Annotated in this window: 45 protein-coding genes (1 of these 45 running past the window's edge); 33 read left to right on the forward strand and 12 right to left on the reverse strand. The window is 40.8% G+C overall.

What is annotated here, in order from left to right:
• Positions 1–594: the 3' portion of an acetyltransferase gene (locus tag H5120_RS15890; protein WP_182675480.1), read on the forward strand. It extends 327 nt beyond the left edge of the window; the window shows 594 of its 921 coding nt (coding positions 328–921); the start codon falls outside the window, past its left edge; it ends in the stop codon at positions 592–594.
• Positions 591–1,850: a mechanosensitive ion channel family protein gene (locus tag H5120_RS15895; RefSeq protein ID WP_002959539.1), complete on the forward strand. Its 1,260-nt coding sequence runs from the start codon at positions 591–593 to the stop codon at positions 1,848–1,850. Before H5120_RS15890 ends, H5120_RS15895 begins: the two co-directional genes overlap by 4 nt.
• Here H5120_RS15895 and chrA read toward each other — a convergent pair.
• The gene (gene chrA, locus H5120_RS15900) at positions 1,807–2,961 is read right to left on the reverse strand and encodes a chromate efflux transporter (RefSeq protein ID WP_182675494.1); all 1,155 of its coding nucleotides are present in this window, start codon (positions 2,959–2,961) and stop codon (positions 1,807–1,809) included. The genes H5120_RS15895 and chrA overlap by 44 nt on opposite strands.
• A gap of 190 nt (positions 2,962–3,151) precedes the next feature.
• Between chrA and H5120_RS15905 the strand changes: the two genes are divergently transcribed.
• Complete coding sequence (locus tag H5120_RS15905) at positions 3,152–3,784, forward strand: OmpA family protein (RefSeq protein ID WP_002959537.1); 633 nt, start codon at positions 3,152–3,154, stop codon at positions 3,782–3,784.
• Here the strand turns inward: H5120_RS15905 and H5120_RS15910 are convergent, their stop codons facing one another.
• Entirely contained in the window at positions 3,785–5,563 is a 1,779-nt protein-coding gene (locus H5120_RS15910; RefSeq protein ID WP_182675481.1) for an ABC transporter transmembrane domain-containing protein, read from the reverse strand.
• A gap of 89 nt (positions 5,564–5,652) precedes the next feature.
• Between H5120_RS15910 and H5120_RS15915 the strand changes: the two genes are divergently transcribed.
• The 7 genes from H5120_RS15915 to H5120_RS15945 all read left to right on the forward strand — a co-directional run bounded on the left by H5120_RS15915 (position 5,653) and on the right by H5120_RS15945 (position 15,387).
• Positions 5,653–6,051: a DUF3224 domain-containing protein gene (locus H5120_RS15915; RefSeq protein ID WP_182675482.1), complete on the forward strand. Its 399-nt coding sequence runs from the start codon at positions 5,653–5,655 to the stop codon at positions 6,049–6,051.
• A 17-nt stretch (positions 6,052–6,068) separates the two neighbouring features.
• Positions 6,069–6,251 carry a hypothetical protein gene (locus H5120_RS15920; protein WP_182675483.1) on the forward strand — a complete coding sequence of 61 codons (183 nt, stop codon included), beginning with the start codon at positions 6,069–6,071 and terminating at the stop codon, positions 6,249–6,251.
• Positions 6,252–6,869 carry a LysE family translocator gene (locus tag H5120_RS15925; RefSeq protein WP_182675484.1) on the forward strand — a complete coding sequence of 206 codons (618 nt, stop codon included), beginning with the start codon at positions 6,252–6,254 and terminating at the stop codon, positions 6,867–6,869.
• Positions 6,870–7,035: 166 nt separating this feature from the next.
• A complete protein-coding gene (locus tag H5120_RS15930) occupies positions 7,036–9,909 on the forward strand; it encodes a TonB-dependent receptor (protein ID WP_182675485.1) in 2,874 nt (957 codons plus the stop codon).
• Between the two features lie 22 nt (positions 9,910–9,931).
• Positions 9,932–14,233 carry an alpha-1,6-glucosidase domain-containing protein gene (locus H5120_RS15935; protein WP_182675486.1) on the forward strand — a complete coding sequence of 1,434 codons (4,302 nt, stop codon included), beginning with the start codon at positions 9,932–9,934 and terminating at the stop codon, positions 14,231–14,233.
• A 176-nt stretch (positions 14,234–14,409) separates the two neighbouring features.
• Positions 14,410–14,955 (forward strand): PH domain-containing protein, encoded by a 546-nt coding sequence (locus tag H5120_RS15940; RefSeq protein ID WP_182672585.1) that lies wholly within the window; start codon positions 14,410–14,412, stop codon positions 14,953–14,955.
• Positions 14,956–14,991: 36 nt separating this feature from the next.
• Entirely contained in the window at positions 14,992–15,387 is a 396-nt protein-coding gene (locus tag H5120_RS15945) for a DUF1801 domain-containing protein (protein WP_182675487.1), read from the forward strand.
• Positions 15,388–15,408: 21 nt separating this feature from the next.
• On the opposite strand, the gene H5120_RS15950 is transcribed toward H5120_RS15945, so the two are convergent.
• Positions 15,409–15,753: a rhodanese-like domain-containing protein gene (locus H5120_RS15950; protein WP_024591370.1), complete on the reverse strand. Its 345-nt coding sequence runs from the start codon at positions 15,751–15,753 to the stop codon at positions 15,409–15,411.
• A 287-nt stretch (positions 15,754–16,040) separates the two neighbouring features.
• Here H5120_RS15950 and H5120_RS15955 point away from each other — a divergent pair, with 287 nt between their 5' ends.
• Positions 16,041–16,349, forward strand: coding sequence for a helix-turn-helix transcriptional regulator (locus H5120_RS15955; protein ID WP_024594836.1), 309 nt, complete (start codon positions 16,041–16,043; stop codon positions 16,347–16,349).
• Here the strand turns inward: H5120_RS15955 and H5120_RS15960 are convergent.
• On the reverse strand, positions 16,342–17,019 hold the full coding sequence (locus H5120_RS15960) for a nitroreductase family protein (protein ID WP_024594835.1): 678 nt from the start codon (positions 17,017–17,019) through the stop codon (positions 16,342–16,344). The genes H5120_RS15955 and H5120_RS15960 overlap by 8 nt on opposite strands.
• A 187-nt stretch (positions 17,020–17,206) precedes the next feature.
• Between H5120_RS15960 and H5120_RS15965 the strand changes: the two genes are divergently transcribed.
• The 4 genes from H5120_RS15965 to H5120_RS15980 all read left to right on the forward strand — a co-directional run bounded on the left by H5120_RS15965 (position 17,207) and on the right by H5120_RS15980 (position 22,497).
• A complete protein-coding gene (locus H5120_RS15965) occupies positions 17,207–18,088 on the forward strand; it encodes an ABC transporter ATP-binding protein (protein ID WP_002959519.1) in 882 nt (293 codons plus the stop codon).
• Positions 18,089–18,097: 9 nt separating this feature from the next.
• Positions 18,098–21,676: a M1 family aminopeptidase gene (locus H5120_RS15970; protein ID WP_182675488.1), complete on the forward strand. Its 3,579-nt coding sequence runs from the start codon at positions 18,098–18,100 to the stop codon at positions 21,674–21,676.
• Between the two features lie 183 nt (positions 21,677–21,859).
• Positions 21,860–22,171 carry a Bor family protein gene (locus H5120_RS15975; RefSeq protein WP_182675489.1) on the forward strand — a complete coding sequence of 104 codons (312 nt, stop codon included), beginning with the start codon at positions 21,860–21,862 and terminating at the stop codon, positions 22,169–22,171.
• A complete protein-coding gene (locus H5120_RS15980; protein WP_182675490.1) occupies positions 22,168–22,497 on the forward strand; it encodes a Bor/Iss family lipoprotein in 330 nt (109 codons plus the stop codon). Before H5120_RS15975 ends, H5120_RS15980 begins: the two co-directional genes overlap by 4 nt.
• Before the next feature lie 13 nt (positions 22,498–22,510).
• On the opposite strand, the gene H5120_RS15985 is transcribed toward H5120_RS15980, so the two are convergent.
• The 8 genes from H5120_RS15985 to H5120_RS16020 all read right to left on the reverse strand — a co-directional run bounded on the left by H5120_RS15985 (position 22,511) and on the right by H5120_RS16020 (position 29,493).
• Positions 22,511–23,749, reverse strand: coding sequence for an ABC transporter permease (locus H5120_RS15985; RefSeq protein ID WP_039490486.1), 1,239 nt, complete (start codon positions 23,747–23,749; stop codon positions 22,511–22,513).
• The gene (locus H5120_RS15990) at positions 23,742–24,449 is read right to left on the reverse strand and encodes an ABC transporter ATP-binding protein (protein ID WP_024594267.1); all 708 of its coding nucleotides are present in this window, start codon (positions 24,447–24,449) and stop codon (positions 23,742–23,744) included. Before H5120_RS15990 ends, H5120_RS15985 begins: the two co-directional genes overlap by 8 nt.
• Positions 24,449–25,615, reverse strand: coding sequence for an efflux RND transporter periplasmic adaptor subunit (locus H5120_RS15995; RefSeq protein ID WP_024595210.1), 1,167 nt, complete (start codon positions 25,613–25,615; stop codon positions 24,449–24,451). Before H5120_RS15995 ends, H5120_RS15990 begins: the two co-directional genes overlap by 1 nt.
• 55 nt (positions 25,616–25,670) lie before the next feature.
• Positions 25,671–26,384: a YIP1 family protein gene (locus tag H5120_RS16000; protein ID WP_182675491.1), complete on the reverse strand. Its 714-nt coding sequence runs from the start codon at positions 26,382–26,384 to the stop codon at positions 25,671–25,673.
• A 192-nt stretch (positions 26,385–26,576) separates the two neighbouring features.
• Positions 26,577–27,263, reverse strand: coding sequence for a TorF family putative porin (locus H5120_RS16005; RefSeq protein WP_024591363.1), 687 nt, complete (start codon positions 27,261–27,263; stop codon positions 26,577–26,579).
• A 276-nt stretch (positions 27,264–27,539) separates the two neighbouring features.
• On the reverse strand, positions 27,540–28,703 hold the full coding sequence (locus H5120_RS16010; RefSeq protein WP_182675492.1) for a hypothetical protein: 1,164 nt from the start codon (positions 28,701–28,703) through the stop codon (positions 27,540–27,542).
• A gap of 155 nt (positions 28,704–28,858) precedes the next feature.
• A complete protein-coding gene (locus H5120_RS16015; RefSeq protein WP_024595207.1) occupies positions 28,859–29,059 on the reverse strand; it encodes a helix-turn-helix transcriptional regulator in 201 nt (66 codons plus the stop codon).
• 8 nt (positions 29,060–29,067) lie between these two features.
• On the reverse strand, positions 29,068–29,493 hold the full coding sequence (locus tag H5120_RS16020) for a hypothetical protein (protein WP_024595206.1): 426 nt from the start codon (positions 29,491–29,493) through the stop codon (positions 29,068–29,070).
• Positions 29,494–29,725: 232 nt separating this feature from the next.
• Here H5120_RS16020 and H5120_RS16025 point away from each other — a divergent pair, with 232 nt between their 5' ends.
• From H5120_RS16025 to rplQ, 18 genes are all read left to right on the forward strand, one after another.
• On the forward strand, positions 29,726–31,696 hold the full coding sequence (locus H5120_RS16025; protein ID WP_182675493.1) for an AsmA family protein: 1,971 nt from the start codon (positions 29,726–29,728) through the stop codon (positions 31,694–31,696).
• A 272-nt stretch (positions 31,697–31,968) separates the two neighbouring features.
• Entirely contained in the window at positions 31,969–32,337 is a 369-nt protein-coding gene (gene rplN / locus H5120_RS16030) for a 50S ribosomal protein L14 (protein WP_002959498.1), read from the forward strand.
• A 10-nt stretch (positions 32,338–32,347) separates the two neighbouring features.
• Complete coding sequence (gene rplX / locus H5120_RS16035; RefSeq protein ID WP_002959496.1) at positions 32,348–32,662, forward strand: 50S ribosomal protein L24; 315 nt, start codon at positions 32,348–32,350, stop codon at positions 32,660–32,662.
• A 16-nt stretch (positions 32,663–32,678) separates the two neighbouring features.
• Complete coding sequence (gene rplE / locus H5120_RS16040; RefSeq protein ID WP_010554915.1) at positions 32,679–33,218, forward strand: 50S ribosomal protein L5; 540 nt, start codon at positions 32,679–32,681, stop codon at positions 33,216–33,218.
• Between the two features lie 10 nt (positions 33,219–33,228).
• Positions 33,229–33,534, forward strand: coding sequence for a 30S ribosomal protein S14 (gene rpsN, locus H5120_RS16045; RefSeq protein ID WP_006794245.1), 306 nt, complete (start codon positions 33,229–33,231; stop codon positions 33,532–33,534).
• A 21-nt stretch (positions 33,535–33,555) separates the two neighbouring features.
• A complete protein-coding gene (gene rpsH / locus H5120_RS16050) occupies positions 33,556–33,948 on the forward strand; it encodes a 30S ribosomal protein S8 (RefSeq protein WP_002959491.1) in 393 nt (130 codons plus the stop codon).
• Positions 33,949–33,961: 13 nt separating this feature from the next.
• Positions 33,962–34,495: a 50S ribosomal protein L6 gene (gene rplF, locus H5120_RS16055; protein ID WP_002959488.1), complete on the forward strand. Its 534-nt coding sequence runs from the start codon at positions 33,962–33,964 to the stop codon at positions 34,493–34,495.
• Positions 34,496–34,504: 9 nt separating this feature from the next.
• Positions 34,505–34,855 (forward strand): 50S ribosomal protein L18, encoded by a 351-nt coding sequence (rplR, locus tag H5120_RS16060; RefSeq protein WP_002959486.1) that lies wholly within the window; start codon positions 34,505–34,507, stop codon positions 34,853–34,855.
• 9 nt (positions 34,856–34,864) lie between these two features.
• The gene (gene rpsE, locus H5120_RS16065) at positions 34,865–35,371 is read left to right on the forward strand and encodes a 30S ribosomal protein S5 (RefSeq protein WP_002959485.1); all 507 of its coding nucleotides are present in this window, start codon (positions 34,865–34,867) and stop codon (positions 35,369–35,371) included.
• Between the two features lie 2 nt (positions 35,372–35,373).
• Positions 35,374–35,556: a 50S ribosomal protein L30 gene (gene rpmD / locus H5120_RS16070; RefSeq protein WP_002959482.1), complete on the forward strand. Its 183-nt coding sequence runs from the start codon at positions 35,374–35,376 to the stop codon at positions 35,554–35,556.
• 4 nt (positions 35,557–35,560) lie between these two features.
• Positions 35,561–35,995 carry a 50S ribosomal protein L15 gene (gene rplO / locus H5120_RS16075; RefSeq protein WP_002959480.1) on the forward strand — a complete coding sequence of 145 codons (435 nt, stop codon included), beginning with the start codon at positions 35,561–35,563 and terminating at the stop codon, positions 35,993–35,995.
• A gap of 10 nt (positions 35,996–36,005) precedes the next feature.
• A complete protein-coding gene (secY, locus tag H5120_RS16080; protein ID WP_002959478.1) occupies positions 36,006–37,334 on the forward strand; it encodes a preprotein translocase subunit SecY in 1,329 nt (442 codons plus the stop codon).
• 22 nt (positions 37,335–37,356) lie between these two features.
• Positions 37,357–37,470: a 50S ribosomal protein L36 gene (gene rpmJ / locus H5120_RS16085; RefSeq protein WP_002959476.1), complete on the forward strand. Its 114-nt coding sequence runs from the start codon at positions 37,357–37,359 to the stop codon at positions 37,468–37,470.
• A 125-nt stretch (positions 37,471–37,595) separates the two neighbouring features.
• Positions 37,596–37,952: a 30S ribosomal protein S13 gene (gene rpsM / locus H5120_RS16090; RefSeq protein WP_002959473.1), complete on the forward strand. Its 357-nt coding sequence runs from the start codon at positions 37,596–37,598 to the stop codon at positions 37,950–37,952.
• A 12-nt stretch (positions 37,953–37,964) separates the two neighbouring features.
• Positions 37,965–38,351, forward strand: a complete 387-nt coding sequence (gene rpsK / locus H5120_RS16095) for a 30S ribosomal protein S11 (RefSeq protein ID WP_002959471.1) — start codon at positions 37,965–37,967, stop codon at positions 38,349–38,351.
• Positions 38,352–38,372: 21 nt separating this feature from the next.
• The gene (rpsD, locus tag H5120_RS16100; RefSeq protein ID WP_002959461.1) at positions 38,373–38,993 is read left to right on the forward strand and encodes a 30S ribosomal protein S4; all 621 of its coding nucleotides are present in this window, start codon (positions 38,373–38,375) and stop codon (positions 38,991–38,993) included.
• A 24-nt stretch (positions 38,994–39,017) separates the two neighbouring features.
• Positions 39,018–40,004, forward strand: coding sequence for a DNA-directed RNA polymerase subunit alpha (locus tag H5120_RS16105; RefSeq protein WP_002959452.1), 987 nt, complete (start codon positions 39,018–39,020; stop codon positions 40,002–40,004).
• Between the two features lie 39 nt (positions 40,005–40,043).
• Positions 40,044–40,445, forward strand: coding sequence for a 50S ribosomal protein L17 (gene rplQ / locus H5120_RS16110; protein WP_002959450.1), 402 nt, complete (start codon positions 40,044–40,046; stop codon positions 40,443–40,445).
• Positions 40,446–41,194 lie beyond the last annotated feature (749 nt).

Consider the following 41,194-nt stretch of genomic DNA (forward strand, 5'->3'; position numbering starts at 1 on the left):
AAGTTTTTTTTAAAAGATGAATTAAAATACGTGCCTTTTATTGGCACTGGTGCGTGGGCTATGGGTATGCCGTTTATGAAACGGGTAAGCAAAGCACAGCTTGCTAAAAACCCAAAATTGAAAGGGTTGGATGTAGAGCGCACAAAGCACAGCTGTCGCAATTTTCGTCACTATCCTACTACCATCGTTAATTTTGTTGAAGGCACACGCTTTACGCCAGCTAAGCATGATCTGCAGCAAAGCCCTTTTAAGCACTTATTAAAACCCAAAGCGGGTGGCATTGCTTTTGCGCTTGAAGTGCTAGCCAACCAATTTGATGCCATGCTAAATACAAGTTTAGTGTATAGCGGTAAAACAGATCACGTTTGTCGGAACTTACTCAAAGGCGAGCTAGATTCTATTTATGTTTCAATAGACGTAACGCCCATTAATGACAATATGCAGGGCAGCTATCAAACCGATGACGTATTTAAAGCTAATTTTCAACATTATGTGAATGAGCTATGGGTTGCGAAAGATCAGCAGCTTGCCGATATTTATGCTCAACAAGATTTACCTGAACCACAAATCAGTAAGGAAATTGAAACACTATGACCAATACCCACCTACAGGAGTTAATCGCTCCTTGGTTTGAAAAAGTACCCGATGCGGATTTTCTTAGTTCTATTACCGCAGTTTCAATAGGGATTTTTTCTTTATTAATTGTTTACTTATTTACTCGTAGGTTAATGTTACCAGGCATTCAAAAAGTGGTAACTAAGCTTTCGCCTCAACGTATTGGTTCGTTGTCGCCTATGCTTAATAAGCTTAATAGACGTATTGCAGGTATGCTTTGCTGCGTATTATTTTTGGCGACCTTTGACAGTGTTTATCCGGTTAATGAGCTGACCGCTGAAATTTTGAAAACGGTTGGCCAAGCCATACTAATTATTCATGTAGGTTTTATTTTTAGCAGTATTGTAAGTATTGCGGGTTCTATTTATAACCAATTGGAGTTTGCACGCGAAGTCCCTATTCAGGGCTTAATTCAGGTTGTTAAGCTAATCACCTTTATTGTGTGTGCTATTTTAATTGTAAGTATTTTCCTTGAGAAATCTCCCACTTATATTCTCTCTGGCTTTGGTGCTATTGCAGCTGTTACGTTATTAGTATTTAAAGACACTATTTTAGGCTTTGTAGCGAGTATTCAAATCGCAGCAAATCGCCTAGTAACCTATGGTGATTGGATTCAAGTAGAAAACTACGGCGCCGATGGCGAAGTAATTGATTTGGGTTTAAACACTGTAAAGGTACGTAACTGGGATAACACCATAACAACTATTCCAACTTATATGCTAGTTGCGGGTTCGTTTAAAAACTGGCGTGGTATGCAAGAGTCGGGCGGTAGACGTATTAAACGTTCACTTAATATAGATATGCACAGTATTTGTTTAGTAAGTGACGAATTTAGAAAACAAATAGATGCGGCTATTCCGTTGCATGATTACATTCGAGTGACGACATTACCCGCTCAGGTTTCTAATTTAGGGCTGTTTCGTCGTTATGCTGAGGGCTATTTAAAGCAGCACAGTAAAATTAATACGTCGCTTACGTTAATGGTACGAGAGCTACAACCAATGAACCACGGGTTACCGATTGAGTTTTATTGCTTTAGTGAAGACAAACGCTGGATTTCGTACGAGCATCTACAAGCCGAAATAATGGACCATTTACTTGCAGTATTGCCAGTGTTTGGGCTTAGGGCATATCAAAGTGTTAGTGGGCAATTAAGCCCTCCTAACGAGCAACAAACAGATAAGCCAACATTTAGAGTGATGGCAAATAGTGCTGCAAAAGACCCACAGCAATAAATAAAGCTAAGAGCCACCAAATAGGTGGCTTTTTAAATCGCAGCCATGCAAATGTAATTATTACTAACGCAACCTGCCAAAGGTTATGCACAGCCGATGTCCAAATTGGTGAATACAATGCGGCCGCTAAAAAACCGACTACCGCTGCATTAAGCGCCGCTATTGAACTTGCAAAACGCGGCTTACTTGCCAAGTTAATCCAACTCTTCTGGAACGCCAGTATAAGTAAAAAACCAGGCATAAATATAAGCAGTGTAGCTATAAGGGCACCCACTAAAGGTTGCTCAGTAGTAAGTTGTGCGCCTAAGTAAGTAGCAATAGTAAACATAGGCCCTGGCACTGCCTGTGCACTCGCGTAAGCACTTAAAAACTGATCATCACTCAATGCTGGTACGCCAGCTTGAAGTACCGGCAGTACTACGTGTCCGCCGCCAAACACCATTGCACCCGCTTGGTAAAAAGGGGTAAACAAAGCAAACTCATGCCCTAGTGGAATAAAGCTAACCCCAAGTAAGAGTGCAAATAACCCCAGTGCAATCCAATTAATATTACTGTTTTTACTGCTAACATCGTCTGCTACTGTGCCAAGTTTTAATAAAGGCCATATAGCACCTATTGTTGCAGCGGTGATTAAAATCGCTATTTGAGTTCCCATCATTGGAAATAACACCAAGGCAAGTGTACTCATTATCGCAAGTAACTTAAGCGCAGCACTTGTACAAAAGCTTTTAGCCATACTAAGTGTTGCATCCGCGACTATAACAACGGCAAATAACTTTAAGCCTGCAATAATTGCAAAGTAAACAGCGTCAAACTGATGGGCACTAACCGCAAGCAGCACCATTATTAAAAACGAAGGCAAGGTAAAGCCTACAAAAGCAGCTATACCACCCAGTACTCCTGCACGCTCAACACCAATAGCAAAACTAACTTGGCTAGAGCCTGGCCCTGGTAATGCTTGGCTTAAACTAATAAGTTGTGCGTAACGGGTGTTAGTTAGCCAATTTAACGAGTCTACAAAGTGGCGCTTAAAATAGCCTAAATGCGCAGCGGGGCCACCAAAACTCATGCACCCTAGTAAAAAAAATTGTCTAAAAATAGCAATTAACATTGCGCCAAGATCCTTTGTAAAATTCATTAAATTGTCACAGCGTAGTATGACATTTTTATTAAAACGGCACATTAGTTTGAGGTCTGTTTAACAATCAAGCAAGATGCGCTGCTTTTAACACTCTCTTCATAGTTTGTTCATACATGTATTTGCATACTCTTGCTAAATTCTTAATGAATAGGGTATCACCATGACTTTAACTAAATCACTTTTAAGCGTAACCGTAGTAGCTGTATTACTTTCTGGTTGTGAAATGAATAACACTGGTAAAGGTGCGGCTATTGGCGCAGCAGCGGGTGGCGTATTAGGTAAAGCAACAAGTAACCATAAAGATAAGCGTATTTTTATAGGCGCTGCTATCGGCGCACTAGCTGGCGCTGCAGTGGGTAACTACATGGATAAGCAAGAAGAAGCATTTCGTGATGAACTTGCAGGCTCTGGTGTTGAAGTTGTACGTGAAGGCGATAACTTGCGTTTAGTTATGCCATCTAATATTACGTTTGCGACCGACCAATCTTATATTTCGTCTGGCTTTAACGATACCTTAGATGCTATTGCTAAAGTGATGAACAAATACGAAAAAACGTACCTAAGTATTGAAGGCCATACAGATAGCACAGGTAAAGACAGCTACAACATGAACCTATCGCGTGAACGTGCTCAAAGCGTTAAAAACTACTTAGTGAACCAGCAAATCATGGCTGAGCGTGTAAGTACTATGGGTTATGGCGAAACACGTCCAATTGCGACTAACGATAGTGCAAATGGCCGTGCTCAAAACCGCCGTGTAGAAATTCAAATAGTACCAAACACTGAAGAATAATTAGCCTTTATTAAACTGTAATTCACACAGTTTTTGATACAACGGGTTACTTGCTACTAATTCTTGGTGGGTACCCGTTGCTATAATCTCTCCATTTTCCATTACCACAATCACATCGGCATGTTTAACCGTTGCTAGTCTATGGGCAATAATAAGCGTGGTGCGGTTTTGCATTAAATGCTCAAGCGCTGCTTGTACATGGTGCTCACTTTGAGCATCGAGTGCGCTGGTGGCTTCATCAAGAAGGAGTATTTCAGGGTCTTTTAGTATGGCACGCGCAAGCACAATACGTTGCTTTTGCCCCCCCGATAACCGCACACCTTGCTCACCTAAAAAACTGTTATAACCTTGCGGTAATTGTTTAATAAATTCATCTGCATGAGCATGTTTGGCAGCGGCATATACTTGCTCGTCACTTGCTTTTGGGTTGCCGTAGCGAATGTTATGCATTACATCGGAGCTAAACAAGATAGGGTTTTGCGCGACCATACCCATTTTACCTCTGAGGGTATTAAGCGATAATTCTTTAATGTTTATATCTTTAAATTTAATGGCTCCGCTAGCCGGATCGTAAAAGCGCTGTAGTAATTCAAATAAGGTTGTTTTACCTGCGCCAGAAGGGCCAACAATAGCCACAGTTTGGCCTTGAAGTATATTTAAACTTATTTTATTAAGTGCGCTTACGTCTGGGCGAGAAGGGTAGTTAAAGCTTATATTCTCAAGCGTAATAGCAGGGCTGTTACTATTTTTTAGTAAGTTACTATCTTGTGGATTTAGTGGGTTTTCTATCTCACTTTTAACAGCAAGTAACTCAAGTAATCTTGCAGCTGCGCCTGCTGCGCGTTGTAGTTCGCCATATACTTCAGCAACGGTTGCCACCGACATTGCCACCATAATAGCGTAAAACACAAAGGCTCCTAGCTCACCGCCAGTCATGGTACCTGCTAATACGTCGCTGCCGCCGACCCACAGCATTGCGCTAATAGCACTAAAAGTTAAAAATATTACCGCTGCAATTAAAAACGAGCGTTGTTTAATGCGGCTTTTAGCCACATTAAAGGCTTTTTCGGTTTCAAGTGCAAAAGCGTGCTGCTCTTGTTCTTCGTGGCTATAGCTTTGCACTACTTTAATATTTTGAATGATCTCGCCGGCATAGGTGCTTATATCAGCTATGGCATCTTGGCTGGAGCTTGCAAGTTTGCGCACCTTTTTACCAAATACCATCATAGGAACAAGTACCAACGGCACACAAGCAACAACCACTAAAGTAAGTTTTAAATTAGTAAACAGCAGCATAGCAAGTCCACCAACCAGCATAAGTACACTGCGCAGCGCCATAGAAAATGATGAACCAATAATTGATTGCAGTAATGTTGTATCGGTTGTTAAACGCGACATAAGCTCGCCACTGCGGTTTTCTTCAAAGTAGCTTGGGTGCAAAGTAACAATGCGATTAAACACGGCTTTGCGAATATCGTTACTAACTCGCTCGCCAATCCACGACATTAAATAAAAGCGGCTAAACGTGCCTACGGCCAATAAACTAATTAAACCAATAAGCACCAATACAGCTTGTTGTAGCTGATCTTTAGAGCCAGCTATAAAGCCATGATCTATGACAAACTTAACCCCTTGCCCTAATGATAAGTTAACACCTGCTGTTACTAACAGGGCAGCAAGCGCCGCTACTACCATCCATTTATACGGTTTAATAAAAGCAAAAATAGGTAATAAACTACTAAAAGCGGCTTTTTCGGGCTTAGGGCTTGTTTTTGACATAGTGGATTCTTTTTAAAGGTTAAGGTATAGATATGGCACTAAGATAATAAAAATCAATACTATTAAATATTAGCCAATAAGGAAACGTTATGACTACTGCAACCGTAAGTGGAGAATTTAATGTAAATCTAGCCCCAATTGAAGGTTACGCAAGCGGCCAAAACGGCGTTAATTTAGGGCGTATGTCGATAGATAAAACATTTAAAGGTAGCTTAAATGCCACCAGCCAAGGCGAAATGCTAAGCGCCATGACCCCTACACAAGGCAGTGCCGGTTATGTTGCCATAGAGCAAGTGATAGGTGAGCTTGAAGGTAAGCAGGGCAGTTTTGTACTGCAACACTTTGGCACTATGGATAAAGGCCAAGACAGCCTAATTTTAAATGTAATTCCCGACTCAGGCACTAATGAGCTAGAAGGGTTAACGGGCAGTATGAAAATACGTATTGAGCAAGGGATTCACTACTACGATTTTGAATACACTTTATAAGATACACAAGGATTAAAATGCAAAAAGTAATCGAATTTAGAAAGACCCGTTTTTTGGGTGGGGTAGATATAGTCGCACTGAATGACCGCATACAGGAATTAAACCAAGATGGCTGGAAAGTAATAAACGCAGTGCCCTTGGCAGGTTTTTATGGGCAAGTGCACGGTTATACATTACTTATTGAAACTAACGAGCTTTAAATGACATTTACAGTATGGTTAAGCCTAGCGGCTATTTGTATGATGGGCGCAATGTCGCCAGGACCAAGTTTAGCGGTGGTTTTAAAGCACTCACTTAACGGTAGTATGAAAAACGGTATGCTTGCCGCGCTCAGTCATGGTACTGGCGTTGGCTTGTATGCCGGTGCATCGTTATTAGGGTTAGGCGCTTTAATGACGCAGTTTCCAACTGTTTATCAAATACTCGTTTACTTAGGTGCGGCCTATTTGGCGTATTTAGGCATAAAAATATTGCTAGCAAAACCAAGTAATGACGAACTTGAAGTACAAAAAAGTGAGGTAAGTGAAGCTAAAGCATTACAAGATGGTTTTGCCATTGCTTTTTTAAACCCCAAGCTCGCGATTTTCTTTTTAGCCTTGTTCTCACAGTTTATTGACCCTCAGTTACTTACTTTAAGTGTGGGCATAATTATGTGTTTAACTGTGTTTGTAATTGATACCGGTTGGTACTTGCTGGTGGCGTTACTGACCGAGGTTTCAAAAAACCGCTTTGGATTTACCAAACAAAACCCGTGGCTTGATAAAATACTGGGAGTCGTATTTATCGCTCTTGCGATAAAAGTGGTGCTTAGCCTTTAAATAGCGTTCCAAATGTAGGTGTCTGTACGCGCATACACCTGCAGCCTAGCCCTCATGCCCTGCATACGTATTCATCACATTAATTTTACCTTTTAGTTACAATTTGTTGGTTGTGTTTTGAACAACACAGCAACACCTGACAACAATAACTCAAAGGTTCACACACATGGACAAGTTTAAACTAAGTGCACTTATGCTGGCTTTATTTGCCGCTAATAGTGCATTGGCTGCAAACGAAAGCTCAACAAATCAATCACCTAGTGCACAAGTTGAAGATTTAGAAATTATTGAAGTGCGAGGCTTTAGTCGCAGTTTAATCCAATCTTTAAATCAAAAGCGTTTTAGCGATACGGTGTCAGAACAAATTTCTGCCGATGATTTAGGGGCGCTGCCTGATATTTCAATGGCCGATGCACTTACACGATTACCTGGTATTTCAGCGGTACGAACGGGCGGGCAAGCAGCGCAAATTAATATACGCGGGCTGTCGGGCGGGTTTGTATTTTCAACACTTAACGGCCGTGAGCAAGTATCTACGAGTGGCAGCCGCAGTATTGAGTTTGACCAATATCCGTCAGAATTAATTAGCTCCGCGGCGGTATACAAATCGCCAAAGGCATCGCTTATTGAAGGCGGCGTGGCCGGTACGGTAGAGCTTGAAACCGCCAGCCCACTCAATAACGACCAAACACATAAATTTGTAGCTAATGTGCGCGGTATGTATAACGACCGCGCCTCAGAGGTATCTGATGCCACTGAGTTTGGCGACCGAATTAGTTTTTCGTATCAAGGTAAATATTTAGACGATACATTAGGTGTGGCACTGGGATTTGCGCGTTTATTTCAGCCAAGTGTAGCAACGCAGTTTATTGGCCTTGCATACAACGATAGAAAAGATGTTGATGGCGCACCAAACGACACAAATGGCCCCATAGATAGCCCAGAAAGTGAATACATTAGCGAAGGCTTTGAGCTACAGCATTTAGGCGGTGAAGAAACCCGTAATGGTTATTTAGCTGCCATAGAGTGGGCACCAGTAGATAATTTTAAATTAAAAGGTGATGCGTTTTTATCTCGCTTTGATAAAGAGTCATTTGCCCGTGGTTTTAGGGTTAAATTAGGCGGCCCCTCTGCAGCATACGCAAATGCGCAACTTGATGGCAATGCTGTAATTGGTGCAGCGGTTAATCGTACTTCGCAAAGTTATACCCGTGTTGAAATAGTGAATGACGACAACCAAGATTTTGACGAAGTAGACAGCTTTGGCGTTAATGCCGATTGGCAAGTAACCGATAGACTAATTGTTAATGCCGATGTAGCGCTTTCTCGCGCAAAAAGTAATTTTAGAAATGGTTTGTTGTGGAGCTTAGTAGCTGAAGATGCCAATGCAGAAACGCCGGTATTTGATAACAACGTTGCAATTAACTATCAATTAAATGGCTTAAATTTACCTGACGTTGGGTTTAATCAGGCGGCCGCCTTTAGTGATATAGACCGAGTAATGGTCAGTAAATATGGTATTTACCCTGATCAAACAGAAGATGAAGTAACGGCATTTAGACTCGACTTTAAATACGAGCTAGAAAGCGACATATTTAGCTCAGTTGAGTTTGGTGCACGCTACTCAGATAGAGAGTACAGCCGTAAACGCTCGGTATTTGAGTACGGTAACGATGGGGCGTTTTCAGCAACGCAACCCCCTTTGCGCTTAACCGACGATATGGCGTCAGTGGTTGACTGGCAGGGCGAGTTTAGTTACTTCCCGTCGTATTTAGCCATTGATTTAGACAAAGCACTTAACGCATGGTTTCCAGATGGCACGCCAGAGCCTGTTCAAACATGGGGTAATGCCGATGGCGTAGACGACGCGCAAGGTTACACAACTAACTATTCGTGGTCAGTGTTACAAAGCGGCTCGGTGTTTGAAGATGTGCTAGCTGCGTACGTTATGGTAAACATTAACACGCAAATAGGGGGGCTCGACTTATCGGGCAATGTGGGTGTGCGCCGCGTTGAAACCGATCAATCAGCAACGGTGCTAGAGAACGTAGCAGGCGATGCGCGCTTAGGTGCGCAAAATATTGTTGATGAGAACGGCATTGTAAATGATTTATACGCGCCTAATGTATTAGGCACTAAATACACCGACTACTTACCATCATTAAATTTAAACCTGCAACTTAACGATAATTCACTTGTACGCTTTGCTGCGGCTAAAGTCATGTCGCGTGCGCCAATTAACCGCTTAGCGGGCGATGCCAGTGCAAACGTAAGTGATGATGGTGTTATTAATGGTTCAAGTACTAATAACCCATTTTTAAAACCCTTTTATGCCGACCAATACGACTTATCTTACGAATATTATTTTGAAGAAGGTAACGGCACCATCGCTGCGGCGTTATTTTATAAAAATATAGACTCGTTTGTTGAAACCTTATCAATCGAAAACTTTGACTTTAAAGGCAACGGCTTTAACGTACCCGACTTTATAGAAGACCCCGTTAGTGGCGAGCAAGTTGCCACAACTAACGGTATTTACACCACGGCAGTTAATAACGGTGAAGGTGGCTACATTAGAGGGCTAGAGCTTGCTTATACGCAAGTGTTTACCTTTTTACCTGAGCCATTTAATGGCTTAGGTGCTAATGCAAGTTACTCAAACACCGAAAGTGAAATTGAATCGATCACCAGTTTAGGGGGCGACACGTTAGCGCAATCTTTACCTGGGCTATCTAATAACGTGTTTAATGCCACGGTTTTTTACTCAATGGATGATTTTGAAACCCGCCTTAATGTGCGTTACCGCGATGAATTTGTATCAGAGCAGGTTGCCATTAACGAGCAAGTGGTTAATTTTGATGCCGAAACCGTAGTCGACTTTCAAACCTCTTATCGCTTTAGCGACTCGCTAACAATGCTTTTGCAAGTTAATAACTTAACCGATGAACCAACCCAAAGTTACTTTGGCTCAGAGCAACGAACAGGGACGACTCAGTACTTTGGTCGTCAGTTCTACCTTGGTTTTACATACAGTCATTAATTAGCAAACGGAGCGTTTAAAAATGAAAATTATAACTATGTCTAAATATTTGCTAATAACGTTAGCGTTAATGCTATTAGCAGCGTGTGGTGGAACAGGTGATGTTGAATCTGGTGAACCATTACTTACCTGTAATGTGCCACAAGTCCCTAATGAAGCGGGGTCACAATGTGTCGATCCCGAACCTATATCGTGCCCTGCACCTACAGTACCTGATGAAAATAACGAAAGTTGCGTGGTTGGCGCCGACCCAACCCTGCCAGACCCTGTTGTATTTGCAGGGGAGGGAGAGGCGGTTTTATTTTATAACCGCTTAGCCGATGATAACTACGAAGGCTACCGATTACATTCGTGGAATAACGATGTGTGTGATGCTTATGCACCACCATTTGATACCAGTGATTGGGCTAACGGCCATGAATACGATGGTATTGATCCAAACTACGGTGCGTACTGGATAATTAACCTTAAAGAGGGTTATAACGAATGTGCCAATTTTATTATTCATATTGGTACAGAAGGGTCAGGTAAGGCGTTTGGTGATGTGGATTTGACCATGCCGCTGATGCAAGACGATGAAACCTTTCAGCGTATGAACTTTACCATTCATGGCGAGCCTTCGGTGTTTGAATACCCTATATTAAGTTTAGGCGAACGCGCAGTTGCTATAACAGGTGCTTCAGCGCATTGGATTGATTTAAATACTATTTTGTATAAACCAAGTAACGAGCTTACAAGCCTGATTAAGTTACATTCATCAGCTACGGCTGAGCTTGAAGTGGATATTGATACTGGTTTAAACGGCGATACTGTTACGCTGCAATCAAGCAATATAACTGATGAGCAAGCGTCAAAAGTACCGCATTTAACCACCTGGAACGCATACGAAGGAATTTGGGATACAAGCACTGCCAAAACGCTTATTAAATCGCAGCTTGTTATTGCAGGTTACGATAGTGAAGGTAAGCTTCTAGAAGCAAGCTATGTGCAAACCGCTAAAGCACTCGATGCCCTTTATACGCAAGGCGAAGACGATGCTAATGAAGCTGTGCTGGGTGTAAATTATGGCAATAACGCGATTGATGTAACTGTGTGGGCACCCACCGCTAATAACATGATGCTAAACGTGTTTGATGATGCAAAAACACAAGTGCACTCTACGCCAATGACATTAAATACACAGACAGGTATTTGGCAAGCAAGTTTAGATATGCAATACGACCGCCACTACTACCGCTTTAATTTTGATGTTTACCACCCACTGACTCAGCAAATAGAGTCGCTTTGGAGCACAGACCCTTACTCACTAAATGTATCTACCAATGGCTTATACAGCCAGTTGATTAATTTAGCCGATGAAGACACTAAACCCGAAGGCTGGGATACACGCCTTATTCCTACGGTAGAAAACCCAGAAGATGCAATTATTTACGAGGGTCATGTACGTGACTTTAGCGCACGCGATAACAGCGTAACAGAGGCTAACCGTGGTAAGTACCTTGCGTTTACTGAGCTAAATAGTGCTCCTATGCAGCACTTACAAACTTTGGCTCAAAATGGCTTAACGCATTTTCATTTATTACCTATTACTGATATTGGCACCATAGATGAAGACGAAAGTAAGCGTGTAGATATTAGCGATACGCTAGGTGATTTATGTGAGCAAATTAATGATGAAGCCGATGCGTGTAAAACCCAAGATAAAAGCAGCACCATTATTGATTTAATGGGTGGTAATTTACCAGGCTCAGATGACGCACAAGCACTTGCTAATGCTATGCGCAGCTTAGATAGCTTTAACTGGGGTTACGATCCGCATTACTTTATAGCGCCTGAAGGCTCGTACGCCTCAAGCCCAGAGGGCATTGCCCGCGTTAAAGAAACCCGCGCTATGGTGCAATCACTGCAATCTATTGGTCTGCGCGTAGTGCTTGATGTGGTTTATAACCATACAACATCGTCGGGTATTTGGGATAAGTCGGTATTTGACAAACTAGTACCGGGTTACTATCACCGTTATAACGAAGTAAGTGGTGAAATAGAGCGCTCAACGTGTTGTGAAAATACAGCCACAGAGCATGTAATGATGGATAAGTTTGTTAGCGATTCATTAGTTATTTTGGCACGCGAATTTGGCTATGACAGCTTTAGATTTGATGTAATGGGGCACATGCCAAAATCGTCAATTCTTGCAGCACGTGATGCAGTGCAAGCTGTTGATGAAGATAACTACTTTTATGGCGAAGGCTGGGACTTTGGTGAGGTGGCAAATAACCGCTTATTTGTGCAAGCCAAACAAGCCGATATGGCCGGTAGCGAAGTAGGTACCTTTAACGACCGTATTCGTGAAGCCGTTCGCGGTGGTGCATTATTTAGTAATAGCTCAACAGATGGCAATTTAGCAGAGCAAGATACTTTACGTTTGTCGCTTGCGGGTAATTTACAAAACTACATTTTAAAAGACTTTAAAGGTAACTCAGCAAAGGGTAATAGCTTTACTTGGAATACTCAGCCAACGGCGTATGCACTAGACCCTGCCGATAGCATTCATTACGTATCTAAACACGATAACGAAACACTATGGGATCAGCTGCAATATAAACACAGCGCTAACATGAGTATTGAGCAGCGCGTTCGTGCTCATAATATGGCGTTAGCACTCCCTCTTGTGAGCCAAGGTATTCCATTTATGCAAATGGGCGCCGACTTGCTACGTTCAAAATCGATGGATCGTAACAGCTACGACTCGGGCGACTGGTTTAACTTTGTTGATTTTACCCAAGATACCAATAACTGGAATATTGGCTTGCCACCCGCACAAGACAACGAAGTGAAATGGCAAGAAATTATGCCTATTTCTGCTAATACCCAAGCGGCTGCACAGCCACAAGATATTACCTTTGCACATGATGTATTTAATGAATTTTTACAAATACGTAGTAGCAGCCCACTATTTAGATTAACCACAGAGCAAGATGTTATTGAGCGAGTGGGTTTTCATAACGTAGGTAAAGCGCAGCAACATGGCTTAATTGTAATGAGCATTGATGATGGCGAAGGGCTAACAGACTTAGACCCTGCATTTGACGCGCTTGTTGTCGTGATTAACGCAACCGAGCAAACCCTTAGCCATACTATTGCCACCGCAGCGGATTTTGAATTACACAATGTATTAAAAAACAGTGTTGATGCAAGTATGGCTAGCGCCAATTTTGCCGCAGGCGATAACGAAGGCACATTTACTGTACCGCCTTACACATTAGCTGTTTTTACTAAAAACCAAGGTGAGAGCCAAGGTGCTGGTTTAAGTGCAAATGCAACCGTAGGGGCACCTGATGTAGTACCTTATGGCAGCACCGCTGTGTTTGTGCGCGGGACTTTAAACGACTGGGGCACACGCGATGCATTTGAATACATTGGCGATGGTGAATACCGTATAGCAATTGCACTGAGCGCTGGCGATTACGAATTTAAAATTGCCTCTGAAGATTGGTCTACAGTTGATTTTGGCGCGCTTACTGACGCTGATAAAGATGTAGTTGAAAACCAAAGCGAGGCATTAACGCGCTCAGGTGCAAACATGACATTTAGCGCTGCCATTGATGCAACCTATGTATTTTCGCTTGATGCTTCAGACCCTGAAAATCCAACGCTTACTTTATACAACGAAGAGCCATTTATAGGCACTGCTATTTATGTGCGCGGTACGCTTAATGACTGGGGAGTAACCGATGAGCTAAGTTATAAAGGTAAAGGTATTTACACCTTTACTAAAACACTGAGCGCTGCAAGCTATGAATTTAAAGTAGCGTCAGAAGATTGGAGCACGGTTGATTATGGATCGGCTGAGGGAGATGCCAGTGTTATGGTTGGCACTGCAGAGCAGTTGTCGGTTGCGGGCGCGAATATGACCATCGACATTGCAGAAGAAGGTGAATACCAGTTTATATTTGACGCCAGTGATTTAAATAACGTATCGCTAAAAGTGCTCAACGCTGAAATGTTTGCACAAACGACAGTGTTTATTCGTGGCAGCTTAAATGACTGGAGTACTGATAACCCGCTGATGTACGAGGGTGATGCAATTTACTCTACATCAATAGAGTTAGAAGCAGGTGACTACGAATTTAAAGTAGCGTCTGAAGATTGGAGTACCGTTGATTACGGTGGAGCAGGCGATACGCCGGTAGTGGCAATTGATGAACTAACACCACTTGAAGCCGTAGGTGCCAATATAGCACTAAATATTACCGAACAAGGTACTTACACGTTTAATGTAATAGGCCCAGATAGAGAAAATGTAAGCATACTTATTAATAAGTAGTAGCAGTTTATTTTCCCAGACCTAAGCCGAGCATAGCCCTGTATGCTCGGTTTTTTTGTATGTACATAAGTGTGTGAAAGTATATTTGAATGCTAATTATAAATGTTTGGACTAAATTGCATTCAATATTAGATTGGCGTACTTTTATAAATCCCCAACCATACAAAAGAAAGCTAATGAGTAACTTAACCTTAAAAAGTGCTAATTTTGATCCTAAAGTAAAACAATACTGGATGGTTACTGCCTCGCTATTTGCAATGTTGGCTCTTGTTACTATACCGCTTATACCTATCATTTTACTTATTGTATGGCTGGTGGGCGGACGAATACTCGCAGCTATGTCGGCTGACTTATTACCACAAAAATTGGTAGTTAAACGTGGCATATTATTTAAAGAAGAAAAATCTATTCCGCTTGAAAAAATAACAGATGTAGGTTTAAGCCAAGGGCCGCTCATGCGAATTTTTGGATTATATCGTTTAAGCTTTGAAACAGCAGGGCAGTCAGGAAATGGTGCTTTAGTGTCTTTGCTTGGTGTGGTTAATGCGAGTGAGTTTAGAGAGGCGATACTTGAGCAAAAAGATGTATTGGCTAATCAAGGTAAAACGACGCAGCAGGCAACAGAGCAAAGTGAAAAAGAGCTACTGAGAGCACTTACTTATAGCGTTAAAAATATTGAGCAGATGCTACTTGTTTTACTTGATGAAAGGCAGCAAAAGTAACTTGTTTGAACTTGTAATGCTTATAAGGATATTTTTATGAATACGGAAATAGAAAATATATTTAATAATTATCCTGAGATAGTAAAAAGTAAGCTTATAAAATTACGAGAGTTAATTTATACCGTAGCACAAGAGCAAAACTTAGGAGCTGTTGAAGAGTCTTTAAAGTGGGGAGAGCCAAGTTATAACACAATAAATGGCAGCCCCATTCGCGTAGGCTTTAAGGGCTCCTCGTGTTATTTGTTTTTTCATTGCCAATCAAAGCTAGTAAGCACATTTAGAGAGTTGTATTCCCACACTCTCACCTTTGAAGGTAACCGGGCAATTGTATTTAATAGTGAAAAGCCATTACCAGAGTACCCAGTTAAAGAGTGTATTAAATTAGCACTGACTTATCACAAAGTTAAACGCCTACCTTTACTAGGCGCATAATTATAAGTATTCAGTTGATGTTTAAAACACACTACATATTTGGTTTGCGTCACAGGTAATAACGGTTACGTTTTCATAACCCACACGCGTTAACGCTTCTGCTCCCAACGTTGCGCGCGCACCACTTGCGCAGTGCACGTAAATAGGGCGAGCTGCGTCTTTTTCTATTTCCATCAGTTTCATCTCGAGTAATCCACGCGGAATATTTATAGCGCCGGCAGCCGATTTTGTCGCGTGCTCTGCAGGTTCTCGCACATCAATAAGTAAACCTTTATTTTGTTCAAGCTCGAGTTTTGCTTGCGCTGCGTCAATACGGCGTTGGTTAGGTGTGATAATTTTTAGTAAGTCAGGGATTGATGTAAGCATTAGTTTGTAAATCCTCTTTTTCTTAAAAAAGACATTAATAGGTGCTACTTGGTATAAGTAGGTTGAATTGAGTTAATACTTATAAATAACGTTAAAAACTGAAAGTTACTTTATATAAAGTAACTTAATAGTGCGGATACTGCTACAGCACTTCCGCCGATTAATAAAATGGCATCGCTAGTTTCATGGTCATCTTAATATTAGTAAAACCTAATGTTAATTATATTAGAACTTACTAATGTAAAAGTCTATACTTAAAAAGGTATTAAAAAAGAGAAATAATAAAAATGAATATTGAACAACTAGCTGTCAACGCAGAGCAAGCCGAACAGTTTTTAAAATTAATGGCTAACAAAAATCGCTTAATGATTTTATGTAGTTTATTACAAGGTGAGCAAAGTGTAGGTGAGCTAAATAAAAATGTACCTTTAGCACAGTCAGCGTTATCTCAGCATTTAGCAAGTTTACGCAAGGCAGATATGGTTGCTACTCGCAGAGAAGGGCACACTATTTATTACTCGTTGACCGACCCAAAAGTTGAGTCGATCATTGCTTTGCTATATGAGTGGTTTTGCCGAGCAGAAAATACTAAATAAACGTAGCTATTTCATCGAGTGATTTTTTATCCAGTGCATGAGCAGGTATTGTTGCATCATCACTTGGGTAGCCTGTAATAAGTAGCATGTATGGGCGTTCGTTATCTTTATCGCGATTACATATGTCGGTCAAAAAACTCATTGGCTTTGGAGTATGAGTAAGGGTTGCCAAACCACTGCGGTGCAAAGCTTGAATTAAAAAGCCGGTAGCTAAGCCAACAGACTCATGCACATAATAATTCGTATTTTTATCATCGGTGCTTACGCCGCCCTTTTTTTGACTAAATACAGCTATAAGCCAAGGTGCATGCTCTAAATAAGGTTTGTTGGCGTCGGTACCTAACGGTTTTAGCGCATCTAACCATTCTTCACCTGCTCTGCCTTCGTAAAAAGAACGCTCTAATTTTTCTGCGGCTTCTCTTATTTGTTTTTTTACATCGCTACTGTTTATAGCCACAAAATGCCAAGGCTGATGATTCGCTCCACTTGGTGCTGTGCCAGCTGCTTTTATACATGCTTCAATAATATTTTTTGGTACTGGGCGATCGCTAAAGCTGCGAATGCTATGGCGGCGTTGGCTGGTTTGTAAAAACTCGTTAGCACGATTTAGCATTTCTTCATGTGGATATTCTATAAAGTCATTTAACGGCTGGCTTTGGTGATCTTGCATGGCTTTTCGCTTCTAATAAAAAGTATATGTGGTTTTTATACCGAGTGAATACAGTACAGGCAAGTGTTATGAGTTTAAAATATGTTTATTTGTTGTTACAAATTTAACCAGCAAGTAACTTATGTTCCTATTTTCCTTGTGGTATAAAACATTATAAAAATAATTACTCATATTCAAGGAAGTAAAAATGCTATCAATAACAGGGTTATCTAAAACCTACGATAACGGCGTACATGCACTACAAGGTGTTGATTTATCTATCGGTAAAGGGATGTTTGGATTGCTTGGGCCAAATGGCGCAGGTAAATCATCGCTTATGCGTACCATTGCAACACTGCAGTCGGCTGATTCAGGTTCAATTACTTTTGATGGCATTGATGTATTTAAAGACCCACAGGCACTGCGCCAACGCTTAGGTTACTTACCACAAGATTTTGGTGTGTACCCGCGTGTTAGTGCTTACGACTTACTGGACCATATGGCTGTTTTAAAGGGTATTCATAATAAAGCAGAGCGTAAAGAGTCGGTTGAAGGATTACTGGCGCACACTAATTTATACCAACATCGCTCAAAAGCGGTCAGTGGCTTTTCGGGCGGTATGCGCCAGCGTTTTGGTATTGCACAGGCATTACTGGGTGACCCTGATTTACTAATAGTTGATGAGCCAACAGCGGGGCTAGACCCAGAGGAACGTAATCGTTTCCATAACTTATTAGTAAGCTTAGGCGAGCAAAAAGTAGTTATATTATCGACCCATATCGTTGAAGATGTTGCAGAGCTTTGCCCAAATATGGCGGTGTTGGCTGGCGGTAAGATTTTACTAGAAGGTAACCCAATAGCGCTTACCGATAAGCTCCAAGGCCAAATTTGGCGCAAAGCCATGAGCCAAGAAGAAGCGCTAGAGCTTGAACCGCAGCTGCCTGTTATTTCAAAACGCTTATTTGCTGGGCAAACCATATTACATGTATTAGCCAATGAAGCCCCTGAAGGTTTTGAGCTCAGCAGTGCAAACCTAGAAGATGTGTATTTTTCTACGTTGCTTAATCATCGTAACAGCCAAGTAGCATAAGGGGGCGCTATGTTTTTTAATATGCTCGCGTTTGAGCTGCGCTATTTTATGCGTCAGCCTTCGTTTTATGTGACCTCATTAATATTCTTTTTTATGGCGTTTTTTATAAGCTCCAGTAGTAAGTTTCCGTTAGGTGGGGCTAATGTTCATATGAACTCGCCTTATACCATTATGGTTTTAACGGTTACCTTTTGTACGCTTGCTATGTTTTTAGTGGTTAACTTTGTTGCAAGCTCAGCGATTCGCAACAGCGAGACCAAAATGGATGAGCTGGTGTTTAGTAAGCCCGTTAACCCGCTTGCTTATCAATCAGGGCGTTTTTTTGGTTCTTACTTAGTTGTACTTATTGTGTTTTTAAGCGTGCCACTAGGCGTATTTTTGGGATCTCAATTTGGCTTGTTGGTTGGCTGGCTCGATAGCGAGCTAGTAGGCCCCAATAAGTTTATATATTACGCAGCGCCTTTTTTATATTTAGCAGTGCCAAGCTTATTGGTCCTCAGTGCTATTTTTAATAGTGTGGCGGTCTATTTTAAAACCATGATGGCGGTATATGTAACGGCCGTGGTGGTTTATATAACCTACCAATTGGCGAGTATCTATTTTGATGATTTAGCGTTTAGAAATATTGTTGTTTACGCAGACCCATTTGGCACAGGGTCGTTAATTGACTTAACCCGTTACTGGACTGTAAGTGATAAAAATACTGAAGTGTTAACGCTTTCGGGCGATTTTTTAATTAACCGTATTTTATGGGTAGCAATAAGTTTAGCGATGTTTTTTGGCCTCGGAAAGTTAGGTAATCGCGTAGTCACTAAAAAACAGAAAAAGCAATTTGCTGTCTCTACGTTTGTAAAAAATAAACAAGCAGCACTTATTAGCAGCGCTAAAAATTACAAGTCAAAAGGGGTAAATACGAAATCGCAATTAGTAATGCGCAGCTTATTTGAACTTAAGCAAGTTATATTAAGTGCCCCTTTTATGATTTTAGCGGGTGTCAGTATTACTATGTTACTCGCACCACTTTTTGCACCTATTGGCGCATATGGCACAACGGATTGGCCGCTCACACAAAACATGGTGGGCATAATTCAAAACTCTTCCGCTTTGTTTATGTTTATCATTATTGCTTATTACAGCGCAGAGCTGGTTTGGCGAGAACGCCAAAGTGGTATGGGTGATATTGTTGACAGTTTCCCGGTGCATAACAGTGTGTTTTGGGTATCTAAAATTATTGCGTTAATCACTGCAGTTTGTGGCCTTTATTTAGTAGGCATGATGTTTACCATTGCAGTGCAACTGTTTAAGGGGCAATTTAACCTAGAGCTTGGTCAGTACTTATTTAGGTTGGGTTACCTTACATTACTGCCTTTAATTATGATGGCTATATTGGCGTTCTTTTTACAAATAATTAGCCCTAATAAATACATAGGTATGGGTTTGTTTATTCTGTATTACATTACTCAAATGGTAATGGGTGCTTACGGGTTTGAGCATCATATGTATCATTTTTCTCAAAGCAGTAGCGTACCGTATTCTGATATAAATGGTTATGGACATTTTTTACAAGGCGCGCATTGGTATACCCTATATTGGGGGGCATTGAGTGTGTTTTTAGCTATTGTAGGGTTTGCTTTATGGCATCGCGGCCCGTCGCAAACATTGCGTACTCGTTTATCTTTAGTACGTTACAACATGTCTTTAAAAGGCCAGATTGCAGCCTTTATAAGTTTATTGGTATTTGTGGGCGCGGGTTATAACATTTATTACAACACCCGTGTGATCAACGAGTTTGTAACAAGTGATGATAACGAAGCGCTACAAGTAAGGTATGAGCAAGAGTTCTCACAATACAAAGACTTGCCACTGCCTATAATAACTGATGTTGATTTAAACATTGATATTTATCCTAAAAAGCGTGCTTTAAATGCCGTGGCTAAAATTAAGTTTACCAATACCGCAAACGAGCCAATAACCCGTGTGTTAATCAACGAGCCTAGCCAATCTAAAAGCTGGGATGTAAAAATGGCGGGCGGAAAAATAGTAGAGCGTTTAACCGATTTTGGCATGGTATGGTTTGAGTTTGAACAACCGCTAATGCCCAATGAAGTGCGAGAAGGCGAGCTCTCAGTTTCTCGTGAACACGACGGTTTTGTTGATAGAAGATCTGATACTCAACTCGTGCACAACGGTACATTTGTAAATAATGGAGAATTATTACCAAATTTTGGTTATCAAAAGTATTTTCAAATTGCTGACAAGTATGAGCGCCGTAAGCACGAGTTACCTGAACTTGAGCGCGCACATAAACTAGAAGACAGCCGTTATTATACGCAAAATGAGTTTGGGCCTGCTAATGGGTTTATTAACTTTAAGGCGACGGTAACCACCGACGAGTCGCAATTTGCGATTACCCCAGGGTATTTGCAAAGTGAAAGTGTAAAAGATGGACGCCGCACCTTTGTTTATGAAATGGATGCGCCTATTTTAAACTTTTATGCGGTGCTTTCGGCAGAGCTTGAAAGTAAAAAGGTTGAGCATAACGGTGTAAATATTGAGGTGTACTACCACAAAAACCATGCATGGAATGTTGACCGTATGATTGAATCGGTACAAGACTCAATAGATTACTTTACACAAGCTTTTGGGCCGTATCAGCATAAACAGCTACGTATAATTGAATTTCCTAAGTATCGCTCGTTTGCACAAAGTTTTGCCAATACAGTCCCTTACTCAGAAAGCATGGGGTTTATTACAGACTTAAGAGATGAGAGTAAAGTTGACTACCCTTACTATGTTACCGCACATGAGGTTGCGCACCAATGGTGGGGGCATCAAGTATCAGGGGCTAATGTAGAGGGCAGTGCTGTTATTTCTGAAACACTTTCCCAGTACAGTGCGCTTATGGTGCTAAAAAAACGCTTTGGCGCCGAGAAGCTCCGTAAATTCTTAAAGTACGAGTTAGATAAATACTTAATGGGCCGTACTGGCGAAGCCTTTGAAGAAATGCCACTATATAAAACGCAGGCTCAACAATACCTTCATTACAATAAAGGCTCAGTTGCGATGATGGCGATTTATGATCGTTTAGGTGAAGTACGCTTAAATGCAGCACTCAAAGCATTTTTAAACGAGTTTCAGTACCAATCAACACCATACCCAACTACGCTTGATTTACTTAGCTATTTAAAACAAGACGCAACGCAAGCAGAACAAAATTTTATTGACGATCAGTTTAAATATATCACCTTGTATGAGCTTGAGATGAAAGATGCGTCAGTTACAGATAGCGTTGATAGCGAAGGGTTTTATACTGTAACACTTAGCGTAGAAGCAGTTAAACAGCGTGCGGATGGCCAAGGTGAAGAAACTGAGCAGCCACTCGATGAGCTAATTGATATTGCATTATTTAGCGACGACCCTGAAAACTTACTCGCTGAAGATTTTGTTATTTACTCGCAAAAGCATCAAATAGTATCTGGTACCAATACTATTGAGCTTAAAGTAAAAGAAAAACCATTATTTGCAGGGGTTGATCCTTACATTAAGCTGGTCGATAAAGACAGTAAAAACAACTTAGCTAAGTTTTAAAGTCTATTTATTTACTAAGCACTTAAACTGACTACTTTAAAGGCCGCATTTATGCGGCCTTTATGTGTAATAAACTGTATAAAACTTCATAGCGTTTCTACATATTCCCCACAGCTTTTTACGCTAATATTTTATGTTCTCTTATAAAGTTACCTTACTGGTATTTAGTTTATAAGGAAGAGTATGAAGCCATTAATAATAGGGGCGATAGCATTAAGCCTCAGTGCTTGTTCTGCGGTAACCATTCAGCCACAGGCAACAGCAAAAATAACGAGCCAAGCTAATTACGAAGATAGCCGCCTATTTTATTTATGGGGATTAGTGGGTGAGCAGCGGGTAGACGTAAAACAAATATGTTCAAATACACCCGTTATTCAAATGCAGTCACAACAAACGTTTAGTGATGGAGCGCTTAGTTTAATTACGCTTGGAATATACTCGCCCCATACCATTAAAGTGTGGTGCCAAGAGCAAGTACTAGGGGAGACATTATGAGCATCAAGCTATTTGCAGCCGGTTGCACACTGATTATTTTAACGGGGTGTACAAATATTTACTTTGATAACGGTATGCAGAGCAAAGTAAGCAATAAAGCGCTAAAAAGCTCACAGTGGCATCATAATTTTGCACTTGCGTTGTACGAGGGATCAGAGCCGTTAGATTTAACAAAACATTGCCCACAAGGGGAGTGGCAAAGCGTTAATACGTATAAATCGTTTACTAATAGTTTAGCTGAGGTGGTTGTGAATCAAATTGGCCCAGCTTGGTACCCTAAAACAGTAGAAGTACAATGTAATAAGGTACCATTTAAAGCTAAATAATTATTTAAAATAGTTATTCGTAACGCAATGCATCTATAGGGTTTAGTCTTGCTGCTTTAATAGCAGGGGCTAAACCAAATATGATCCCAATCATTGATGTAAATCCGAACGATAGTATTACAGCCCATACTGGTATGTATGCATCAGGCATACTTGGGACTAAAAACGAAATAAGCCCTGCGGCGCCATATCCTATAATGAGTCCTATTAAACCACCAAAAAGTGAAAGCACAACGGCTTCAACTAAAAACTGCAGCATAATAAAACCAGGTGTTGCGCCTAGTGCTTTTAATGTACCAATAACGCGTGTGCGTTCAGTTACCGACACTAGCATTATGTTCATAACACCAATACCGCCAACAAGTAAGCTAATGCCAACAATACCAGCAGTAATAGCAGTAGCACTGCTGGTAAATTTATCTATTTGAGCACGAGATTTTTCAGCGGTTTCAAATTCAAAGTCGTTTTCATCTTTCTCTTTTAGTTTATGTAGTTGGCGCAATACACGAGTAATTTTTGCAAGCACTTGTTCTTCGTTAGTACCTTCATTTAACCTAAACATAATTTGCACATTAGTTTGTGTACTTCCGCCTTCTAAAGCACTCATGGTACTAATTGGAATATTAATGTAATCGTCTTGGTCAAAACCAAATAAGCTACCTTGTTTTTCAGCAACGCCAATAATTCTAAACCATTCACCACCTAGCTTTATATATTCACCTACTGGGTTTTCAGGAAGGTTTAGCTTTTCTATGATTGAAGGGCCGATAAATGCGACCCTTCTTCGCTTATCATCGTCCTCAGCACGAATAAAGCGACCAAGTTCAGGATAAGTACGATACGCTTTTTGATAGTCTTGCTCGGTACCGATAACACGCGATGAATGGCTTTTATTTCCATACTCAGCTCCCCCCGAAAAGCGCCAGGTAAACATTAGGGCCGTTAGCGTTTCAGCTTCTTTTATACGCGACTTTAGAGCTAAAAAATCGTCGTAGGTAAGCTTGGCATTTTTACCAACCATTTCGAGTTCAATACTAGTGTAAGGCTTTATTGTTGTTACATCTGGCGACATATCAGCAAGTTGATCGTTTATTTGCTTTGTAAAACCCTGCATTACTGCAACGACAGTAACTACGGCGGCAACACCAATAATAATGCCCAAACAGGTCAGTGCGCTGCGCATTGCATTAGCTTTAATAGCTGAAAAAGCGGCCTTAGTGCCTTCCATTATCGCAAGAGCTGATTTAAACATGCTGCTTGATTCCTTCATCTTTAGTTACATCACTTACCACTTTACCGTCCACTAAACGAATCACGCGTTGGCAATGATCGGCAATTTCTTGCTCATGTGTTACTAAAATAATAGTGTGACCTTCGTTATGCAGCTCATCAAACAAATCCATAATTTCGCGGGTCGTTTTACTATCAAGATTACCTGTGGGTTCATCTCCTAATAATATATGTGGTTTTGTGACTAAAGCGCGGGCAATCGCAACACGTTGACGTTGCCCGCCCGATAGCTGGCTAGATAAATGATTAACTTTATCACCGAGACCTACCCGCTTTAGTGCTTCTAGAGCTTGTTGCTTGCGTTGTTTACTAGGAATAAAGCGATATACTAAAGGCTGCATTACATTTTCTAGTGCGGTTGCACGTGGTATTAAGTTAAAGCTTTGAAATATAAACCCGACACTTTCATTACGCTGATGAGCGAGCTCTGTCTCGGTCATACTTTTTACTAGTTTATCTTTTAAGTAGTATTCGCCACTGCTGGGTGTATCTAAACAGCCTAATAAGTTCATTAAGGTCGACTTGCCTGAACCAGAAGGTCCTATAATCGCCACGTATTCGTTTTGCATTATATGTACGTTTACATCATCAAGTGCCTTAAATACCTCTGAGCCCATTTTGTATTGTTTATTAATATGCTCTAGCTTGATTACCGCAGACATTAGGCTTCTTCCTTGTCTGCATCTGATTTAAGTTTTACCACATCACCTTCAGTCAGAAGACTTACTGGGCGCGCAGGGCCAATAACTATTTTGTCGCCCTCATTTAAGCCGTCAGTAATTGCTTGTTCTATATCAGATGATATTCCAACAGTTACGGCAATTTTGCTAACGGTGTTATCACTATTTAGTCGCCATACAAATGTTTTATCGTCTTCTTTTTGGATTGCTTCTATTGGAAGTTTTAAACCGTTTTCGGCAATGCTTGTTGCGATCTCTGCTCTACAACTCATTCCTGCATATAGCTGGCGCTCAGTAGTATCGAGTAATACTTTTACTTTAAACGATAAACCTTGAGAGCCGGCTTGGTTTTTAGCTGAAGTACCAATATTGATTACTGTGCCGCTAAATGGTTTATTAGGGTATGCGGCCGCATAAATATTCGCTTTTTGGTTAAGCTTAATGCTCGCAATGTCGGTTTCATCCACACGTAGCTCGGCTAAGATAGCGCTAGGATCGGCTACTAGCATTAAATCAGAGCCAATAATATTAGTAGTACCGGCTATAACGGTTTCACCTTCTTTAATATTTACAGATGCAAGCAAGCCGCTCATTGGAGCTCTAAATACACTTTTACTTAAGCGATCTTGCGCAATTTGTAGTGACGCTTGTGCTTGGTTGTACGACTCTATTCGTGATTCAATATCGATTTTAGCTAGATCGCGTGCGCTTTCAATATTCTCGTAGCTCTCTTGATTACCTAAACCGACATCATATAAGTCTTTTTGTCTTTTAAGTTGGCGCTCTAGGTTAGCAAGGCGTGTTTTATTGTGTTTAATTTCAATTTCTGTGGCGCGAAGGATTGCTTTACTACGGGTAACTTCTGATTCAAAGGCAGTTGTATCAAGGCGCATTAACATATCGCCTTGTTTAACTCCTTGGCCTTCTTGAACAAATATTTTATCTACTCGGCCCGTCACTTCAGAGCGTAATTGCACTTGTGTATTAAAAACTAAATTACCTGAAGCCATTATTGAGTCAGCAATGTCGCCAAGCTCTACTTGAGCAATATTTACTTCGGCTTGTTTTTCATCGCCAGAAATTTGCTTTGACACAATTAGGGCTATAAATGCGCCTACAGCGAGTGTGATGATTATTGCTTTTTTCATTTTATCTATCCGTGAATTAAGTAATGTGGAGCTAGTATCTACCTCCACTTAAGAGTTAACTTGCTGCAATGATTGCCCAAATACCAAAAATAATAATTGAAGGAAGTGCAGAGAATAGGAGTGCTTTGTTAGTTGAAAAATTAGTCCAGCATTTTAAGCCGATCATTCCCAGCGAAATGCTCCAAAAGCTAAATAAGTTTATTGATTCTAATAAGCTATAAAAAGGATGGCCAATTTCAAGTCCTATTATTAATTGGTTAATAGATGCGTAGCTAAATACGGCTTGTTGAGATATTTGATCTGTACTTGCACTTAGTACAAGAGCAATTGTTCCTAGGCTTGAAATAACAACTGGCATCATTGTCCAGGTAGCGAATCCATACCAAGCTCCGTAGCTATGTTCTGATTCAGGATCTTGTTTAGCCACAAGCATATAATAAAGTGCCATTAATGCATTCATGATAGCCAGCGCAATTACGCCGCCAAACAAACCAAACCATATTTGGCCTTCTGCATTTTGCTCTATACTTTGGCGAATCATTTTTTGCTCGCCAATCGTCGCATCAATAGTTGATGCTGCTACTTGCTCATTAATCAAAAACTGCATATCAACAGTGGAATAAAAAATATAAATACTCGCCATTGAAACTAAAGACATGACTATAAAAGCAAGCCATGACCAACCTTTGGCGTGTTCAACACCATTGAAAGCTTTACTAGGACTTATATAAATATCGAGTAGGGCGCTAAACGCGTTAGGTGATTTCATTATTATTCCTTTATACCTATTTTATGGCTAGGCAGTTATAAATGCCCAGTGACTAGGTAATAGAATAAAGGAAAATGTATGTATTGTTTTCATTCAATTGTAACGGTTTGTTAACAGATGTAAGGGGTCTTGTTCAAAAACAAGAAAAGGGCCAAAAGGCCCTTCGTGTCGCAGCAAGTAACACATTCTTTCTTATAAATTAAAGTCTACAGAATAAGCAACGTAAGCTTTAATATCTGAGTCATCCATATCTGTATCAGATAAACCAAAAGTGAACCCATCTTTCGAAATTGATACACCGTAATCTAAGATATTATCATCGCCAATAAAGTCACCTGAGTAGTGGCCTAAGTGAAGTGCCATTTCAGTGCCGTTACTGCCAACAGCAAAACCGTAGTCAGCTGTCAGGTAAAGTGAATCACCAAAGTCTGTACCATCACCACTTGCAGCTGATGTTGCAAGTACTGAAGCACCAAATGTAAAGCCTTCAACACTGATGCTACCGTAAATTTCAGAGAAATCTGCGTCAGCTTCAGAAGCTGCATCTGGGTAAGCGTAATAAATATAGCCAACATCATAGCTAACGCTTTCGTTAATGTCGCCACCAAAGCCTGCATATAAATCAAGCTCATAGGTCATTTCATCTGCCCACGATGCATTTGAAGCCCAAGTACCTGCATAAAAGCCCGATTCATTGGCGTAATCAATACCGCCTGAAATAGCTGCATCGCCCCCAGTTTGCTCTTGACCACGCCATAAGTAGTTTGATGTTGCCGCTGCGTTTGCTGTTACTTCAGCATGTACGGCTGTTGACGTTAAAGATGTTGCGCCCATTAATGCTATAGCACTTATAGCGATGGTTTTTTTTAGTTTTAGCATGTCCATTTCCCGTTATATGATTTTTGCTCGCCAAGGTTTTTATTATGTATTCGGAACCTTTAGGCTGACGGCTTTTTATTGTTTAACTAACGAGATAATTGCACTGTATGTGCCAGCTTCATTATTTTTTATTAAAAATTATTTTTATACATTAAAAACATGAGCTTGTATTTTATAGATTGAGAAGAGATATGGTATGTAGGGAGATGTTGCGCACACTGCTGGTGCATAAATTAACCTAGCCGCACCATAAAAGTACGGCTAAATTAGAAGTTTTTAGCCAAATATAGTGCGCATAAGGCTAATTGTTTCGTTTACACTACGACCTTTTTGAACTTCACTCACAATTGAATCGCGCTTACTGCGAATGTGCTCAGGAATATCGTCAGCAGCAAGTGCGCGGTCTACTAAAATTTCTGCAGACTCTTTACCTCTACGCTGAGTTTTACCTGTCGTAGTTGTAGTTCGTTTAGGCTTACTTAACAGTTTGATGTAGTTAGAGTTATCTGGTGTTTTTGCATCAGCATAGTGAAAGAAACATGGGATTAGTGCTTTAATAGCAACTAATTGTTCTTCTAACCCATTACTAGGTTTAGCCATTTTGTACCATGACATAGCTTGAATACCTTTTACAATATCTTGCCAGTAACGCTCAAAATCACTATTTTTTAGTTTAGAAACACCAAGGGCACCGCATAATGCATCTAATCGATTGTTTGTGATCGGAGTAAATATATCAGGGCGACGCATTGCAAGCAGTCGTGTTGCAGGCGCAAGTGTTGGTTTTTCATTATTGTCGGTGAATATTTTTGAATAAGCAGCAACAAATTGTTGATATTCGTATTGAGTAATGTCACCTTCAAGTGGAATATTTACTAGTGCATCGTCAAAGGCACCTGGTAAATCGCCAAGCATTTGATGAAAGCTCTTCGCACTTTTTGTTGATGCAAACCATTCAACGTCAAAGTTGTATGTGCTTGGATCAAGTGATGCCATGTGCTTACCGCTAAACGCAAGTAAATCTTCAGGAATCATATCTTTAAGAGATTGTTCACGAATGCTTTTAATGTAGTCTACTAAGCGAAGCTGTTCATCAAGAGCAATAACGTCTTTGTGTTGTTCTACAAATACACTTACTACAGGCCACGGAGCAATACGTAAAGTTTTAACCTGTAAAAAGCTGATAGCTGAAATAAGCTGATCGTGTAGCTTCTTAAGTACTGGTAATTGCTGCGGCTCTAGTAAATCGTAGTTCATACGATCTCTGCTTGCACTTAGCAATTCGTAACACCAAGGTAAAAAATCATCAGGGTGGTTTTCTACTTTCACGGCCATAAGGTTAAGGCTTAATTCTGAAGATTGCTTCAGAATGTTCTGATAGATTTGATTTTCTTGTTCGCCTAGCGTCATTTTTGACGGTGAAATTAGCAGTTTTTTCATGCCTTGTAGAATCTCCGGTTTAGATATATATTTTTTTGCTGGTCTATTTTAGCGCAATTACGCTAATAACAACAGCGCTGTCCTCCATACGTTGTAATTGAAGTAGCTAAATCGGTATTTTTGCTAATAGAATGAGACTAACGCTTTAACATGTATCAATCATTTTTATCTAGTACAAAGAGACTTTCAACTGAGGTATTAAAATGCTTTGCTATTTTTAGAGCAATTATTACCGAAGGGGTAAACCGGTTTGTTTCTACGGTACTTATTGTTTTGCGCGACACGTTAATAGCATCAGCAAGTTCTTGTTGTGAAAGCCCAGCTTCTTTTCGGTACTTTGCTATGTTATTTTGCATTTCCTCTCCTAATCACGATTTTGCCAAAGTAATGAAGCGCCATATACCAAGAGCATGATACCTAGATAGAACATTGCCATATTTGCATGCGAAACATCGCTAGGTATTGAATCGTTACTATACAAAACACCAAGAAGGCAAAATACAAATGCAAAACTTAAATGTTTATAGGCATTAGTATCAATGGTGTTTAGAAACTCATCTTTATAAGCGTATTGAAAATACATTTTTAACGGAAAGCCCCCTTTAATGAGGTAAATAATCACTATAACTACATAAAAAGAAACGCCCAATCCAACAAATAATAACCCTTCGTTATCGTGCTTTATTAGTGAGTAAACATTGAGAAGTAAACAAACCATGGCTGTGCTTATACTAAGCCATATATTTTGACTCATAAACTTTTCTTCAGTTTTAATATCCTGTTGTTTCATAATATTCATCCTGTGATAGTATTTATTTTTTGTAACCTATGGGTATCAATGTAACCTTAAGGTTTCACCGGGTCAATATTTATTTGTAACCTAAAGGTATCAAAATGTTTCAGGGGCGATTCAGGATAAGAATGTAATATCTAATAAAAAGCTTTTTTATCAGAACGACAATGATTTTAAGGCTAACACTCGCTATGATAAGAGCATTATTTGCACGTTTTAAAGGACGATCATGAAAACCTTACTTAAAATTGTAGGTGTAATACTTTTACTATGTATAGCACTAATTGTTGCCGCACCGTTTCTAATCCCTACTGATACTATTTTTAACAAAGTGTCGCAGCAGGTAGAACAAACAACTGAGCGCACTCTTACTATTAAAGGTGATAAAACACTTAGCGTATTCCCTGCATTAAAGTTAGAACTTAACGACGTGCATTTTGCAAATATGGAATCAGGTTCGCGCGCCGATATGGCGAGTATGAAACAGCTTGCTGTACACATACCTTGGTTTTCATTATTTGGTGGTGAGTTTAAATTAGATAAGTTTGTTATAAACGAACCAAATATTCTATTAGAAACCGACAAAAATGGTAAAGCCAATTGGCAGTTGTTTGATGCAGTTGCAGAGCAACCAAAAGAGCAGAGCCAATCAGGTGAAGCGATAAAGCTTCCAGATAACTTTGATATTGAGTTAGGTGAAGTTGCTATTTATGGCGGCACATTTACTTATCTAGATGGTCAAACAGGTGCCAAACAACAAATTAGCGATTTAGAACTCGCTATTTTACTTCCTTCACTTCGTAAAACATTAGAAGTAAAAGGGGGTATTACTTATATGCAAGAGCGTTTTGATCTTGATATAAAATTAGATACTCCTGCTAAAGCAATTGAAGGTGCTACTTTTAATGTTAAACAAACCTTAGATTCTCGTTTAGTTGATTTAACGTTCGAAGGGAGCATAGCTAAGCAAGGCCAAGATATTAAAGGTCAGTTAGCACTAAGCGGTGAGTCTGTTAAAAGTATTGCAAAATGGCAAGGTGTAGAGCTAGACGCTAAAGACAATGCATTTAACGGATTTAGTGTAAACGGTAAAATGCACCTACTAGGTGAGAAATTTAATCTAGAAGATTTAGTTGCGACGTTAGACGCATTAGAAATAAAAGGTAAGAGCGAGCTTAACCTAGGTAAGCGTTTAGCAGTAAATGCTGATATTGATTTAGGTATGCTTGACTTAAACCCGTATCTACCTGAAGCAGTGGCAAAACAAGAAGAGCCAGAAGAGCAAGAAGATAAACCTGCAGAGCCAATAGTATGGGATGACACTAAAATTGATTTAAGTGCATTAAATTCACTAGATGCAAATGTAGTGATTCGTTCAAGTGGATTAAAAGCAAATGATATTAAATTAGGCGCAAATCAATTTACTGTTGCTTTAAAAAATAGCGTTGCAAAACTAAGCCTAGATAGCTTTTCTGCTTATGAAGGGTCAGGTAAAGGCGTTATCAATGTAAACGCACAGCAAGTACCTTATAAAATATCAACTAACTTTGACTTAGCTGGAATAGATGCACAGCCTTTATTAACGGATGCGGCAGGTTTTGACAAGCTAATGGGTAAGGGGTCTTTAAATTGGAACCTAAACACAACTGGCCAAAGTCAAAAGTCGTTTATTGGTGCGCTTAATGGAAAGCTTGGATTTGAGTTTGCTGATGGAGCTGTAAAAGGTGCGAATATAGCTGAGATGGTTCGTAAAGGTAAGGAACTCATTTCAGGTAACTTTGGTGCTGCATCTGAAGGGCTTGATACCGGATTTGAAGAATCAGAGCAAACAGATTTTTCAGCATTAACTGGAAGTTTTAACTTTACTAATGGCGTTGGCAAAAATACCGACCTATCACTTATCAGCCCACTTATTAGAATATCAGGTGAAGGCGACGTTGATTTACCGCAAACAACGGTCAACTATCGTTTGGTTACAGGTATAGTTGGATCTATCGAAGGTCAGGGAACTACCGATGACAGCACTGGCTTTAAAATACCACTACGTATAAAAGGGCCTTTCCACGATGTAGGTATAAAGCTAGATGTTGGTGATGCGCTCAAAGATGAAGTTAAGCAGAAGGTCGATGAGGCAAAAGAAAAAGCCAAAGACAAAGCAAAAGATAAAATTAAAGATAAATTAAAAGGTTTATTTGGTTAATTTATTACACTTTAAACAAACAAGGCACATTACAGGTGCCTTGTTTGTTTTGTAACCACCTGTAAAATAGCTACATAGCCGTAATTACTCAGCTTTAATTTCCCATCACTCCAAATTAATTAAAAAATAACCTATCGCTACCCCCTCAATGCTGGTACAATTGCCCGCCCTTAAGAGACAACTCGTTTGTTTTTGAGTGGGATTTAATCGAAATGTCTTGATTTTAAACAAATTTAAGACACGTTGTAATTACTACACCGGAGGTCATTAACATGATCCAAATGCAAACTCAGCTGGAAGTTGCTGATAACAGCGGCGCTCGCAAAGTGCAGTGTATAAAAGTCCTTGGTGGTTCTCACCGTCGCTACGCAGCGATTGGCGACATCATTAAAGTTTCTGTAAAAGAAGCTATTCCTCGCGGTAAAGTGAAGAAAGGTGATGTTAAAAACGCGGTAGTTGTGCGTACCAGAAAAGGTGTTCGCCGTCCAGATGGTTCTCTGATCCGTTTTGACAGCAACGCTGCTGTTATCTTAAATGATAACTTACAGCCAATTGGTACACGTATTTTCGGCCCTGTGACTCGCGAACTTCGTAATGATAAGTTCATGAAAATCGTTTCACTAGCCCCAGAAGTACTGTAAGGAGCCAATCATGGCAGCAAAAATACGTCGTGATGACGAAGTAATCGTACTAGCAGGTAAAGACAAAGGTAAGCGCGGAAAAGTGCTTTCAGTTGTTACTGAATCTGGTCGAATCTTTGTCGAAGGCATAAACTTGATCAAGAAACACCAAAAGCCGGTTCCACAATTGAACCAAGCTGGCGGCATTGTTGAGAAAGAAGCATCTATGGATGCATCAAACGTTGCGATCTTCAACTCGGAAACGAGTAAAGCTGATCGTGTAGGTTTCAAGATTGAAGATGGTAAGAAATTACGTATCTTTAAATCTACTGGTAAAACTATCTAATAGTTGGAGTAGAATGATGGCGAAACTGCATGAAGTATATAAAGACAAAGTAGTTGCTGAACTTCAAGAGAAGTTTGGTTTCAGCTCTGTCATGCAAGTCCCTCAGATCGAAAAGATCACATTGAATATGGGCGTGGGCGAAGCCCTAGCTGACAAGAAGATTTTAGATAACGCAGTAGCGGATCTAGCAGCAATCTCTGGTCAGAAACCTTTAATCACTAAAGCACGCAAATCTGTTGCTGGCTTTAAAGTGCGTGAAGGCTACCCGATTGGTTGTAAAGTAACCCTACGCGGCGAGCGTATGTGGGACTTTTTTGAGCGTTTGGTATCAATCGCTATCCCACGTATTCGTGACTTCCGTGGCGTAAGTGCAAAGTCTTTTGATGGACGTGGCAACTACAGCATGGGCGTACGTGAACAAATCATCTTCCCAGAAATCGATTACGATAAAGTAGACCGTGTACGCGGTATGGATATTACTATCACTACTTCTGCGAAATCTGATGAGGAAGGCCGTGCGTTGTTAGAAGCGTTTAACTTCCCATTTAAGAAATAAGGGTAGGGTTATGGCAAAGAATTCTATGAAAGCGCGCGAAGCAAAGCGCACAAAACTAGTTGCTCAGTACGCTGAAAAGCGCGCTGCACTAAAAGCTATCATCAGTGATGTTAACACATCTGAAGATGATCGTTGGGACGCGGTACTTAAGCTACAAGCTTTACCACGTGATTCTAGCCCTGCACGTCAACGTAATCGTTGTAACATTACGGGCCGCCCACATGGTTTCCTTCGCAAATTCGGCATGAGCCGTATTAAAGTTCGCGAAGCAGCTATGCGCGGTGAAATTCCTGGCCTTAAAAAGGCTAGCTGGTAATAGAATCATGGGAGTAAGACTATGAGCTTGCAAGATCCTATCGCGGATTTGTTCACACGAATTCGTAACGGTCAATCAGCGAAGAAAGTATCTGTAACGATGCCAACTTCAAAGCTGAAAGTAGCATTAGCTAAAGTACTAAAAGACGAAGGTTATATCGTAGATTTCGCTGTTAACGGCGAAACTAAACCTGAGCTTTCTATCGAGTTGAAGTACTTCGAAGGCAAAGCTGTAATTGAAAATATCCAGCGTGTAAGTCGCCCTGGTTTACGTATCTATAAGAAACGTGACCAATTACCTAAGGTAATGGGTGGTCTTGGTATCGCTATCGTATCAACTTCTAAAGGCCTAATGACAGACCGCGCAGCACGTAGTGCTGGTGTTGGTGGTGAAATCATTGGTTTTGTAGCTTAATCGGAGGGGAACTATGTCTCGCATAGCAAAGGCACCAATTACTGTTCCTGCCGGTGTAGAAGTTACATTAAAAGGCCAGGAAATCACAGTTAAAGGCAAAAACGGTGAACTTACTCGTACAATCAACAACGCTGTTGAAGTACAAGTAAATGACAACGTTATTACTACTTTACCTCGTGATGGCGTAGCTAATGCATGGGCTCAAGCAGGTACTGCTCGCGCTCTAATCAACAACATGGTTGTTGGTACGCATGAAGGTTACGAGAAGAAACTTCAGTTAGTAGGCGTGGGTTACCGTGCTGCAGCGAAGGGTAAAACATTAGATTTAACTCTTGGCTTCTCACACCCAGTTAATTTCGCAGTTCCTGAAGGAATTACGATTGAAACTCCAAGCCAAACAGAAGTTCTAGTTAAGGGCGTAGACAAGCAGTTAGTTGGTCAAACAGCTGCTAACATTCGTGCATACCGTAAACCTGAGCCTTATAAAGGTAAGGGTGTTCGTTATTCAGATGAGAATGTACGCCGTAAAGAGGCTAAGAAGAAGTAAGGTAAGACGATGGATAAAAAAACAGCTCGTCTACGTCGTGCTAAACGCACTCGTAGAAATTATATTGAACAAGGCACAACGCGTCTTGTTATCCACCGCACGCCACGTCACATATACGCTCAAGTTGTAAATGCTGAGGGTAATGTACTGGCTGCTGCTTCTACTGTTGAAAAGGCTATTAGCGAAACAGTTAAAGGCACCGGTAACGTTGAAGCTGCGCAAGCAGTTGGCAAAGCGGTTGCTGAACGTGCGGCTGACAAAGGCATCGAAAAGATTGCTTTTGATCGCAGTGGCTTTAAATATCACGGCCGTGTGAAGGCGCTAGCTGATGCTGCGCGTGAAGCCGGTTTGCAATTCTAGGAGTAGACTATGGCTAACGTAGAAGCAAAGCAACAACAGCCTGATCTAGCTGAAAAGCTAATCGCGGTGAACCGTGTGTCTAAAGTAGTTAAAGGTGGTCGTATCTTTAGCTTTACTGCACTAACTGTAGTTGGTGACGGCGCAGGTAAAGTAGGTTTTGGTTATGGTAAAGCACGTGAAGTTCCAGCTGCTATTCAAAAAGCAATGGAAAAAGCACGTCGCAACATGATCAATGTAGACCTAAATGGCAATACATTACAGCATCCTGTTAAGGGACGTCATGCTGGCTCACTAGTGTTCATGAAACCAGCCTCTGAAGGTACTGGTATCATCGCAGGTGGTGCTATGCGTGCAGTACTAGAAGTGACTGGTGTTCAGAACGTACTTTCTAAATGTTACGGTTCTACTAACCCAATCAACGTAGTACGTGCAACGATTTCGGCTCTTGAGAATATGAATTCTCCACAGTCAATCGCTGCAAAACGTGGCCTTCGCGTAGACGAAATACTGGGGTAACCATGGCAAATCAAACTGTAAAAGTAACACAAGTAAAAAGCTCTATCGGTCGTTTACCGAAACATAAAGCTACATTACGCGGTCTTGGTTTACGTCGTATCAACCACACTGTTGAGTTAGAAGACACAGCATGTGTACGTGGTATGATAAACAAGGTTTCTTACATGGTTAAGGTAGAGGGTTAATTCGATGCATTTGAATACACTTTCACCTGCTGCAGGTTCAAAAACTGCTCCAAAACGTGTTGGTCGTGGTATCGGTTCTGGTCTAGGTAAGACTGGTGGTCGTGGTCACAAAGGTCAAAAATCACGTTCTGGCGGCAAAGTACGCGTTGGTTTTGAAGGCGGTCAAATGCCTATGCAACGTCGTCTACCTAAATTTGGTTTTACTTCTCGCAAATCTTTAGTATCTGCAGAAATAAACCTTTTTGAAATCGCTAAAGTTGAAGGCGATGTGGTAGACCTAAGCGCGTTACAAGCAGCTGGTCTAGTTAAAAAGAACGTTCTTTTCGTTAAAGTTGTTAAATCTGGCGAAGTTTCACGCGCTGTTACCGTTAAAGGCCTTAAAGCCTCTAAAGGTGCTCGCGAAGCTATTGAAGCTGCCGGAGGCAAGGTAGAAGACTAAGGAAGTACTAATGGCTAAACCAGGTCAAGATACAAAAAGTGCACAAGGTGGACTTTCGGAATTGAAGCGCCGATTACTCTTCGTATTGGGTGCTATCATAATTTACCGTCTAGGTTCATTTGTGCCGATCCCTGGGATTGACGCCGCTGTACTTGCCGATTTCTTCGAGCAACAAAAGGGCACCATTGTTGAAATGTTCAACATGTTCAGTGGTGGTGCACTTGAGCGAGCTTCAGTGTTAGCACTGGGTATTATGCCGTATATCTCGGCTTCGATTATTACGCAACTATTAACGCATATGTATCCTCCGTTTATAGAGCTTAAGAAAGAAGGTGAGCAAGGGCGTAAAAAAATTAGCCAGTACACACGCTATGGCACGCTTGTGCTAGCTACTATTCAATCAATCGGTATTGCTACTAGCTTACCGGGCATGATGGAGGGGTTAGTTGTTAACCCTGGTATGGGTTTCTATTTCACCGCTGTGGTGAGTTTAGTTACTGGTACTATGTTCCTTATGTGGTTGGGTGAACAAATAACAGAGCGTGGTATCGGTAACGGTATCTCTGTTCTAATATTTGTTGGTATTGTAGCTAACTTGCCGTCTGCTATTGGTTCGACAGTCGAAATGGCGCGCCAAGGTGATTTGAATGTTTTTGTACTGTTGATGGTTGCGGTAATCGTATTCGCTGTTACTTATCTTGTAGTGTTTTTCGAACGAGGACAACGTCGTATTGTTGTTAACTACGCTAAACGCCAACAAGGTCGTCAAGTATTTGCTGCCCAAAGCACGCATTTACCACTAAAAGTAAATATGGCGGGTGTTATTCCACCAATCTTCGCTAGCAGTATAATTCTGTTCCCTGGTACAATTGCTAGCTGGTTCGGCCAAGGTGAAGGTCCAGTCGCTGATGTATTACAAGCTGTTGCTACTACGTTGACTCCAGGTCAACCGTTGTACTCGCTTGTTTTAGCTGCGGCTATTATCTTCTTCTGCTTTTTCTACACAGCGTTGGTTTTTAACCCACGTGAAACAGCAGATAACCTTAAGAAATCTGGCGCATTTATCCCAGGTATTCGTCCAGGTGAGCAGACATCTAAATACATTGATAAAGTGATGACACGCCTGACATTGGCAGGTGCTTTGTATATAACCTTTATCTGTCTGGTGCCTGAATTCATGACGATGGCGTGGCAAACGCCATTCTACTTCGGCGGTACATCAGTTTTGATTATCGTTGTAGTAATCATGGACTTTATGGCACAAGTACAGACTCACCTGATGTCTCATCAGTATGATTCTGTGCTGAAAAAAGCGAACCTTAAAGGCTACGGTCGATAAGGTCAGTTTACGGAGTTGAGCAATGAAAGTACGTGCTTCCGTTAAGAAAATATGCCGTAACTGTAAAGTTATTAAACGTGCTGGTGTAGTACGCGTAATTTGCAGTGAGCCTAAGCATAAGCAAAGGCAAGGCTAAGTAAACAGTCGTGCAGGCTGAGTTTTCTCGGCCTGTGTTTTTAGTAGTGATTTGGTCTTCGTTTGAGTATCCTTACGGGCTTTTCAAACTTTTGATTACCAAATTCGAATATAGGAGATGTGTTAGTGGCCCGTATTGCTGGCATTAACGTCCCTGATCATAAACATGCAGTTATTGGTTTAACAGCTATTTATGGTATAGGTAAGACTCGCTCTAAGGCTATCTTAGAAGCGACTGGTATCGCCGAAACCACAAAAATCGGTGAACTTTCAGACGAAATTCTTGACGTACTGCGTGATGCAGTTGGCAAGTACACTGTTGAAGGTGATCTTCGTCGTGAAGTTACTTTAAATATCAAGCGCCTAATGGACCTTGGTTGTTATCGTGGCCTACGTCACCGTCGCTCTTTACCACTACGTGGTCAAAGAACTAAGACTAACGCGCGCACCCGTAAGGGTCCTCGTAAGCCTATTAAGCGATAAGGGGATAGTATTATGGCTAAGACACCAATTCGTCGTAAAAAGGTTAAAAAACAAGTTGCTGATGGTATGGCTCATGTTCATGCGTCTTTCAACAACACTATTGTAACGATTACCGACCGTCAAGGTAATGCACTATCATGGGCTACTGCCGGTGGTTCAGGTTTCCGTGGTTCACGTAAATCTACACCATTTGCTGCTCAGGTTGCTGCAGAGCGTGCAGGTACTGCTGCTCAAGAATACGGTTTAAAAAATCTAGAAGTTTTCATTAAAGGTCCAGGTCCAGGTCGTGAATCTGCTGTACGTGCTTTGAATGCTGCTGGTTACCGTATTACCAACATTACTGACGTGACGCCAATACCACATAATGGTTGTCGTCCACCGAAGAAACGTCGCGTTTAACAATAGGTTAGGAGAAATAACATGGCAAGATATTTGGGCCCTAAGCTCAAGCTGAGTCGTCGTGAAGGTACTGACCTGTTCCTTAAGAGCGGCGTAAGAGCTATCGACTCTAAGTGTAAACTTGAGACTGCACCTGGTCAGCACGGCGCTCGTAAAGGTCGCTTATCTGATTACGGTTTACAATTACGTGAAAAGCAAAAAGTACGTCGTATCTACGGTGTATTAGAAAAGCAATTCCGTAACTACTACAAAGAAGCTGCTCGCCTTAAAGGCAACACAGGTGAAAACTTGTTACAGCTTTTAGAGCAACGTTTAGACAATGTTGTATATCGCATGGGTTTTGCTAGCACACGTGCAGAAGCACGTCAGTTAGTAAGCCATAAAGCGATTTTAGTTAATGGTCGTGTTGTGAACATTCCTTCATACGTAATTACTCCAGAAGATACTGTTGTAATCCGTGAGAAGTCTAAGACGCAAGCACGTATCATCGCTGCTCTAGAGTTGGCTGAGCAACGTGAAAAGCCGACTTGGGTTGAAGTTGACGGTAAGAAATTGGAAGGCAGCTTTAAGCGTCTACCTGAGCGTTCAGACCTGTCTGCGGACATTAATGAACAACTAATCGTCGAACTTTACTCTAAGTAAAGTTAAGAGTTAAGAGAGGATAAAATGCAGGGTTCTGTTACAGAATTTCTAAAACCAAGGTTAGTCGACATCGACGCTATCAACCCAACGCGTTCTAAAATAGTTTTAGAACCATTAGAGCGTGGCTTTGGCCATACTCTGGGTAATGCTTTACGCCGTATATTACTTTCATCTATGCCTGGATGTGCAGTAACTGAAGTTGAAATCGACGGTGTATTACATGAGTACAGCGCGAAAGAAGGCGTTCAAGAAGACATCATTGAAATACTATTAAACCTTAAAGGTTTAGCAGTAACGTTAGAAGGCAAAGATGAAGTTTTTCTGACCCTGACTAAATCTGGTGTAGGCCCTGTTACTGCGGCTGATATTCAGCACGATGGCGATGTAACAATTGCTAATCCAGATCACGTTATTTGTAATTTAACTACAAATAACAGCGAGATCAGCATGCGTATTCGTGTTGAACGTGGTCGTGGTTATGTGCCGGCATCTAGTCGTTTATCCTCTGATGACGATGAGCGTCCAATTGGTAGATTGTTGCTTGATGCATCATTTAGTCCAGTTGAACGTATTGCGTACTCGGTTGAATCAGCTCGAGTTGAGCAACGTACAGATTTAGACAAGTTAATCATTGATATGGAAACAAACGGCACTTTAGATCCAGAAGAAGCGATCCGCCGTGCGTCTACTATCTTAGCTGAGCAATTAGATGCATTCGTAGATTTACGTGATGTAACTGAGCCAGAAGAGAAAGAAGAGAAGCCAGAATTCGATCCTATTCTACTTCGTCCAGTTGATGATCTTGAATTAACAGTACGCTCAGCAAATTGTTTGAAAGCCGAGCAAATTCAATATATCGGTGATTTAGTTCAGCGCACTGAAGTTGAGCTTCTTAAAACGCCTAATTTAGGTAAGAAGTCTCTAACTGAAATTAAAGACGTGCTAGCTTCACGTGGACTTTCTCTAGGCATGCGCCTAGAAAATTGGCCACCTGCAAGCTTAGCTGAATAATCTAAATCACTATATTAGTTTAGTTAGAAGGATAGGGTCATGCGCCATCGTAAGAGTGGTCGTCAATTAAACCGTAACAGTAGCCATCGTAAAGCGATGTTTAGCAATATGGCAGGTTCTTTGGTGAAACATGAAATCATCAAAACTACTTTGCCAAAAGCGAAAGAGTTACGTCGTGTAATTGAACCTTTAATCACACTGGCTAAGACTGACAGTGTAGCAAATCGCCGTTTAGCGTTTGCTCGCACGCGTGATAATGAAGTTGTTGGTAAATTATTCAGTGAAATCGGTCCACGTAACGCGGATCGTCCAGGTGGTTACACTCGTATTCTTAAGTGTGGCTTCCGTACTGGTGATAATGCACCAATGGCTTATATTGAACTAGTTGGTCGCCCAGCGACTAGCGAAGCAGTTCAAGAAGACGCACAGTCTGCAGAGTAAGTCTTAAAGAAACCTAAAAGCCGAGCTTATGCTCGGCTTTTTCTTGCCTAAAATTTGTCAAACTATATGAACCAGTAATTACCTGCTATTATGTGCATCGACTCATAGATTCTGAATCGATAGGTTGTTTTTACAGTTATTTTAATAGCTCTGCTTAGTTACCCTTTACTTACCATCGATCCAAAATAGCCTATCCGATTTTAGTTAAAGAGCATTTTTACTTTATATAGTGATTTACAGTTATTAATAATAGCACTTCGAATTTAACTGCCATTAAGCAATCCCTAACGAAGTTTTTATTGATTAGAGCTGATCAGAAGATATAAGGGTCGCTCTCTTATCTATATACCGGTACTAAGAACCTCATAGTAAAGCTAACCATTGGGGCCTTAGTAAGCTCACTTCTCAAATAAAAATATAGCCCACTGAATTTAAATCTCAGCTTTTGACTATTTCAAATGATTTTAGTAACACGACTCTTAACTTATTGGTTGGCTTTTTCAGCATTGATGATCCAAATATGTCCCTACTGATCACTAGTTACCATAACTTTGACTTTAAATAGCTCTATAAACCTCTCAATACAGGTGGTTTAGTTGTGTTTTTGAGCGTTTAGCTCAAATACTCAGCGAACAGCACATTATTTCAAGTTTTCTTCAAAAAAGGGTTGATCTGTTTTTGGATCTCCCTATAATGCGACCCCACTGAGACGGGAAACGCCAACGCATAGCGAGGCACGAACAACTCAG

The organism is Pseudoalteromonas sp. SR43-2, assembly GCF_014163885.1.
Lineage (GTDB): Bacteria > Pseudomonadota > Gammaproteobacteria > Enterobacterales > Alteromonadaceae > Pseudoalteromonas > Pseudoalteromonas distincta.

Bases quoted from the DNA above. Each gene is read 5' to 3' on its own strand.
- H5120_RS15895 (WP_002959539.1), top strand. From the start codon at position 591: ATGACCAATACCCACCTACAGGAGTTAATCGCTCCTTGGTTTGAAAAA.
- chrA (WP_182675494.1), bottom strand. From the start codon at position 2,961: ATGTTAATTGCTATTTTTAGACAATTTTTTTTACTAGGGTGCATGAGT.
- H5120_RS15905 (WP_002959537.1), top strand. From the start codon at position 3,152: ATGACTTTAACTAAATCACTTTTAAGCGTAACCGTAGTAGCTGTATTA.
- H5120_RS15910 (WP_182675481.1), bottom strand. From the start codon at position 5,563: ATGTCAAAAACAAGCCCTAAGCCCGAAAAAGCCGCTTTTAGTAGTTTA.
- H5120_RS15915 (WP_182675482.1), top strand. From the start codon at position 5,653: ATGACTACTGCAACCGTAAGTGGAGAATTTAATGTAAATCTAGCCCCA.
- H5120_RS15920 (WP_182675483.1), top strand. From the start codon at position 6,069: ATGCAAAAAGTAATCGAATTTAGAAAGACCCGTTTTTTGGGTGGGGTA.
- H5120_RS15925 (WP_182675484.1), top strand. From the start codon at position 6,252: ATGACATTTACAGTATGGTTAAGCCTAGCGGCTATTTGTATGATGGGC.
- H5120_RS15930 (WP_182675485.1), top strand. From the start codon at position 7,036: ATGGACAAGTTTAAACTAAGTGCACTTATGCTGGCTTTATTTGCCGCT.
- H5120_RS15935 (WP_182675486.1), top strand. From the start codon at position 9,932: ATGAAAATTATAACTATGTCTAAATATTTGCTAATAACGTTAGCGTTA.
- H5120_RS15940 (WP_182672585.1), top strand. From the start codon at position 14,410: ATGAGTAACTTAACCTTAAAAAGTGCTAATTTTGATCCTAAAGTAAAA.
- H5120_RS15945 (WP_182675487.1), top strand. From the start codon at position 14,992: ATGAATACGGAAATAGAAAATATATTTAATAATTATCCTGAGATAGTA.
- H5120_RS15950 (WP_024591370.1), bottom strand. From the start codon at position 15,753: ATGCTTACATCAATCCCTGACTTACTAAAAATTATCACACCTAACCAA.
- H5120_RS15955 (WP_024594836.1), top strand. From the start codon at position 16,041: ATGAATATTGAACAACTAGCTGTCAACGCAGAGCAAGCCGAACAGTTT.
- H5120_RS15960 (WP_024594835.1), bottom strand. From the start codon at position 17,019: ATGCAAGATCACCAAAGCCAGCCGTTAAATGACTTTATAGAATATCCA.
- H5120_RS15965 (WP_002959519.1), top strand. From the start codon at position 17,207: ATGCTATCAATAACAGGGTTATCTAAAACCTACGATAACGGCGTACAT.
- H5120_RS15970 (WP_182675488.1), top strand. From the start codon at position 18,098: ATGTTTTTTAATATGCTCGCGTTTGAGCTGCGCTATTTTATGCGTCAG.
- H5120_RS15975 (WP_182675489.1), top strand. From the start codon at position 21,860: ATGAAGCCATTAATAATAGGGGCGATAGCATTAAGCCTCAGTGCTTGT.
- H5120_RS15980 (WP_182675490.1), top strand. From the start codon at position 22,168: ATGAGCATCAAGCTATTTGCAGCCGGTTGCACACTGATTATTTTAACG.
- H5120_RS15985 (WP_039490486.1), bottom strand. From the start codon at position 23,749: ATGTTTAAATCAGCTCTTGCGATAATGGAAGGCACTAAGGCCGCTTTT.
- H5120_RS15990 (WP_024594267.1), bottom strand. From the start codon at position 24,449: ATGTCTGCGGTAATCAAGCTAGAGCATATTAATAAACAATACAAAATG.
- H5120_RS15995 (WP_024595210.1), bottom strand. From the start codon at position 25,615: ATGAAAAAAGCAATAATCATCACACTCGCTGTAGGCGCATTTATAGCC.
- H5120_RS16000 (WP_182675491.1), bottom strand. From the start codon at position 26,384: ATGAAATCACCTAACGCGTTTAGCGCCCTACTCGATATTTATATAAGT.
- H5120_RS16005 (WP_024591363.1), bottom strand. From the start codon at position 27,263: ATGCTAAAACTAAAAAAAACCATCGCTATAAGTGCTATAGCATTAATG.
- H5120_RS16010 (WP_182675492.1), bottom strand. From the start codon at position 28,703: ATGAAAAAACTGCTAATTTCACCGTCAAAAATGACGCTAGGCGAACAA.
- H5120_RS16015 (WP_024595207.1), bottom strand. From the start codon at position 29,059: ATGCAAAATAACATAGCAAAGTACCGAAAAGAAGCTGGGCTTTCACAA.
- H5120_RS16020 (WP_024595206.1), bottom strand. From the start codon at position 29,493: ATGAAACAACAGGATATTAAAACTGAAGAAAAGTTTATGAGTCAAAAT.
- H5120_RS16025 (WP_182675493.1), top strand. From the start codon at position 29,726: ATGAAAACCTTACTTAAAATTGTAGGTGTAATACTTTTACTATGTATA.
- rplN (WP_002959498.1), top strand. From the start codon at position 31,969: ATGATCCAAATGCAAACTCAGCTGGAAGTTGCTGATAACAGCGGCGCT.
- rplX (WP_002959496.1), top strand. From the start codon at position 32,348: ATGGCAGCAAAAATACGTCGTGATGACGAAGTAATCGTACTAGCAGGT.
- rplE (WP_010554915.1), top strand. From the start codon at position 32,679: ATGGCGAAACTGCATGAAGTATATAAAGACAAAGTAGTTGCTGAACTT.
- rpsN (WP_006794245.1), top strand. From the start codon at position 33,229: ATGGCAAAGAATTCTATGAAAGCGCGCGAAGCAAAGCGCACAAAACTA.
- rpsH (WP_002959491.1), top strand. From the start codon at position 33,556: ATGAGCTTGCAAGATCCTATCGCGGATTTGTTCACACGAATTCGTAAC.
- rplF (WP_002959488.1), top strand. From the start codon at position 33,962: ATGTCTCGCATAGCAAAGGCACCAATTACTGTTCCTGCCGGTGTAGAA.
- rplR (WP_002959486.1), top strand. From the start codon at position 34,505: ATGGATAAAAAAACAGCTCGTCTACGTCGTGCTAAACGCACTCGTAGA.
- rpsE (WP_002959485.1), top strand. From the start codon at position 34,865: ATGGCTAACGTAGAAGCAAAGCAACAACAGCCTGATCTAGCTGAAAAG.
- rpmD (WP_002959482.1), top strand. From the start codon at position 35,374: ATGGCAAATCAAACTGTAAAAGTAACACAAGTAAAAAGCTCTATCGGT.
- rplO (WP_002959480.1), top strand. From the start codon at position 35,561: ATGCATTTGAATACACTTTCACCTGCTGCAGGTTCAAAAACTGCTCCA.
- secY (WP_002959478.1), top strand. From the start codon at position 36,006: ATGGCTAAACCAGGTCAAGATACAAAAAGTGCACAAGGTGGACTTTCG.
- rpmJ (WP_002959476.1), top strand. From the start codon at position 37,357: ATGAAAGTACGTGCTTCCGTTAAGAAAATATGCCGTAACTGTAAAGTT.
- rpsK (WP_002959471.1), top strand. From the start codon at position 37,965: ATGGCTAAGACACCAATTCGTCGTAAAAAGGTTAAAAAACAAGTTGCT.
- rpsD (WP_002959461.1), top strand. From the start codon at position 38,373: ATGGCAAGATATTTGGGCCCTAAGCTCAAGCTGAGTCGTCGTGAAGGT.
- H5120_RS16105 (WP_002959452.1), top strand. From the start codon at position 39,018: ATGCAGGGTTCTGTTACAGAATTTCTAAAACCAAGGTTAGTCGACATC.
- rplQ (WP_002959450.1), top strand. From the start codon at position 40,044: ATGCGCCATCGTAAGAGTGGTCGTCAATTAAACCGTAACAGTAGCCAT.